We start from the raw sequence: 57671 nt of genomic DNA, 5'->3' as shown, positions 1-57671 counted from the left end.
TTGGCAATAGCAAATGCGGCCTGCTTAGCCTGTATCTGTGTCTTAGCGCCTTTTATTCTTATCTCTATGAATTTACTCGCTCCTTCTGCATCAGCTACTACTTTCTTGGCTAATTCTTTGCAAATCCCGCTAAGTATATCTCTAAATTTATAAAATTCTCTACTGCCTAATTTAATCTTGCGATTGTTGGCTGCTGCGTTTGCTAAGATCAAAACCATATCATTGGTGCTCATACAGCCATCAATAGTTATGGCATTAAATGATTCCTCAACTGCAAAGCCTAATGCCTCTTTTAAGGCGCGATATTGGATATCAGCATCTGTAGTAATAAAGCAGAGTGTAGTTGCATGGCCCCTAAGATGAGGAAAGACCATACCAGCGCCCTTTGCCATAGCTCCAATGGATACGGTCTTAGCTCCGATCTTAAAACTTTTAGCTGCCTGTTTTAAGAAGGTATCTGTTGTCTGAATCGCGTAAGCCGCATCTTGACCTCCTCCTCTTCTAAGTTTCAAACAAAGACTGGGAATCGAGGGGATAATTTTATTCAATGGTAAAGGCTTGGCGATTATTCCAGTCGAAGCTGTCAGGACATCAGCTGTCTTTATCGTTAAGCACTTGGCCACAAGACGTACAACTTTCCTGGCATCAGCTAAACCTCCAACTCCTGTAAAACAATTGGCATTGCCGCTATTTATCAGGATTGCTTGTGCACGACCATTTTTAAGGTGGTCTCTAGTGACCAGAAGCGGAGCTGCCTTAACGCTATTTGCAGTAAACAAACCAGTTGCAAGCGCCTTATTTACTGACAAGATAAGTGCCAAATCTTTCTTATTAGATTTTTTTATACCGCAGGATATGCCAGCTGCAAAAAAACCCTTGGCTCGCGTGATTGCACTAAAACTAGAACTCATAACAGACCCTCTGTTTCCTTAAATCTACAGGCAATGTTCATATTCTGTATAGCCTGACCTGAAGCGCCTTTAACCAGATTATCAATGGCGCTAACAACAATTAGAAGATCATCCTCAACCTTTAGTCCTATCTCGCAAAAATTAGTATTAACGACATTCTGCAATTGAGGAAATACTCCATCATCCAACACTCTCACAAACGGCTCATGCTTATAGAATTTCTTATATAATCCTGTGATTGCACTTTCTGCTTTTTGAATCTTGCATCTTATGTATATTGTCTCTAGTATGCCGCGTTGCGCAGGAATTAGATGCGGCACAAATACTAATTCTGGTCGTGACTTAGTAAGCTTGTTTATTTGCTGTAGAATCTCAGGTGCATGTTGATGACTATTAACCTTATATGCCTTAAGATTGCCTTTTTCTTTAAATTCATCTAATTTTAATTCTGGCTTTCTTCCCGCACCACTAATCCCTGATTTTGCATCAATATAAATAGAGTCAACTGATATAGCAGCCTTTAATAACGGCAAAATTCCCAGTAATGCTGCAGTGGGATAACAGCCGGGGTTAGCGATCAACTTGGTCTTCTTAATAAGGTCGCGATTAATTTCCGGCAGACCATAAACAGCCTTTCCTAAATTATCCAGATCTAAATGCTTAACCTTATAATGGGTTTCATAAGTTGGGGCGTCGAGTCTATAGTCAGCACTCAAATCTATAACTAATTTGCCTTTTTTAAGCAGCAAAGGCGCGATTTTCATTGATACAGTATGGGGCAAGGCTAAAAAGATTACATCGCATTTTTTTGATATCTCATCAATATCAGGTTCTGCGCATGTAAGGCCTAACTTTGTTTTCAGATCAGAATAAATCTCATCTAAAGGCATTTCAGCATCAATCTTTGCTGAGACAGAGACAACAGAGGCATGCGCATGCTTAAGTAAGATCCGCAACAATTCCTCGCCACTAAAACCTGTAACTCCAATTATCCCAACCTTTACCATAATTTTTCCTCTATCAGAATCAAAATACTGACATAAGCTAAGAATAACATCTTATCACAATTTCTAACAGGGTCAATAAGTATTTCCGCCTACTCCCGACTGTATAAATGCCTACAAATATCAGATCATGATGCACAACCCCTTATCTAGAAATGAGTTCAATCGCCAAATGCATAAAAAAAATCCGCTAGGGTCTCTAGCGGATTCTCTATCTGAAATTATGGTTCGTTTATCGTTTAGTCCACTGAAACCTCTTTCTTGCCCCTTTTCGTCCAAATTTCTTACGTTCTTTCATGCGTGAATCCCTAGTAAGAAATCCGAATTTTTTAAGCACTGTTTTAGAGTCGGGTTGCGCTAAAAGCAAGGCCCTGACTATGGCAAGCCTGGTTGCGCCAGCCTGACCAGAAATCCCACCCCCGCTTACCTTAATCATAATATCAAATTTGTTGGAATTTCCTGTCTGCTCTAAAGGTTGGCAGATTAATAAGCGGTCAGTCTCGCGCTTGAAATACTGTTGCCAATCAAGACTATTAACCTGGATGCCGCCTTTGCCTGGCTGTAAAATTACCTGCGCAACTGACTCTTTGCGCCTACCTAAACCTTTATATTTACTAATCTCACTCATTTAAATCTCTAATTTAACTGGGTTTTGGCCAGAATGAGGATGTACCTCATCTTTATATATCTTTAACCTTTTAAGAACGACTCTCTTCAACTTATTGTCAGGGAGCATATTCTTAACTGCATTTGTGATAACGAGTTGTGGCTTTTTGCTCATCAGTTCGTTAAGGTTTATTTCTTTCAACCCACTGGGGTATCCTGAATAACGCTGATAAATCTTATCCTGACCCTTTTTTCCTGTAACCCTCACTTTTTGGGCATTGATTACAATAACCCCATCTCCGGTATCAAGATGTGGAGTAAATTGCGGCTTATTCTTACCTCTTAATACAGTGGCAATTTTGGCTGCAATCCTGCCCAGTACCATATTCTCGGCATCAACAATATACCACCTGCGTTTAATTTCTTGCTTTTTTGGTAAGTATGTACGATTTCGCTTAATTTTCATAAGGGTGTAACTATAGCAAAAACAAGCTCATGTGTCAATATAAATTGTCATCTCACTCCTCAAGGCCAAATGTGGTTTGGTCCCCACAAAAGTTCAACTTTGCCTCCTTCAACGAAGAAACGCCACGCTGTACCACCCCCACTCGCAGAAATTCCTCGGAGATGAGGACAACCTATATACCACTCATTAGCCGAAAAATAATAAAGCTCCCATTCCTCATCAGGGCCTCCGCTCAAATCAAGAAGTTCAAAGAGAGTAGTCGCGGTAGAATGGGGTGGCGGATCTTGTAAAAATTCGGCAAAAATATCATCATTAGCATTGCGGCCATACCAATCATCATTCTCTACGTTATAAAGCATCGCAGCCTTAGTAAGCGAGCGTAACAGGGCCTCCTCACTCAATAAAGTAGCGTCACCTTGGATATTGGTTACTCTCACTACTGCTGCAGCAGCCAGAATAGCTAAGACAACAACCATAATTATCACAGCATATAAATTCACGGCTGCTTTATTATTAATACTTTTGGACAATCTAACTGACCACTCTGAAATCTGTCTAATCATTTCTTATATTTAACCTCACAAAGATACAGCCCTTTTGCAGGAGCTGTTGAGCCGGCTAATCTCCTGTCCTTAGCCTTCAGGATTCTCTTCATATCGCCTTTTTTTAGATGGCCACGGCCAATATCAATCAATGTCCCGACAATATTTCTTACCATGTTATAAAGAAACCCATCAGCCTCTATGCTAATTATAACCAATCTTGCCTTATTCATCAAGTCCCAAGCAGAGAATTTGGCACTGGTTCTTAAAGCCAATTTCTTTACGGTCCTGGTAGTACTTTTCACCTTTGAGCCACTTGCACAAAAGGACTTAAAGTTATGCCTGCCTCTTAGAAGACGCAACTCAGCAGCCATAAGAGGAATATCTAGAGAAAAGGCAACCTGATGCACATAACGAAATAATAGCGGATTGGAATCTCTGCTATTAAGTATGAGATACTGATAGGTCTTAAGTTTAGCTCCGTGCTGAGAATGAAAACCTAAATCCACTTCAGATGCACTGGATATTTTTATATCCTGCGGCAATAAAGAATTTAAGGCGCGTTTGATATTAACTGCCTCTATTGTTGAGGTGGTCTTAAAATTTGCTACCTGACCCAAGGCATGCACGCCAGCATCAGTCCTACCAGAGCCGATAAGTCTAACCCTCTCCTGCAAAATCTTTTTTAAGGTCTTTTCAATAACTCCCTGGATAGACCTCCTCTCGCCTCTATTTTTTTGGACCTGCCATCCACAGTAATTAGTTCCGTCATAAGAGATGCTAAGCTTAATATTTCTCATAAGTTAAAGGTCTAAAGCAAAAAGCGCAAAACGAAAACTCAAAGACTAAAAAACTTTTAAGTTTTGCAATCTAGTTTTACGCTTTGCGCTTTATTAAAAGTTCTGCAATCTGAATGGCGTTCAATGCTGCGCCTTTACGCAGATTATCAGATACTACCCACAGCCAGAAGCCGTTCTTTTGAAATGGGTCTTTTCTTATGCGGCCAACGAAGACCTCATCTTTACCTTCAGCAACAATAGGTAAAGGATAGAGTCCTTTTTTTGGCTCATCAATTACTTTAATACCTGGATTCTTGCTTAGGAGCTTTCTTATGTTTTCTACGCTTATGCCCTTTTTAGTTTCAAGATATATTGCCTCACAATGTCCGGTTATCACCGGAACCCTGGCACAAGTAGCAGAAATCTTAATTGATTCATCATGCAGAATCTTATGGGTTTCATGAACCATCTTCCACTCTTCAGAAGTATAATCTGCTCTACCAAAGTCTCCTATCTGAGGGATGATATTATTAGCTATTAAATAGGCAAATGCGCCACCCGCCACCTCTCTACCTTTTAGTTCATTTTCAAGTTGAATTACACCGCTGCGGCCAGCGCCTGAGACTGCCTGATAGCTAGAGACTATTATCCTTTTTAATCCTACGCTCTTTTTTATCGGCCAAATTGCTACTACCATTTGAATAGTAGAGCAGTTTGGATTGGCAATAATACCCTTATGTCTGGCTACATCCTTAGGATTCACCTCAGGAACAACTAATGGCACTGTCTTTTTAAGACGAAAATCAGCGCCATTATCAATAACTACTGCACCGCATCGAACTGCCTCAGGCGCAAAAGTTACTGCAGCGCCCTTCTCTCCCTCTGTTCCGGCAAAAAATACTATATCTATATTCTGGAAACCTTCCGGACTAACTGCCCCTACCTTGTAAATATGATTGTCTACGCTAATTTCTCGAGCAGAGCGCGCAAATATACGTAACTCATTTATTGGGAACGCGCGCTGTTTTAAACAGCGTAACATTTCAATACCCACAACACCAACACCAACAACAGCTACATTGTATTTACTCTTTTTATTCATCTTCATTTTACTATCCGCTAAATAATTATAAATTTTCTACTACTAAATCGCCTACTTCACTCGTTGAGTACCCCATCTTACCAGCTGAGAGCGATTTTAGTTTCGTGCGCACAACCTTAATTACAGCATTTTCTACTGTCTCTGCTGCCTTGCCCTGACCTGCCTCCTCTAGCATCATGGATAAAGCACAAATTGCTGCCAAGGGATTGATTACATCTTTTCCCGTATATTTTGGAGCAGAACCTCCGATAGGCTCAAACATTGATACGCCGCTAGGACTAATATTTCCGCCTGCTGCAATGCCCATACCGCCTTGAACCATAGCACCCAAATCTGTAATTATGTCTCCGAACATATTATCAGTAACAATTACGTCAAACCATTCTGGATTCTTTACCATCCACATACAGGTAGCATCAACATGGGCATAATCAGTCGAAACATCTGGATATTCTCCAGCGATCTCCTGAAACGTTCTCTCCCATAAATCCCAGGCATATGTGAGAACATTAGTTTTACCGCAAAGCGTGAGCCTCTTGTTTTTGTTGCGTTTTTTCGTAAATTCAAAGGCATAACGAATACAACGTTCTACGCCTTTACGCGTATTATAAGAAATCTGCCTTGCAATCTCCTGCTTTGTGCCCTTGTCAGTAAAATCGCCCATACCTTTATATAGGCCTTCTGAATTTTCCCTTACAACTACAAAATCAACATCCTTGCTAGTTTTATCTTTTAAAGGACAAAATCTCTCATCAAACAATTTAATCGGCCTTAAATTTATATACTGATCTAGACCGAATCTGATTTTTAACAAAATTCCTAATTCTAGAATTCCTGGTTTTACCTTGGGATGACCAATGGCGCCTAAAAATATGCATGAAAATTGCTTTAATTCCTCGAGTGCATCGCCAGGCATGGGAACCTTATTCTTGAGATAATATTCTCCGCCAAAAGGAAAGGTTTTAGTCTCATAGCTTATATTGTATTTTTTTGCAACTTCCTTTAATACCTTTAAGCCTTCCCTAACTACTTCTGGCCCTGTACCGTCACCCGGTATAACAGCTATTTTAAGCATCTTTCTTAAAACCCTCCTTGGATGCTCTATCTTTACCCATAGGATAAAGCAAGACAATAAAGTTCGTATTCACAGTTAAAAAATCGGTCTCCATAAGTAATTTTTCATCTCCGACTGAGAATACCTTCACATCAGTAATAGGTATGAAATTTCCCCCTGCCCGGGAGGAAAGAAAATCAGTTATCCTGCCACCCGGAACAATATGGATATTACCGACCAGCTTATGATGTTCCGTAACAATACCTACCTTGATTACATCTCGCTCTGCCTTCATTTTTTTATCCCTCCTAAATGAGACTATAGCCTATGTCTGCATTCGAAGCCAATTAATCAATCCGCCGGCATTAATGATTGATCGCATAAATTCAGGGTAGGCAGCTGCTTGAAATACATTATTATTAGTGGTATCTACTATCCGGCCGCTTGCCAAATCAATCTCTAATTCTGATCCAGGAGTTATCTTATCAGCCCCTTTAATCTCTAAAATAGGTAGACCTAAGTTTAGGCAATTGCGGTAGAATATCCTCGCAAAACTCAAGGCTATAACACAGGATATTCCTACGCCCTTTATTGCCAAGGGGGCATGTTGCCTGCTTGAACCACAACCAAAATTCCTACCAGCTACTATTATATCACCCTTAACTACATTTTTTGAGAAATCTTTATCTAAGATTTCCATGCAATGTGAGCCTAATTCCTTTGGATCAGTAGCATTAAGATAACGCGAGGCGATTATCTCATCAGTATTGACGTTATCAGCGAATTTATGAACCTTACCTTTTATTATCATCGCTACATGACCTCTTCTGGATGCGCTATGCGTCCTTTAATCGCTGAGGCTGCTGCCACTGCCGAATTAGACAAATACAGGAAACTTTCCGCATGGCCCATTCTGCCTAGAAAATTTCTATTGGTTGTTGCTAAGGCAACCTCGCCTTTATCTAGAATCCCCATATGCCCGCCAAGGCAGGGTCCACAAGTAGGAGTCGAAAATACGCCTCCTGCCTTAACGAAAATTTCAGCCAGTCCTTCTCTTACTGCGGCAAGATAAATCTTTTGCGTTGCTGGTATAACAATCAAACGCACATCTGGATGGACTGATTGTCCTCTTATAATCTTAGCGGCAATCCTTAAATCATTCAAATAACCATTAGTACAAGAACCGATAACCACCTGATTTATCTTGATATCTTCAAGTTCACTCACTGCCTTGACATTGCTAGGTAGATGCGGACATGCCACAGCCGGCTCCCAACTCTTAATATCATATTCCTTGATTAAGGCATATCTTGCATCGGAATCTGATTGAAGATTTCCTGCCTTTTTAATGCGAGGGTATTTCGCCTGCTTTAAGTAGGCTAATGTAGTTTTATCAGGTGCAATAATGCCTGCCTTTGCTCCAGCTTCAATCGCCATATTAGAAATTGCAAAACGCTCTTCTATGGCCAAACTAGTGATTGCCTGACCACTGAATTCCATTGACATGTAGTTTGCACCATCAACGCCTATATCAGCTATTGTGTAAAGAATTATATCTTTTCCGCTGACCCACTTGGAAGGTTTCCCTTTATAAATAAATTTTATTGATTCTGGCACCTTTAACCAAACCTTGCCAGTAGCAAGACAAGCACCTAAATCTGTCGAGCCAACTCCTGTAGCAAAGGCACCTAGGGCTCCGTATGTGCAGGTATGAGAATCAGCTCCGATAACCAAATCTCCTGGGCCCACTAATCCTAATTCAGGAAGAAGCGCATGCTCAATCCCTACGCGCCCGACCTCATAGAAATGTCTGATGTTGTATTGGCGAGAAAATTCCTTCAAGATATTAACAGCATTTGCAGCCTTAAAATCCTTGGCTGGAGTAAAATGGTCTGGAATAAGGGCTATTCTTTCAGGGTCAAATACCTTATTGGCCTTAAGATTCTTAAATTCTTCAATTGCTAAAGGTGCTGTAATATCATTACCCAGACAGAAATCAACATCAGCCCAGATAAATTCACCGGGAGAAATCCTGTCTTTCTCAGAATGACTTAATAATATCTTTTCTGCTATTGTGTAACCCATAGTATAAAATAAAAATACATACCAAAAAATTTTGGATTTTGTAGTATTTGAAATTAGGATTTAAGCTATCCACTAAACTTTTTTGCAGCGAGGGTGGCGTTGTGACCGCCGAAGCCTAAAGCATTAGAAAGCCCGACTTGCACATTCACGCGGCGAGCTTCATTGGGGACATAATCAAGATCGCACTCCGGATCAGGATTGTGATAATTGATTGTGGGTGGAACGATTCCATCTCTTATGGAAAAACTTAAGGCAATGAATTCTACGCCACCGGCACCTCCTAATAAATGTCCGGTCATAGATTTTGTGGAACTAACAGCAATTCTCTTTGCGTAATCACCAAAAACAATTTTTATGGCCTTGGTCTCAATGCGATCATTAAGTATTGTAGAGGTCCCATGTGCATTTATATAATTTACATCTTCTGGCTTAAGATTTGCATCATCTAAAGCTATTTTAATTGCACGCGATGGACCATCAGCAGTAGGATCAGGCGCAGTAACATGATAGGCATCAGAACTCATGCCATAACCAACAAGCTCGCAGTAAATGGGTGCAGAGCGTTTTTGGGCATGCTCTAAGAGCTCTAAAACAACAATGCCAGCCCCTTCTGAAATTACAAAACCATCTCTATCTTTGTCAAAAGGCCGACTTGCAGTCTCAGGTGTATCATTCCTGCTGCTTAAGGCCTTAAGCGCGCAAAATCCGCCTACTCCCAAAGGAGTAATAGCGCTTTCAGTGCCGCCGCAGATCATAACATCTGCGTCGCCACGCTGGATAATCCTGAATGCATCTCCAATTGCGTGGTTGCCTGTAGCACAGGCAGTTGCCACACAGGAAGTTGGACCTTTCAACTTAAAAATAATAGAAATCCAGCCTGCTGCCTCATTTACGATTAACGTTGGTATTAAGAATGGCGATATCTTTCTGGGGCCTTTCTCTAGATAGCGCCTCGTTTCATCTTCGATTACTTTTAAACTGCCAATTCCAGAACCAACTAAAACGCCGATGCGATTTGGGTCCTCTTGTTCTAAATTAATCTTGGAATCAGCTAATGCCTGTCTTGCCGCAGCAACAGCAAACTGGACAAACCTGGCTGTGCGCTTTACCTCCTTCTTCTCCATATAGAGAGAAGGATCAAAGTCCCTAGCTTCACCTGCAATCTGGGAAGAAAACCCTGTGGGATCAAAGGCGGTCAGCTTACTTATACCACTCCTACCTTTAACAAGATTATCCCAGAAAATCTTTATATCATTACCAAGAGGCGAAATTACACCTAGGCCTGTAGCAACAACTCTTCTTTTCATATTGTTTTCGTAATCAAATCTTTAATTATTTAACGCAGTATATAAAATACGACGCCCCGATTATTAGTCGGGGCTTTTTTCGTCTATAAAGAATACTCTTTTGCACTTATTTTTTGCTGACTGTTTTTTCTTCGATGTATTTTATGGCTTCGCCTACTGTGGACATCTTCTCTGCGTCTTCATCAGGTATCTCAATACCAAATTCTTCCTCTAATGCCATAACTAATTCTACTGTATCCAAAGAATCTGCTCCTAAATCATCAATAAATGAAGCTTTAGGAGTTACTTCCTCTTCCTTAACTCCTAACTGCTCTGCAATGATTGACTTCACTTTTTCGCCTACTGCCATGTGCCTTCCTCCTTTATGTGTTTGAACTTGAATCCCAAAAAATTATTTTCGCCTACACCTACTGCATAAACATCCCGCCATCTATAATGAATACCTGACCGGTAATGTAACTTGAATCTTCACTCGCCAGGAACAAACACAGATCTGCCACGTCTTTTGGCTTGCCGAATCTGCCTAGCGGAATCTGAGCAAGCATCTTCTCCTGAACTTCTTTGCTTAATTTATCCGTCATAGCTGTTTGAATGAATCCAGGAGCAATTGCATTAACGTTGATACCGCGAGAACCAAACTCTCTTGCAACTGCTTTTGTCAGGCCAATGATGCCTGCCTTAGATGCAGCATAATTAGCCTGGCCGGCATTACCCATTATGCCAATAATTGAAGCAACATTAATAATCTTTCCGTGTCTTTGCTTTAAGAAAGAACGCGTAACGGCTTTTATACAATTAAAAGCGCCTTTTAAATTCACGGCGATAACCTTATCCCAATCGTCTTCAGTCATTTTAATAATAAGATTATCTCGCGTGATACCTGCGTTGTTAACTAATATATCAATCTTGGAGAATTTGTCAAGAATTTTGTTTACCATTTCAGTAGTTTGCTTAGAATCCGTAACATCATTCACAAGGCCTTCCACTTTAGTGCCTGTTTTAGAAAGGTCTCTTGCAGCCTCTTCTACCAACTCTGGTTGCACATCACAAATAATCAAATCTGCTCCTTCACGCACAAAGCAAGAAGCAATCTCCTTACCAATACCTCTGCCGGCGCCAGTAACCAAAGCAAGCTTGCCTTTTAATCTCATAATCCATTCCCCTTATATTTAGACGACAGCCATTAATTGCGATACAACTTCTTCTACATCCTTTTGCTTTGCCAGATTCAGGACATCCACAGATGAATCAATACGCCTTAATAATCCTTTAAGCACCTTTCCCGGACCAAGTTCAATAAATAAAGATACACCATTATTTATAATGTAACGCATTGAATTCTCCCAAAGTACACTTGAGGCAACCTGCTTTACTAGATTGTCCTTTATATCCTGACTAGAATCTGCAGGTTGGGCAGTAGCATTAAAAACAATATCTGTTTTCGCTGGATTTATCGTATATCGGGAAAGTTCCTCAAGAAGTTTATCTGAGGCCTCTTTCATAAGCGGTGAATGAAAAGCCCCGCTTACCTCTAAGTTTATCACCTTAAGTGCGCCTGCCTCTTTCGCTCTCTGAGCTGCTTTTTTAAGCCTTTCTGCTTCACCTGAAATTACAATCTGTCCTGGGCAATTCAAATTAGCAATATAGACGCCAGAATCAGAGGTAATCTTGCGCACTATTTTTTCATCAAGGCCAATTATTGCTGCCATCGCCCCTTTAGTCTTACTTGCTGCCTCTTCCATAAATTGGCCACGTTTACAGACTATTTTCAAGGCATCTTCGAATGTGAAAACATCAGCTGCCACAAGCCCAGCATACTCTCCTAAGCTTAGCCCAGCGCAAAAACTCGCTGAAGGAATATTGTTATTGTGTTCTTCCAAGGCCGCAAGTGCTGCAATATTTACTGTCAAAATTGCTGGCTGACATATGTCAGTGCGCTTCAACTCTTCTGAGGAAGCGTTAAAACATATATTACTTAATGAAAACCCTAGTAAATTATCAGCCTTTTCAAAAATCCTCCTAGCAGCTTCAGAGCTCTCATATAGATCTTTGCCCATACCTGGATATTGAGCACCTTGACCAGGAAAGATATAAGCGATTTTCTTATTCATCTGTTCACCATTCAATCACTGCTGCACCCCACACCAGACCTGCACCAAAGGCATCGAGAACAAGAATATCGCCTTTTTTCAGTTTCTTCTTTTTAATTACTTCAGATAGGGCTACTGCTGTGGAAGCGCTTGACATATTACCGTATTTGTGAAGATTCAAGAATATCTTTTCTTTAGGAAGTCCCAGTTTCCTTGCAACTGCTAAAAGAATCCTTATATTTGCCTGATGCGGAATTATATAAGTAACATCAGAACAATTAAGGCCGCATTTTTTTAAAGCAGAGTTTGCAGCATCTACCATTAACTTAACAGCAAATTTAAATAATTCATTTCCGCGCATCTTTATAAAATGCATTCGCTGCTTTAGCGTTTGTTTGCTCGTTGGCAGTTTTGAACCTCCTGCAGGCAGAAATAGTAAATCTGCTAAGGCGCCATTACTTGCTAAGAAACTTGAAAGTATCCCGCCTCTTTTTACTGGGGCTAAAACAGCAGCGCCTGCTCCATCACCAAACAATATGCAAGTATTCCTGTCTGTCCAATCAGTTATAGATGTCAATTTTTCTGCGCCGATAATTAAGGCATTACGATAAATCCCACTTTTGATAAATGCCTGGGCATTAACAAGTGCATAAACAAACCCAGGACAGGCTGCGTTTATATCAAAACATGCTGCATTAAAAGCACCCAGGGCATTTTGAACCAAACAGGCTGTTGAAGGAAAATGCATATCGCCCGTTATAGTGGCTACAATAATTAGATCCACGTCTTGAGCTTTCAGGTGGGCATTTCTTAAGGCACGCCGAGCAGCAACAACAGCCATATCTGACGTAGACTCATTTTTTCTAGCAATTCTTCTTTCCTTTATTCCAGTGCGAGTAAAAATCCATTCATCTGAAGTATTAACCATTTTCTCCAGATGGCTATTATTTAAGATCCTTTTCGGGAGATAATCTCCCACTCCAATAATCCCTACCCTAGTCATTAACGCTCCTGGAATGCCTGATTCGATCAACAATCTTTTCGTTTACCTTATTCTCAACTTCTTCCTTAGCTACCCTGATGGCGTTTTTAATCGCATTTGCGCTAGAACGTCCATGGCCGATAATGATTACGCCGTCAACCCCTAAAAGAGGCGCACCTCCGTATTCGGAATAATCTAGCCTCTTCCTAAATCTACGCAAGCTATTCTTGGCAAAAAGCAAACCTATCTTTGCCAGCGGATTGCCCTTTAATTCCCGTCGCAGAAGCTCTGAAACAACCTCGCCTACGCCTTCTAAAATCTTAAGAGAGACATTTCCAACAAAACCATCACAAACAGCAGCATCACAGTTTCCCGAGAATATATCTCTTGCCTCTATATTGCCGATAAAATTAAAATCAGACCTCTCCATAAGTTGATATGTCTCTTTAAGAAAATCCGTACCCTTGGTCTCTTCCTCGCCGATATTAAGAAGCCCAATGCGTGGGTTTTGTCTTTTCATTATATTCCTTAAGTAGGCATCACTCATTATGGCATATTGAAGCAGATGTATAGGCTTAGGGTCGATATTGGCTCCAACATCAATGATCAGCCCTGCACTTTTTAAAGTTGGAATTACTATTGAGATTCCAGGCCGTTCTATCCCTGGCAATAATCTTAGACTCAAAGTAGCAGCACACACGACAGCCCCAGTGTTTCCAGCGCTAACAAAGGCATCTGCCTTATTATCTTTTAACAGACCTATTCCAGTGACTATTGAAGAGTGCCGCTTCTTTCGCACACTGGCTGCCGCTGGTTCGCGCATGACAATAACTTCAGACGCATCAACAATCTCAACATCAGAAGGAGCATGTTTTATACGAGATAACTCTTTCCGGATTACATCACTCTTTCCTACGAGGACAATGTCAACATCATAAAGTTTTTTTGCTTGGACTGCACCCGCAACTGTTGTTTTAGGGGCGTAATCTCCACCCATTGCATCAACTGCTATCTTCATAAGTCAATAACTCCTAACTACCTCTTCTTCTCTTTCTTTTCTTTCTTTTTGATCTCGATAACCTGCTTGCCTTTATAAAATCCGCAAACAGGACAGATCGTATGCGGTATTTTCTTAGATTTACAGTGAAGACATATTGAAAGTTTTAAATTAGCAAGCTTCTTATGAGCCCTTTTCTTTAAACTTCGAGAACGCGAAAATCTTCTTTTTGGTAACGCCATTCCTACCTCCTGAAATTTTAGATTACTATCTTTAGTCTACTTTTTGCACTTGCAGAGTGCAAGATTCAAATCTTCGCCGCAATTTGGACACAGGCCACGGCAATCGCTTTTACAAAGCGGCTTAACTGGAAAATCTAATACAATCTCTTCTCTCAAATTATCATCAACTATTATATATGAATCGTTGGGCTGCACTTGGTAATCAAATCTCGCACTTTTATCAAATGGCCATTTAAAGGCCTTTAGACAGCGTGCACAATCAAACTGCATTGCACCGCGAATCTGAGCATCAACTATAACAATATTTATACCTTTGGATATCTTGACATTTATATTCACCGGCTCAGATAACAAAGTAGAATCTGTACACAAATCAAGTTCATTCAAGCCAAATGTATGTACAAGATTCAATGTACCTGTATCAGGAATATCCCTAAGAGCTATTTTCATATTATATACAGATGACCGACAGATACAGTCTTGTGACTATCTAGCTTTTAGGCGTTTCTTTAAAGCAACTTCAACAAAATCCGGCAAGAATTCCTTTAAGTCTGCCCCTAAAAATGCCGCCTCTTTAAGTAGCTTACTTGAAATATAAGATAATGACTCGCTTGGCATAAGAAATATCGTCTCAATATCAGATGCCAACTTTCTATTGGTTAGGGCCATTTGAAACTCGAACTCAAAATCTGAAATCATACGCAGACCGCGAATGATAACGCTAATCTTCTTTCTCCGGGCATAATCTACAACTAGCTCATCAAAGGCCTCAACAGAGACGTTATCAAAGTCTAGAGTAGCCTTCTTAATCATAGCTACTCTTTCCTCCAGACTGAACAATGGCTTCTTTTCAAGATTTTCTGCTATGGCAATTATTACCTCATCGAAAATTCTTGCAGCTCTTTCAATCAAATCCAAATGCCCAAAGGTGACTGGATCAAATGTCCCGGGATAAATGGCTTTTCGACACATAATTCATCTAACCTCTTGTAAAATATAAAGTTATAACTATTTTTGCTTATTCAAATTAAAGGTTGGTTATTTTGCTATAAAAGGAGAGCAACGTAGTTGAATAACTCCTTGTGCGCCATAGCTTTAGTTTGTCAGACTCTTGCTCTAATCTATCTTTACTATGATGTTGAACAATCACAAAACCATTCTGGCCTAATATATCATAGCTACTTAGCATTTGCAAGGCTTTTTTTGCCATATCCTGATAGTAAGGAGGGTCTAAGTATACCAAATCAAATACCTCCTTGGCCTTATGAAAATGAAGAATTGCCCTTTCAACATCCATGCTTAATATCTTATAAGTCTGCTCCTTAAGCCTTAACTTGCTTATGTTTTGTTCGATTATCTTGCAGGCATTAAAATTATTCTCTACGAAATACACCTCTCTTGCCCCGCGCGAGAGCGCTTCAATGCCTACTGCACCTGATCCAGCAAATAAATCCAGGAAACGCGAATCTAATACAGGCTCCCTGAAGATATCAAAAAGAGACTTTTTGACCTTATCTTCAGTCGGCCTAATTGACTTAGGGCCTAAGAGGTTTCTACCTTTAAACTCTCCTGCTATTATTCTCATTACCTCATCTCATCTACAGGCTAGCGCTAACCTGTCATCATCAACGTCTCAAAATCAGGATATCTACTTTTCAGGGCCAAGCGCATGAGGTGATGCTGGCGTTGACTTAGTTGGGGATCTTTATCCAATAAGCGGATAGCTTCATCTCTGGCATTTTTCAAAATGTGCATCTGCCCTAAAGGATCGACAAATTTCAGATCACTAAGACCATGCTGCTCTCTACCGAAAAATTGGCCTGGACCCCTGATTCGCAAATCAGCCTCAGCAAGCTTAAAACCATCAGAAAGGCTGGTTATAGCCTTAATACGCGCTGCGCCTTCTTGGGTGCGAGAAGAACTAACTATAAGACAATACGACTGCTTATCTGACCTTCCAACCCTACCGCGCAACTGATGTAAAGTCGAAAGCCCAAAGCGATCTGCCTCTTCAATTAAAATGCATGACGCATCCGGCACATCTACGCCGACCTCTAAGATGCTTGTTGCTACTAATATATCTATTTTTCCTTCATAAAAGCCTTCCATAATTCGGCCCTGCTCTGTCTGATTTAGACGACTATGAATTAGACCAATGCGGAAATCCTTAAAAATTTCCTTTCTTAATGCCTCATACATAGCCTTGGCTGCCTTCAAGTCCATGCTTTGGGATTCTTCGATAATTGGATAAATTATATACGCCTGGCCACCACAAGCTAGGACTTCCTTTAAGAATCCATATGCCTTCTCGACTTCGCCTTGTGAGAATTTTTTGGTAATTATAGGCTGTCTTGCTGGTGGCAATTCTTTTAATACAGATACCTCTAAATCCCCATAGATAGTCATTGCTAGGGTTCGAGGTATAGGCGTTGCTGTCATAATTAAGTTATGTGGCCAGTATTTTCCATTCTCCTGAAAGGTCCTTTTAGAAAGCTCTGCTCTCTGCTCCACGCCAAATTTGTGCTGTTCATCAATGATAACCAAGCCCAATTTCTCAAAGCGTAGCTTTTCGCTTAATAAGGCATGCGTGCCAATCAATAAATCAATACCCCCATCCTTCACTTTATCGTAGAGGCCTTGTTTTTCCTTAGGCCTTAGCGAACCCGTAAGCAGGCCAAAACTTATATCTTTTCCAACATCCTTTGCGACTTTAGCTAAAACGCGAAAATGCTGTTTGGCGATAATCTCTGTCGGTACCATCAGCGCAACCTGAACGCCTGCTTCTATCGCAACCAAGGCTGATAAAAAAGCCACGATTGTCTTCCCAGAGCCGACATCGCCCTGCAATAATCTTTGCATTGGAATTGGACTCGATAGATCTTTCTCTATCTGGATTAAGACATAGAACTGAGAAGGTGTTAATTTAAAAGGCAACTTAGGCAAGATTTGTTCAACAAAACCATCTTGAGTCTCTAGTGAAATTCCCTTCCTTTGCCTCGCCTTAACCTTTCGCATAAGAATCGGTATCTGATAAAGAAAACAATCGTCAAAACACAATCTCCTATAGGCATCATCGAGGAGTTTAAAATTCTGTGGAAAGTGAATGCTGATTAAGGCCTTTGCTAAATTAATAAGGCCTTCGCGGCTACGAACATCGTAGGGCAGGAAATCCCTTACTTGGCTAATAAAGTCATCGATTGCATTTTTTACGAGCCGGCGCATCTGACGCTGGCTTAAAAACTTTGCCAGAGAATAGATTGGAACTATGCGACCGACATTAAGATTATCTTGTGAGATATCATCTTCAGAAATTATCTCGAATTCGGGTGAGTTTAACTGCAATCTATCTTTATACCTGCTTAATTCACCGTAAAGAATAATCTCCTGGCCAACCTTAAGCATATTCGCAAGGAACCGCTGATTAAACCAAACAGCATCAATCTTGCCAGAATTATCAGCAACGCTTACAGTCACTATATTAAAATTGCGCCTTTTAAATGAACTGTGAACTCCGACGGAAAGAATCCTTGCTCTTAAGGTATAACTTGAATCCTCTTTTATCTGGCTTATACTAATAAAGTTTTTGCGATCTTCGTAACGGCGGGGAAAATAATAGAGAATATCCTCGATTGTCTCAATGGATAATTTTTTTAAGATTTTTGCGCGGGAGGGTCCAACGCCCTTTAAGAATTTAACGGAGCGAGAAAATTCCTTCATTCTCAAGTATCAATGTCTCTTGCGTGGGAAATATTTTTATCAACGAATTCGACAATCTTTTTCTGAATCCTACTGGGCATCTTGTAAAATTCCACTGCCATACCAGGGGCAATCTGCGGTTGCAGCCTTTTATCCGCAAGCCAAACCACTCTGGCATCAAATTCAATTGTTTCTTTCTCTGCCCCCAGTAGAATTCGACACCTCAAAATATCATTAAGCTCAAAAGTCTTCTTTGTGTATATAAAAACACCTATGGCACTAATGTTGAATATCTTTCCTTCTAAAAAATCTTTAGAGGAGCTAAATTTGCGCCTAAACTTTATTTTTAGATTTATTGGCAGGCGTTTGAATCTTCTGCGCAGTTTCTTACTTTCTATCTTTGAAAAGGAATCATCATATTGAAAATTTTTCAGGGCCTCAGCTTCAGTGCCGCAAATCTCTAAAACATTATCCAATAACAGAAGCGAAAAAACGCTTTTTATATGGGTCGGCACATCAGAAAGCTTCAAGACGGCATCGTGGTTACTGATATTCTTGTAAGCAATCGCTAATCCGGAAAGTCCCATATAGTCAATAATATCTACATCCTTAAAATTACAAATAACCTTTTTAAAACCCTGCCGCAAGACCTCGCCGATTGCCTCAATAAAATTAGAGGCATTGACATCTAAATTCCCCCTGAGGTCTAAGATCGCTGTATCCTTAGTAGTTCGAATCTTTATTTCCATAATTTTAGTCTATATCGAAGTTATCTTTTTAAACTCTCTGATGCGTCTGCATAATTGAGATGCCTCTAGATCTTTCGTTACATCTAAACCGAATCCCTCTACATTAAAACTGGCGCAGACAACAGCATTACAGAGCGCCTTTTTAATGTTAGAGCTGTTTTTTTTGTGTGAACTAAGGTAGCCCATTAATGCGCCGGCAAAGGTATCTCCAGCGCCAGTAGGGTCAACAACTCCAGTTATAGGATAAGCCGGCAGGCAAAAAAGGAAATTCGAGGTATAAAAAATAAGCCCGTGCTCTCCTTTCTTTATTACAATTATCTCAGGGCCTAGAGAGGATAAATTTTTAGCAGCCTTGATCAAATTGAATTCTCCGGTTAAACTACGCGCCTCATGCTCGTTGGCAACGAAAAGATGCACTCTTTTCATAACCTTAAGCAGACTCTTCTTTTTATTATCAATCCAGTAATTCATACTGTCTAGGCCTACAAATTCTGCCTGATGCACTAAATCCAAAACCAATCTTTGATCATCAGGATCAATATTAGCTAAGAAGATATTTTTTATCTTCCTATGTTCGGGGGCAAGTATTGGCTTTGAGCTAATAAGAACGCCTAATTCAGTATTAATAGTAATGGCAGAATTCATATCACCCTTATACTCACCCTGCCAGTGGAATGTCTTGCCTTTGGCCCTCTTAAGACTATCTAAGTTAATACCCTTTCTGCGTAAGAGTCGGATATATTCCTTAGGAAAATCAAAACCGATTACCCCGACCAGAGCTACTGGCGTAAAAAGTCTGGCGCTCATTGAAAAATGCACGGCTGAACCACCTAGCATTTTCCTGCGCAGCCCAGCTGGAGTTCTCACTGAATCTAAAGCTACTGTTCCTAAGACTAATAAACTCATAGCGCTAATATAGTAACAAATCTATTCATAAAAGTCAATCAAGAGCTGTTTGTATTTTGCAATTTAAAAAAAATAGCCCTCTGAATTAATTTCAAAGGGCTATTAAAGTCTAAGGGAGCACCTATCTACTCTCCCGTAGCGTTACCACTACAGTACCATCGACCTCGAGGAGCTTAACTACCGTATTCGGAATGGGAACGGGTGTTTCCTCCTCAGTAAAGACACTCCCAATTTTTAATTAAAAACAACTAAGATTCAGGGTGAAACTAAATACAATAGACCAGCTTCTTATAACTAATATACCGAGTGGTCAAGCCGATTGGCTATTAGTACTCTTCAGCTAAAATCCTTACAGATCTTACACACAGAGCCTATCAAGGCTGTAGTCTACAGCCTGCCTTCATCCCGATTGCTCGGGAAGGGATACCTATTCTTGAGAGGGGCTTGGCACTTAGATGCCTTCAGCGCTTATCCTTTCCGAACATGGCTACCCAGCACTTGCCCTTGGCAGGACAACTGGTACACCAGCGGTCCGTCTCTCCCGGTCCTCTCGTACTAGGGAGAGCTTCCCTTCAAGTATCCTTACGCCCACAGCAGATAGAGACCGAACTGTCTTGCGACGTTCTAAACCCAGCTCGCGTACCCTTTTAACCGGCGAACAGCCGGACCCTTGGGACCTTATACAGCCCCAGGATAGGATGAGCCGACATCGAGGTGCCAATCCGCGCTGTCGATATGAACTCTCGAGCGCGATAAGCCTGTTATCCCCGGAGTACTTTTTATCCGTTGAGCGATGGCAATCCCACTTTCTACCACCGGATCACTAAGCCCTACTTTCGTACCTGCGCTTCCTGTCGGAATTGCAGTTAAGCTCCCTTATGCCCTTACACTCAACAGGCGATTGCCGACCGCCTTGAGGGAACCTTTGGGCTCCGCCGTTACATTTTAGGAGGAAACCGCCCCAGTTAAACTGCCCACCTGGCACTGTTTCCCTAGCTGATTAAAGCTAAGGGGTTAGAATTTTAGGAAAATAAGGGTGGTATTTCACTGATGGCTCTGCCCAACCTAGCGGCCGGGCCTCAAAGCCTCCCACCTATACTACACATATCGGACCAAAATTCAATACCAGGATACAGTAAAAGTTCCGGGGTCTTTTCGTCTTGCTGCGGGTAGGCGGCATCTTCACCGCCACTACAATTTCACCGAGTCTCTCGTCGAGACAGCGCCCATGTTGGTACACCATTCGTGCGCGTGGGAACTTACCCCACAAGGAATTTCGCTCACTATTACCCAGAATTTTCATCCTGGAGTGGACTCTCTCTTAAATCTGGCTTCATTTTTGATTGACAGCGATTCATTTTTGATGCAATTTTTACTATTTGCTGGAAACCATCCTTTGTAAGATGTTCCCCTTTTTGCATCTTCATAACCACTTTTCTGAATTTCAAAAAATCTACATATTTTTTTGATCTTAACGGATGTTTATCAAAAAACGGAATTATCACTTCTGAGAGATTTTGCAAATTTCTTACTCTCCAACAGAATCGATCTCCGTGGTTTCTTCGCACTACCCCGCAATTCATCGTTGAACGCAATTCATGAAGTAAATCTAAATCGCGCTTGTGTTGAACTACGGTTAGCTCTGGGAGGATTTGATATCCTATTCGTAAATCATTATGTTTACTGATTCCGATATGGAAACATCCTTCCCCATCGATAAAACCCGAAATCCATTCATCAGTCAATCTCGAAACTCTGCCACGATTTCCAACGTTTGGTCTCTGAGGGGTCATATTTTCTCCTTTCAGACTTCCCTGCGGATTTTCCCCTTGAATGTTGCATTTTTACTGCTCCGACTCAATAGTCGAGCTAGTATCAACACTTTTTGAGGAGTTTCCTGCATATAGTTGGTAATTATTCTCCGATATTTTTCGGAGCAGGCTAGCGTTGTTACGTCAACCTTAGGACCGTTATAGTTCACGTTCTCCCTATGTCGCCATAAGGCGTGGATCATATCTTCATCCTAACATTTATTAGGAGCTGGCGTGTGATCTCTGAGGGGTCAATTACGACTTCCCTGCGGATTTTCCGCACTCAAAGATTTTTACCTTTTGGTACTTTGAGATACACGGATGTTCCCGCATACAGCCAGATTTATTTCAGGAATTACTTCCTGAAGCCGCAACATTTTTTAACGCCGTGCGCAGTACGCACAACGTAATACGTATTTACGGCCGCCGTTTACTGGGGCTTCGGTTCAAAACTTCTCCTGAACAAGTTCAGAATAATCTCTTCCCTTAACCTTCCAGCACCGGGCAGGTATCAGTCCCTATACTTTGTCTTTCGACTTTGCAGAGACCTGTGTTTTTACTAAACAGTCACACGGGCTTCTTTACTGTGACCCCACTAAAAGCGGGGCACCCCTTCTTCCGAAGTTACGGGGCTAGATTGCCGAGTTCCTTAACGAGAGTTATCTCGATCGCCTTCCCATATTCTGGGTATCTACCTGTGTCGGATTACGGTACGAACAGATAAATGATTTCTTAAAATGGTTTTTCTTGACAGCAAAGCATCGGTTGCTTCCCCTGATCCGTAGAAAAGGGTCCCCATAACCTGCCAACCCTTGCGGGCCTGCAGGCTTAAACCCAGACATCCAACACTGGGCACAACCTAGCTGTCTGTGTCACATCTTAAGTAAAGCACCACTTACCTGGTATCCGAATATTAACGGATTATCCATCGCCTACGCTATTATTGCCTCGGCTTAGGATCGACTAACCCTGGGCGGATTAACCTTCCCCAGGAAACCTTGGATTTTCGGCGTGTCCGTTTCTCGCGGACATTTTCGCTACTCATACCGACATTGTCTCTTCCGAAAAGTCGAGCCTTCCTTACGAAAGACCTTCAACCTATAACGGAATGCTCCCCTACCACCCCCGTCATCCAAAGATGACAAAGATTCGCGGTTTCGGTAATAAGCTTAAGCCCCGATCATTTTAGGCGCAAAATCGCATCGACCAGTGAGCTGTTACGCACTCTTTAAATGATGGCTGCCTCTGAGCCAACATCCTGGTTGTCAGAGCGATTTCACATCCTTTACCACTTAGCTTATCCTTAGGGACCTTAACCGGCGATCTGGGCTGTTTCCCTTTCGACTAGAGAGCTTATCCCCTCAAGTCTGACTCCTATAATAAGGTGTAATGGTATTCGCAGTTTGGTTGGGTTTGGCAACGAGGTTATCGTCCCTAGCCCATTCAGTACTCTACCACCATTATCCATTTTATAAGGCTAGCCCTAAAGCTATTTCGGGGAGAACCAGCTATCACTGAGTTTGATTAGCCTTTCACTCCAACCCACAGTTCATCCCAAGACTTTTCAACGTCCACGAGTTCGGGCCTCCATCTCGATTTCTCGAGACTTCACCCTGACCATGGGTAGATCACTCAGCTTCGGGTCTACTATGCAGTACTAAGACGCCCAATTAAGACTCGCTTTCGCTACGCCTCCTCCGTGAAAACGGATTAAGCTTGCACTGCACAGTAACTTGTCGGTCCATTATGCAAAAGGTACGCCGTCATCCCGAACGAGTCGGGACTTCGACCGCTTGTAAGTTCATGGTTTCAGGTTCTATTTCACTCCCTTAAAAAGGGTTCTTTTCAACTTTCCCTCACGGTACTTGTACACTATCGGTCCAAACTAGTATTTAGCCTTACTCCGTGGTCGGAGCAGATTCTCACAGGATTTCACGTGTCCCGTGATACTTGGGTATTCAGTCCATCTAAAATGACTATAATTTCACCTAAAGGGCTTTCACCTTCTATGGCTGACCTTTCCATGTCATTCGATTATTACAATCATCTGAGACGAGGTATCTGTATCTACCTCCAACTAAACCCCGCAACCACCTGATGAAAACGCATACAGACTATCACGCCATCAGGATTTAGGCTGTTTCCTTTTCGCTCGCCGCTACTGGGGAAATCGATTTCTCTTTCTTTTCCTTGGGCTACTGAAATGGTTTACTTCACCCAGTATTGCTCCATGTAACTATGTATTCATCACATGATGATCCCGTATTAACGGGACCGGGTTCCCCCATTCGGAAATCTCCGGATCAAAGCCTGTTTGCGGCTACCCGAAGCATATCGCTGCTTACCACGTCCTTCATCGCGCTGTTTGACCAAGTCATTCACCATGAACCCTTTGTAGCTTGACCACATACTTAATGTATGTTGCCGATTTATAGTTTGCAACTATAAATCAAAAACTGATTCTCTCGGTTTATTGTAGTTTCACCCTGATTTAGTTGTCAAAGATCAGATATAAAAACCGCTCTAATAGCGGTTAAAATCTATCATAACAGCACATCCGCTCGCTGTTTTGCTTGTCGCAAAACTACGCTCGCTTGAGTGCACTTAAAAATTTTCTTATCTAAAATTTTTAAGTGGAGGTGATCGGGATTGAACCGACGACCTCATGCTTGCAAAGCACGCGCTCTCCCAACTGAGCTACACCCCCGAAAATTTTACAAATTTAAATTTTCGTCCCGAGTCAAAATTGGATTAATGATTACTGACTGCCCGGGATCATTTTTGTTTGCTTCGCCTCTAGAAATTGTGAATGCAATTTCAAGGGCAAAACGAAAAATGGTGGGCCCAAGAGGTTTCGAACCTCTCACCCCCGCGTTATCAGCACGGTGCTCTACCGACTGAGCTATGGGCCCTCCTAATCACAGATTGTGAAGATAAAACCCATAGCCAGTAAAAAAACACAGACGGGCACATATATATTATATTAGATGTTTTAAATCTGCGCTCATCTGTATCAGTTAATCTGTGCCAATCTGTGCAGAAAAAAAAGTAGCCAAAAGGAGAATTTGTCGTGGCTTATACTATTTTGTTTCTAATCCTAATATATACTCAGTTGTCTGCCTTAAAGCAGACTGTATAAGAAATATATTAGAAAGGAGGTGATCCAGCCGCACTTTCCAGTACGGCTACCTTGTTACGACTTAGCGCCAGTCATTCTGCTCACCTTCAGCCTACCTAGGGTAGGATTTCGGGTGTTCAAAACTCCCATCGCTTGACGGGCGGATTGCAGTAGTTTAGGAGTTACTCTGCGTTCCCACCGGACGAGCGGATTTCCCGCATCCGGCGAGCCCCAATATTCATCTGAGATTTAAGGGATTTAATCTTTCGGTTAAATCCACAATATAATCTGCAGATTACATTGAGTTTCTCCCTTCCTCCACATATGGAGTACTATGGATCTGCTGACTTCCTAATAAGTAATTACTCCTCTCCTTATCAGGATCTCCCTGGATCATCTAAAAGACTCTTCCTGACATCCGGATGAGAGTTATTTTCTTCTATCTTCCCCATAACACACCGCATGGGTCGATAAATCTCATTTGGTCCGGCTGTCATTTGCCTCAGACCCTCCACCATTAATCTTACGATTAATGACTGTCAATATTTTTTTGGCTACCCCGACAATTCGTCGGAGAGAGGATTTTAACCTCTTAGTCTATAGACTGCCAGGCGTGCTTAATTTTGTGTACAAGGCCCGGGAACGTATTCACGGCGGCGTGCTGATCCGCCATTACTAGCGATTCCGACTTCATGCGGTCGAATTGCAGACCGCAATCTGAACTGGGGAATGTTTTAGCGATTAGCTCCACCTTGCAGTTTTGCAACGCTCTGTACATTCCATTGTAACACGTGTGTAGCCCAGGGTATAAAGGCCGTACGGACTTGACGTCATCACCACCTTCCTCCTCGTTATCCGAGGCAGTCTCCTTAGACTGTCTTTGCATTAAACTTACGTCTAATACAAAGTGGTAACTAAGGATAATGGTTGCGCTCGTTGCAGGACTTAACCTAACACCTCACGGCACGAGCTGACGACAGCCATGCAACACCTGTGTAGATTCTCGACTTAACGAGTCGTCCCCCTTTCAGGTTCCTACTTTCTACATGTCAAACCCTGGTAAGGTTTTTCGCGTAGCATCGAATTAAACCACATGTTCCACCGCTTGTGCGGGCCCCCGTCAATTCCTTTGAGTTTTAACCTTGCGGCCGTAGTCCCCAGGTGGGGCACTTAACGAGTTATCTTACGGCACCGACCCTTACGGGCCAACACCTAGTGCCCATCGTTTACAGCTAAGACTACCAGGGTATCTAATCCTGTTTGCTCCCTTAGCTTTCGTAGCTCAGTGTCAGATCTGATCTAGAGAGACGCTTTCGCCATTGGTGTTCCTCTCGATATCTACAGATTTCACCCTTACACCGAGAATTCCACTCTCTTCTCTCAGTCTCTATCCTGACAGTTTTGAATGCAATTTCTCAGTTAAGCTGAGAGATTTCACATCCAACTTATCAGGACACCTACCTACCCTTTACACCCAGTAAATCCGAGTAACGCTTGCCACCTCCGTATTACCGCGGCTGCTGGCACGGAGTTGGCCGTGGCTTCTTCTTCCGGTACCGTCAGTTCTGATTTTTAAAATCAGCGTTTCTTCCCGGTCGAAAGAGGTTTACGACCCGAAGACCTTCATCCCTCACGCGGCGTCGCATAGTCAGGCTTTCGCCCATTGCTAAAGATTCTCGACTGCAGCCTCCCGTAGGAGTCTGGGCAGTGTCTCAGTCCCAGTGTGACTAAACATCCTCTCAGACTAGTTACCCGTCAAATGCCTTGGTAGGCCATTACCCTACCAACAAGCTGATAGGCCGCGAGCTCATCTTATAGCGCTCTCAATTACTTGAAAGCTTTAATTTTGATATTATGCAATATCAAAGTACTATCCAGTATTAACTTCACTTTCGTGAAGGTATCCTGAACTTTAAGGTAGATTACTCACGTGTTACTCACCCGTTTGCCGCTATACCGATTACTCGGTATCGCTCGACTTGCATGCCTAATCCACGCCGCCAGCGTTCACTCTGAGCCAGGATCAAACTCTCCAAAATTTGGCTCTAAATTTACAAAGAACAGAACAAACAAAAAAGGCATCAAAGAGATGCCTTTATCAACTCTTCTATATTAAATCTTAATTATGATGAGTTGTCAAAAATTTTCAAGCTGGAATAAAACCTTTTAATTTTCAATAGGTTCGCCTTCATGGTCAGTTTTTGAGTTTAGCAAAATAAAACAAGTTTGTCAAGTGTAATTTTTGCCTAATTTGCTAAACTGATTATCACAGATTTCAGCTTGAGCTAGACTAGAGGACTTTGAAAGGAAGGAAATATACTTAAACGCCCCTATCAAGGACTCATACATATGCCTGGTTGTGCAGAAGGTGGAGGGCCGTTCTTGAATACGTGGTCAATAAGATAAACAATATCTCCTACATTAACCCCTCCATCACTGTTTGCGTCTCCTAATAAAAGAGGATCTGGCGCAGGGCCGTTCTTGAATACGTGGTCAATAAGATAAACAATATCTCCTACATTAACTCCACCGTCTGTATTAGCATCGCCACATATATACTTCAACTCAAAAACCGCATGCAGGCCATGATCATCATCTATTGATACTGAAATGGGATTTTCTGAGCCTCTATCTATACCATCTAGTTCCCAATGATCGAATGCATGATATTCATCGGCAAGTGCAGTTACTGCAACATCAGAACCAGCTATATAAGTATAAATACCAACAGCTGGATCTGTGGTTCCACCCTCGCTTGCAGTAATAGTTAAGTCATATTCATTCAAAACAAATACAGCATGAAGGTTGTGGTCTTCATCCATAAGAACTGAAGTGGGATTTTCTGAACCAATATCTATTCCATCTAACTCCCAATGGTCGAATAAATAACTGGCATCTGGATCAGCAGTTAGTGGAACATTGGAACCACAGGTATATACATAAGAGTCTGGCACTGGATTTGTAGTCCCGCCACTGGTTGTGGTTATTGTCAAATTGTAGCTATCTTGGACAAATACTGCATGTAGGTTGTGATCTTCATCCATAAGAACTGAAGTGGGATTTTTTGAGCCAATGCCTACGCCATCTAACTCCCAATGGTCGAATGAATAGCATGAATCTGCAATTGCTATTACTGGAACTTCAAAACCCTCTTCATAATTATAAACTCCTGGAGCTGGATTTGTATTTCCGCCGCTGCCTGCACTAATTGTCAAATCATACCTCGGAGGCGGCTCAACAACAACAGCAATCACAGCTGTGAATGGAACAAAATTATGCTTTGTCACTGTAAGGTCCATAGTGCCGATAGAACTTGTTGAGACAGTAAAAGTAACCTCGCCGTTTACATCTGTCAGGCCTGTTCCAAAACTATCGCCTTCCTTATATAAAGTTACCTGCGCTCCTTCAACCGGAGAACTTGTACCGTCCTCAACTGTAATTATGTGATCATGGGCTGTATCGTAAACTTCGGAAGGATAATCAACATTAAATTGCTGCGGCTCATCAGTCCAGATAGGCATCTCTGGATCACCCAAAAGATTCATGGCAAAAAGATTTTTTCTTTCTGCACCAGAAGTGTCTGGATCAAAAGTACCACCCATATCAAAATCAGTTACCATATCCAGCTTCATATCATATAGAGCCTGACCCACATTGTATTTTCCTAAACTAAAAATCTGCTCATTAAAACGATATTGTGCACCCTGAGCTGAGCCTTGTGAGGCAGGATGAGTAACAGGCTTCCAATAATAGATAGGTCTTGCTGCTCCAACAAAGGCAATACCCCAAGCGTTCGTAGTAGGTGCATAGCCTTCTAATGCTATATCACTCAAGCATAGGGCATGAGCAATAGGAGGATAATCCCACCAATAATCAAAATGAGCATTACTACAAGCTGCAGCATATACCACTGAGCGCTTACTACCATTTTGTATTGGGCTATTATATGTTACAAATATAGGATCAATATCATCGGGGTTGCTAATCGCAAGAAAACTTCCGCCATGTGAAAACCACTCTATGATAGTCCTTCCTGAATTAGCAAAAGAAGCAAAATTAGCCTCATCTAAAAAGCCCTCTCCAGAACCAGGATTGACATAGTAGAGTCGATCAGTGCTAAAACCTGAACCATCCAGAAAATCTGCCTTAATAGCCTCCATGACTGGCTCGCCAGTGTTTGAGTCATCCAACTTTGCTCCGCCTAATAAAGCTGACTTTGTCCATGTGCCAACATCAGGATTCTTTTCATAATCAATAATATTAGTGATAACCTTGTTCAACCAATACCCTAGGTTTGAAGCAATCCTGCCCACGTATGTATCAGGAATCCAGAGGATATTATCAGTTAATTCACCATAAATGCCATTGTCATTAGTATCCCAGTCATAGCCAGTAACTGTAGGATCAGCACAATCTGCATAGTAATAATCTGCGGGAACTTGATCCTCATCACCACTATACCAATAATAACCCGGAGCACCAACATAACGGCTAGGCAATTTCCTTCCTTCTGGAGGCGGATCATTTTCCGGCATACCTGCTCCCTGCTCACCAGCAATAAGCAACCAGTCAAATTTTGCCGTATAAAAATTCTGATAAGGTGAATTTGGATTGGGCTCTGTCAAAAATAATCTAATGCTTTTCTGCAAATCAGTGGCAGGATAGTTTGCGCTAATCCAATCTGTAGTATAAACTTCTGCTGGAATTCCTTTCTTAGTCTTCCAGTCTGCTAAGGGCTGAACTGCAGACACGTTTCCAGGCAAGGTAATAATCGCGTATTTAATCTCCATATCACCAACAGGTATAAGACTAACAGTCTGGGCTGCTGCAAGAGGAGCCTCTAACGGCTGTATCTGTTGATAATTATAGATTATTTCTTTTGCTGTCTTCTCAAAGGCAGGACTTTTCTTTGTGCGCATCTCAGTATCAAGATCCCTCAAGGTTTCATCAAGACGATATTGGATATTTATAATATATTTATTATGAAATATAAGTTCGTTAGCGCTTAAATTCTGGACAAGTGGATTAATGCCAACGCAAAGCAGACGGTGACCTTTCAAATAACGCTCCCCTAAATACTTAAAATTGTTTTCCGGAAAGGTATCCAGTGTATATCTTTCTCTTGCTGCAACCAAATCGTATTCTGGATTAGCCATAGAAGCCAATCCTTCAAACACACCAAGGTTGTAAATCGTGCCTAAAGAGCGTGATTCTGTCTGTACAAGCTCTAGAGTAATATCTTTAGCATTATGAGGGATTTGGAAATAATATTTTTTATGTGGCAGGACTGGCAAGGCCAAAACTGCATTAACACCAAAATCCTCAATATGATAATAGATCTTTCCTGCTGTTTCCTTAACTTGAGGCTCGGGAATATCAATGCTATATTGCTCACTTATCAAGGCCTCATTTATAGAGGGCTCAAGAACAGAAAGAGTATCTTTTTCAATTAGCACATCCCCAGATTCTGCCTGTCTGCTTGAGTCAAAAATAAGGCCGAAAGTAAAAATTAATGTTAGACACAATCCAATAGTTAAGATAGAGCTCTTTCTCATCATACTCTCCTTGTATTTATTGTTCTCACATTGTGAATAAAGAGACTTTTTAAAAGTCTTGAATAATCAGTTTTATTATTTGAAATTGGTTATTTAGAAAGGGCTTCTAACCCATAATAGACAAAATTCATAACTGGCTGGTACATAAAAGTATACCTGCAAAAAACTCATTTGTCAAGGTGGCTTTCATTACTAATGTTTCTTAGAAAGTGCGCTTTTCTTGCCCTTTGATGCTCCTGCTTTAAACAGAAAATATTCCCTTGTCTGATTATTGGCTTTAGACCTCCCTTTTCTAGCTACTAGGAATCCTAACCGAAGTCGCTTAAGTATGTTATGAATTTTCTTTTCTGTTGCCTCTGAGCTTATAATGTATTAAAATTATATATTGGCTCTGATATAACCCTATGCTGCTTTTCAAGGACCTCTAAGAAATAATAAATATGGACTTTATCCAAGATAAGATAAATAGCCCAACCAAAAACTTCATAAAATATCTCCAATTAGCTGTAGATATTTATATCCTGGCAAGAATCTTTATCTTCTTGTTTACATTTCTTGATAGCTCTTTAATCTTTAAGGATACTATACTTACTGGCGGAGATACTGCATCCTGGTATTCGTTGGCTCATTATCTAAAGACTGAACTCCTGCCCTCTTATACGCTTTCTGGTTGGCATCCAGGTAACTCTTGTGGGTATCCCTTATTTCAATTTTATTTCTCCCTGCCCTTTCTTCTCTCAGTGATGCTTAGCTACTTTATTCCCTTGACCATAGGACTTAAAATCGTAACCATTCTAGGGTCAATTTTTCTTCCCTTCTTAAGCTACTTTGCATTCAAGAAAATGAATTATCGCTTTCCACTTCCTGCGATTGCTGCCTGCCTATGCCTGGTCTTTCTTTTTCAAGGAGATTACACAATGTTCGGCGGCAATCTAAAAAGTACCTTTGCCGGCGAATTCTGCTATAGCTTCAGCTTTATGTTCTTCGCCTACTACCTTGCCTCACTATACTTTGGTCTAAATCACAAAAAGAATCTGTTAATAAATTCTATCCTGCTGGCATTGATTGGCCTAATCCACAGTTTTGTTTTTCTCGTAGCGCTGCTTTTACCAATCTTTTTCATCTTTAACAAAAAGACCTTAATTGCGAATATAAAATATTTAATACGGCTAAATCTCCTAGCCTTCCTGTTGATGGGATTTTGGATCTTACCCTTTCTGGCCACTAAAGAATATATGATGCCCTTCTACCTTATATGGGTGTTCAACAAAAAACAAGAGGTCCTATTTCCTTCTATATTTATATTTGCTACCGCCTTTGTATGCAGGGCTCTCTTACTAGGAGTGGATAAAATATTTGAAGAAAACAACGCTCCCCAAAAAGAAAGAAAGATTCTTTTTAAAACTAGCATATTTCTCCTAGCTACCTTACTGGGGTTTTTTATCTGGAAATTTCTATGGGAAAAATTCTCAATCCCTGCTGTAATTCTTTTTGTATTACCCCTCTTAATCTTTATTATTAAATACCACCTGCACAAAAAAGGAATTTATCTAAAAACGAGAAGCAACCGTCCTTACCGTTATTTCTGTTTTATAACTTTAATCGCTATCTTATTGTATATGAATGCGCATTTATTAGAGATACCGGACATAAGATTCTTGCCGGTTGTGGTCTTCATGCTTTTATTTATAAGTGTGGATCTTCTGGGGTATTTAATCTTTTTCATTCAAGGCCTGATAAAACTCGAAGTCAACACGCATAGCATCAGGAGAAATCTAGTCGCCTTTGTAATCCTTGCCATAATAGCCTTAGGCTCTACAGAGGCAATCTTTAAATTTAGCAGTAGCATTGGCCAAGAGGCTACTGACTGGTTCAAATATAACTACTCTGGATATGAAGCACTTCCTTCTTGGAAAGAATTCAAGAGCATAAATGAACATCTAGCTGGCGACTTTTCTGATCCCAGGGTTGCCTATGAAAAATCTAACCTATATGAAAGATATGGAACTGACCGCGTATTTGAATCTCTGCCATATTTCTCCGGAAGGGCGACACTAGAGGGCATACTCTTCTCCTCTTCTTTTCTATCAAAGTCAATAATGTCTCTTCAGGCAGAGTTTTCAAAAGAAACCTTAGCTCCAATAGCTTATGCCTTTCCCAGAATCAATACTTCTATTTTGCCCTCCCACTTTGAAATGTTCAATATAGGCCAAATAATTGTTGCCAGCCAAGAAATGAAAGACGAACTATCCAAACATCCGAATTTCAAAGAAGAGTTTAAAAGAGGCGAGATAAAGATCTTTAAATATACTGGTGAACTAGGTTATGTGAGTGTTAGCAAGAATTACCCCCTAATCTATAATGGCCCTAACTGGAAAAATACCTTTTATAAATGGTTTAGACAGCTAAATACTAACGATATTCCTATCGTCCCTAAAGATTTCGTCAAAGAGTCTGACAGGGAAAGGATATTCTTTAAAGAAGTTACTTCCTTAACAGAGCTTGCTATCAATCGTAAGCCTATATCAGGGATCGATCAATCTAAAATATCGGCAAAAGTAGAGCCTTTTAGCATCCGCTTTTCTACTCCTTACCTAGGCCTGCCTCATATAATCAAGGTCAGCTACTTTCCAAACTGGAAGGTCAAAGGCGCAAAAGACATATATCCTATAGCCCCGGGTTTTATGATGGTCATCCCTCAATCTCGCGATGTCCTCCTATATTATTCTAAGACTGCTTTTGATTGGACAGGCATAGGTCTGTCAATTTTAGGAATTATCTTAATATTATACTGTGCCTTCAGCAAAAAAGAGCCCTTTGGAAATTTAAGATTTATATCTAGCACTAGAATCTCTCAAGCTATCTGTAAATATCATAAAAAGATTATGATGCTAATATTGATCTTGATAGGACTATCAACTATATATTGCTACCAGGTGCGCAATTATCCTGTAAGGGCCTATCGCAAAGGCTCGGAGCTCTTCAGTCAAAAACGTTATAAAGAAGCTATCCACACCTTTAATAAGGTAATAGAGAAATCTTCTTTGGATATCGTAGACCGTACTTTGTCTATGCTCTTTTGCGCTCGGGCGCATTTTGAGCTTGGAAATCGAGATATGGCAGTCGAACTTTACCAGCGCATAATAAAAGAATATCCGGATAGCCGCTATATAGCAGAATCTTACTATGAAATAGGACAGATCTACCGAAGCTTGGGCAAGAATAAAAAAGCCCTTGAGAGTTTAAAAAAAGCAGCAACTATAGATAAGTACTCCCTCTACGTAGAACATGCCAAGGCGTCAATTAAAGATATGAAAAATAAATAAGGAGGATATAAATAATGAAAACAAACTTTATTATTAATCTGTTTATCGCGCTGACAGTGATGCTCCTAATGCCTATTAATTATGTCCTGGCAGAACAAATAACCATAGAAACTGTTATAAATAGTGAGGTTATTAACCCAGATAGTAAAAAGGGAATATTAAGACTTGAGGTAAAGGTGAAAAACAAAGGAGATGAAACTGCCTATTCAGTTTTTCCGGCTATCCTCTCAAGAGATAAAGACTACATCTTATCTAATCCAGTAAACCTGGATCCGAACAAAGAGTTTATCTGGCAGGAAGACTTAGATATCAAATCTCTGGGAGTAAACCTAGAGGGGACATATCATCTGCCTCTATTAATCTCTTATCAAGATGCAAACGGCTATCCGTTCTCAACGCCAAGGATACACCAGTTTAATGTAGGCCAAAATACTTTAAGCCGAATTGCAATTAAGGCTGCAAGTTTCGTAATTTCCGGCAACCAAAAAAAGCAGGCCTCTCTAACATTGCTGAATCTTGATGAGACAACTAAAGAGATCACCCTCAAGGTTCTGCACGCTAAAGAGATTATCTCACATCTAGAATCTGATAAGCTCAAACTCCCTGCAAATGCACAAATTGAAATCCAATTCGACTTCCAAAACTTTAAGGTACTGCCCCTTACAAATTCCCTAGCATTCTTTATTGCCGAGTATGAATACAAGAACAAACATTACTCAGAAATGAGCCCTTGTTTTTTATCAGTTGAAGCAAAGGAGCCATTAAAGAATTGGTTTACAAATAGCTGGTTATTTTTCTCAGGATTAGTAATCATAATTTTAATATACATAACTTATGCATCCAGAAAAAGGAGCAAAGATGGATAAAGAAGGTATATCAGTTATTATTCCGGTCTATAATGAAGAAGACTTGATTGTTAAAAATACTACGAAGATTCTAAATCATCTTGGGAAACTTAAACCCAACTACGAAGTCATGCTTTCTTGTAACGGCTGTACTGATAAAAGTGCTCTTTTAGCTAATGAGCTTGCTAGCAAAAATTCTAATGTTAAGGTTATTCTTAGTCGTCGCAGGGGCGTAGGGTTGGCCTTTCGTAAGGCAGTTGGCAAGGCCTGCTTTGATAAAATTGTATCCTTGGATATGGATCTTACTATTGATATGAGCTTTATTCAGAAGGCCTGCAATCTTTTAGCTGACTTTGAGGTAGTCATAGGCTCTAAGGTAATGGGGACGCAACGCAGATCAAAGATAAGACGCTGGGGAAGCATTATATATATAGGGATTGCGCATTTATTAATGGGACTTCCCTTCCATGACTATTCACCCTCAGCCAAGGCCTATAGAAGAAAGACCTTGCTTCAATATCTGGATTTTCTAAGCCGGGATGTAGGAACTTCTTATGTAGTGGAAACTATCTACAGAATTTTCAAAAGTGGCGGTAAGATTACTGAAATCTCTGTTGATTGCGATGACACTAGAAAAAGTAAATTTAATATTATAGACGAGGCCATATACAGATATAGACATCTTTTTACCCTCTTCCTTAAAAGCAGATTCTGGGTGCATTAATGAAGATTCTTTTAGTTAACCCCAGCTGGAAAACCAAGGTAAGTAAAAAGGGGCACAGATTTAACCGCACCTTCCCTCCTCTTGATTTAATGTATTGTGCTGCTATATTGGAAAAGGCAGGTATTGATGTTGAGATCTTTGATGCAAACGCTGATAGCAAAGCAAAAGCTGATATAATTACTCTTTCAAGAAAATATGATAAAATAATTATCACCTCAAGTCCTCTCTATAAATGGCAATGCCCTAACCTTGATTTTGAGACATTCCTTGAATTTATCGCTGCCTTTCCAAAAGAGAATCTGTATCTTTATGGCGCTCACTGCTGCCTCTTTCCTGAGGAGGTTCTAGAAAAAAGTGGGGCCGCAGGCATAATCAAGGGCGAACCAGAGTCTATGGTGCTAGATCTGGCTAGGAAAGAAAAAAAATATGTCCCTGGCCTAGTTTATAAACAAGGCGGCAAGATAATCTCTAATCCAAAAACAGAATTGGTTGATTTAAACTCTCTACCCCTTCCTGCTTATCATCTTGTAAAACAATACAAATACAATTACGAAATCCTGGGTGATAGATTTATGATCTTTGAGGGTGCAAGAGGATGTCCGTATAAATGTACCTATTGCCTACAGGTAATGTACGGCAATACCTGCCGGCTAAAATCCAGCACGAAGCTTATTGCTGAAGTGGAAACTGCAATCTCAAAGTTCGGCATAAAAAACGCCTATTTTTATGATGAGACCTTTACCTTCAACAAGAAGCTGGTGAAAGAACTATGCAATTATCTGATTAAAAACAAACATGGTTTCCGCTGGACTTGCCAGACTAGGCCAGATGCACTAAGCCTTGAGATGCTAAAGATGATGAAAGAAGCAGGCTGTGTCCTCATTCATTTTGGAATTGAATCAGGCTCGCAAAGGATTCTAGAAAGAATAGAAAAACAATTAACCTTAGAACAAATAAGAAATGGTATTGAATTAACAAAATCAGCAGGGATCCAGACAGCTTGTTTCTTTATGTTCGGATTTCCAGAAGAAATAAAAGAGGATTTCAAAAAAACTATAGAGCTGGCTAAGCAACTAAATCCCACCTATGCCTCCTTCCATATTGCAACGCCCTATCCTGGGACTAAATTCTATGAAAGTATAAAAGGAAATAGAAAAACGCTTGATTTCCCCCAAAGCTGCCCGGGTGGAAATTACTCGCTAAAAGAACTGACAACGATTACTAGAAACGCATATTACTCCTTTTATCTAAGGCCAGGTTATCTCGCCAAGAGAATATCTGGAATTAACATTAGAACCCTGCCTAGAGAATTGCGGCTATTTATTGATTTCATAAAATAGGCCTTTCTATAAAGCTCAAGGATCCTACCAAGTTTTCTTTATTAGACCTTTAAAAAAGAGTGGATTAGACTTAAGGAAGAGATTATCTCGAGGAGGGCCTTTTAGATTGCACCGCCCAGAGGCATCCAGACTATTGAGGTCTGAGAGTCTGTAGAATATATGATTCCATTCTGGTCAACTTTAAACCTATGTTCACCAGTTTTAAGCGGCTGTTTTGGTTCTGCAATCACAGTAAAGCTATTCGGATCAAAACTCTCATCTTCAATTTCAATCCGGTAATTATAGCCACTTTTTGAGCCACTACTCAACAATGGTCCTGCTGAAAGAGTAGGATTGACTATTGAGAGCTTATTTAAATTGTCTGGATATGTTTTATAGAGGATACGGTAAACCTCCATGGCTGCGGCTATCTTGCCCAAAGAGGCTATTGCATCAGTCTCATTGGCCTGGATTTTCATCCTGGATAGGTGTGGAATACTCAAGACAAGAACAATCCCGATTACCGCCGTAACTAATAGGGCCTCAAATAAAGTAAGTCCCGTCAGAGTCCTCTTTGCTTTGTTAGGCTCTCTAACGGGACTATTGTTTCTAAACATATTCGCCTATATCTAGCCTATCATTTCTTAATGAGCGGCTTATAAAAGCCCTCGCTGACAAAGATATAACTTAACACCTCTTTAGGCTCTAAGCCCTTGCTAGAACCTCTAAATCTAAGAGATATCTCATCGCCTTTAACCATCTTGGCATATCTATTATCAGACTTCTTAAGTAGAGACATTACATTACTGAAGAATCTCTTATTGTGTTTTGCCTCAACCAAGGCTAGGTCTCTAATCTTAATCGGAACCTGGGCTGACATATCTAAAAGTGCAAAATCTAGCTTGTGTTCATTTTTCCAGTTGATCTTTACCCTAAGCTCACCAGCAATCTTGTCTTTAAATGAAGCTAGATCTATTGCCCAGATATCCCAGGCCTCATGAGGATGAACTATAGAGATCTCCTGCCAATAGCTATCCTCAAGAAACACCTCAATATGCAGCGACTTCGTGCTTTTAGCAGCATAGGCATATTCTAAGTCAGAGCTTAAGATAAGTCGCATGCCATTAGGTGCTTTTTTAATCTTACCAAAATCAAATGTAACAAAATCTCCAGGAAGACCATGATAATCACCTTTGCCCTTGCTAGAAACAAGACTTAGAATATCTTCACCATTTGTATCAATGGCCTTTCTTGGTCGCCTTAAGGCCCTTTGTTTATAAGTGAACATCTCACCCTCTGGCGAAGGAGCAATATTAACAAACTTAGGATGTCTAACCTCTATTAGATGTGCCTTATCAAGATAAGATTTTTCATCCAAAGGTTCAATAATCTTAAATAATAAGTCACCATTTTTATCCGCACTAACCTGTTTGGTTAATTTATAGTAATCAGTATATTCATGAGTATTTCCACCCGGAATAATATCATTGTCTTTTATAAACTGACTTCCATCCCAAACATGAACATAAGGACAACTAAGAAGACCAGGAAGTGTTTCTGTTACATCTGTGGTTGTTGTTGTCTGTACAGTGGTAGTAGTTCCGATTAGCCCTAGTGTAGTAGTCGTTGTGCTAGTTGTAGTTGTTGTAGTGGTTATAGTGGCTATAGTAGTTGTAATAGTCTGCGTTGTAAATGTAAGTGCAGTATCGGACGTTGTAGTAGTAGTTGTTGTAGTTGTTGTAGTAGGAGGTGAAGTTGGTGGTGGAGGTGGTGGAGGTGGTGTAGTTGTTGATGTGCCCATAAAACCCCGTCCTTCAACTCCTGTAAGAGGAATCCAGTCGGAGATTGCCTCAGGCTGACTCGTTCCAGGATTCTTAGCATAATAACCAACACTAGCGTCTGCCTTATTCACACCATACTTAAATACGCGTCTACCAGTAGGAATACCGCTAACAAGACCAGCAGTAACCCTGAACGAAGAAACCTTTGGCTCAGCATAGATTCTAAAGGCATATGTAGGCACAATATCAGTATCAACAGAATCAATCTTAAAGGCATATCCGCCTTTAGCGTATTCTGCCCCAGAGACTGAGACAAACTCCTGCCCGATTAAATCCGGAGCAAGGTTGTTAAGGTCGGAAAAATCTCTTGGGTAAGTACTGTATATTGAGCGATACGCTTCAAACGCTGATCCCAATTTGTAGAGATCGCTGATTGCGGCAGTTTCGTTTGCTGCTATTTTTGTAGATACAATTTTAGGGATAGAAAATGCCAAAATTACAACAATTACCGTAAGCACACCGATAAATTCGATACTACTAAATCCCTTTCTAAGATTCCTGTTCATTTTTAGATCCTCCTAGTAATATACCGCTTAATAGTATACCGCAATAAAACATAAGCTTCAAGCAATTTTCTTTATATAAATAAAAAACCTATTCTTCGAAAAGAATAGGTCCACATTTTTAATTTCGGTAACCAGACAATCCTTGACATCTAAAGATGCTAAGGACTCTTGGCTTTGCGTCCTATTCTCTCGAATAGTTTGCCCTTTTCGTACTTAACTAATTGTCAACTAAAGTATAACACAAATAAAGGCTTATTTCAATAATCTGCCAATAATTATTATTTTCATAACTCATTGCTATACAGCAAGTTATATCTAAGGGCGGGTACACTCAAATAAACCTTATTCAATCTTCTCAAATGCTACACTTTGGATTTCTATATTTGCATCCCACTTCTTTGCTGGCTTGTAGCTATCATTATTCCAGATTAGTTTGACCTGATGAACGCCTGATTCGATATCATTTAGGACCAGATACCCTGTCTTTACCTCTGTATCACTTGCCTCTAGGAGAATTGTACCAACCTTCTTATTAGCTACTTTAACAACGACATTAAAATTCTTATATCCCTTTGGCAGGCTCCAACCAGTGCTACCAACATAATTCTTTGCCGATAAGACAATCCTGTATGTACCTCCTTCTGATTCCATTCCATAGACAATAGGTTTATTGCTCCAATAAGTGCGGACTGCACCAGTCTGCTCATTTGTAACCCATTCCTTGGCAGAAAGATATTGACTGCCACTAAAGGTTACACTACTAATAATCCCGTCCTCTGAGACAGGTGTGCCAGAACTCAACCGACCATCCATCCACACAGCAAATACCTGTTCTGAACCAGTGGCCTTTGATTTAATCAACCAGGTATTATTAGAAGCTGCCTCTGCAGAACTTAAGGATAAGCCTAGCAGCAAGATCAAACTAAATATGGAGACTAAACAATTCTTAATCATCTTCTCTTCACCAAGTCCTCTTAAGGTAGATCCGAATTCAACTCGTATTTATTATCAATGTTAGCTATTGTAATATAATCACTTAATTCGCTCAACTCGCTAGGGTATCTGCCATTATAGGCATAATACATGTTAACTGCCTTATACAGTGAATTAAGTTCAGCCTGGGTTTTTGCCTCATTTGCATTTTGGCGCATTCTTGATAATATCGGCAATGAAATAGCCATTAGCAGCGCAAGAACCCCGACTACAATCATAATCTCAACTAGTGTAAAACCTTTCTTGTCCATCTTTAGTCTTATCCTCACATAAAAAAACCCTATTCCACTTAAAAGAATAGGGTAGTAAATTGCTGTTTTGACTTCGGCAACTGACTACCATATCCTGAAAATTCAGGACTTAGGCTCTTTAGCTTTGCGGTCCTTATTAGGACCAGGCACTCGGCCCGCCCCATTCTTTCAAATGGTTTGCCCCCTTCTAAAATATTTAGCATTTTAGAAGGGATCCCGACACCTAAACTACTAGATTCGGGACTTTTCGCTTCATTTCTAAATTGTCAACATAAAATATAACATACCTCCTGTTATATTTCAAGGCTAAGCAATATTTTTTTATCTTATACAACATATTGCTATATTAAAGTTACAAATACAGAAACAAATAAATCCAAAAACCAACAGCGCAGCCATTGAAAGATTAGTAGTTGGTTTGAAATTTGGGGTCTATCTAGGAAGGCTATTTATAAGTAAGGTTGGCTATGCCAATGTTATAAAGGCCTCTGATTTTTATGGGCCGCTGTGATTCAACAGGAGTTCCAGAAACATCATCCTCAAGCAGCCGCAACATTACTATCTGGTCATTGGTTAGATTGTCTGTATAAATATAGCCGTAAACCTCACCAGTCTCATCATGAAGACCTTCAGTATAGATTAAACCCTGAAGCCGGGCATAACGATTATCATCAGGAGAGGCATCATCATGGTAGTCACTAACCTTTATTGTATTTTCTGTGGTACCAGATGTATGCGGCACTACTAAGATATAGGCCTTTGTCTTGGAATAATATCCTAAATCTACTACAGTTGTGCCTGCATCTCTAGCAACATAGATAAATACGCCTTTTCCTTGAATAAATTCACCACTTGTATCCCCGGTCTTGGCCCTACCAACACGCGCTGACTGACCAATATTAACTGCGGTTTTACTGATAAGGCCAATATTCTCTTCAATATGAGCACTATTACTAATTGTAATTGTTCCAATAGCAATAATATTCCCTGGGCCTTCCAAGGGATTATCGCTATCAGTACTAATAGTAACATTGCCATTTACAAAAATATTCTTTCCTTTTAGTTGTCGATCAGAGGAGCCTGAAGAGGTAGTGGTTATATCTGGCAAATCGCCTGCAGTCATAGCCTGCGCCTTAACAAATAACCTATCATAATAAGCTGTATCTATTGCGGGTTTTGTAACTGACCAGCTACATTCATCAGGATTTGCGACTGAGTTACAATTCTCAAACTCACTACCATGTATTGCACCAATAGTATCAGTTATTGCATCCTTTGCATAGGCATCACCCCAGACACCATATTTTGTAATATCACTGATATTATCAAGGTCTAGGCTACCATTTACATAGAGGTTCTTAGCGTCAGTGGACTCTCCCCATATTGCCTGATTCGCAGTGGGAGAATAGTTTGTAGTTACTTGGACGCTTGATACGTCAAAGTAGGTAGTGCTATGAAATGTTGGCGAACGCCATGCTGTGCAATCTTCTGTCTTACATTTATAGTTTTTGCAGTCGTAGTTTCTGCACTCATAATTACTACATTCATAATTACTACACTCATAATTACTACATTCGTAATCACTACAATCATAATTACTACATTCGTAGTTACTGCAGGAGGTCTTCCATCCGCCTGGACATGCTAACTTTATAGTCTTACAAGTCCAATCCCCATATTCTAGACAACACGGACATTGTGGTTCCCCGCCTGCTAGAATAAAACCAGTCTCTCTTTCTAATGAGCAAGCACACCATCCCGTCTCAATGCAAGACTGCTCCCAATTTGAATCGCAGCTATAACTAGCATCACAAGTCGTACTCCAAGTTGGATAGTCTGACTCTGGACAACACACAGTTTTACACGGATATGCTGCTGTCTGACATTGACAGGAAACTGCCTCACAACAGTATTCATAGCCTGAAGGCACAGAAGAAAGACAGCAACTAGCAGCAGTGTCTTGGCTGCAATCCCCATTATAATAATTATTAGTAACAGCACTAAAACAAGAACTATAACAGCCTTCACAACAGGAACTAGTTGAAGGGCAGGAGTCAGTGCAGTTGCTTGAGCTATAACATGCCTCGCAACAGGAACTAGTTGAAGGGCAGGAGTCAGTGCAGTTGCTTGAGCTATAACAGCCTTCACAACAGGAACTAGTAGAAGGACAGGTATCAGTGCAGTTGCTTGAGTTGTAGCATCCTTCGCAACAGGAACTAGTTGAAGGGCAGGAGTCAGTGCAGTTGCTTGAGTTGTAGCATCCTTCGCAACAGGAACTAGTTGAAGGGCAGGAGTCAGTGCAGTTGCTTGAGTTGTAGCATCCTTCGCAACAGTAGTTGGTTGAAGGACAGGCATCAGTGCAGTTGCTTGAGCTATAACAGCCCTCACAACAACCACTCGGACTACCACCACTGGTTGAAGGACAGGCATCAGTGCAGTTACTCGAGCTATAACATACTTCACAACAACCGTCGGGAGTAGCGCCACTGGTTGAAGGACAGTTGTCAACACAATCAGCCGCAGTATACCACTCAGTACAACCTCTGGTGATACACACATCCTCTAAGGTAATCGGGTTCTGATTCTTAATAACCGCATTGTATTTCTTAACTTTTTTAATTATTTCATCATTCTGATTTTCATCTTCAATTATATTCAAGCTTATAAAGCGGTTAACTCCAGGAGAGCTTCCGGTAAGGGTCATACTTGCAGTTCGTGCTGTAGGAGCAGGGTCAGTGTCATAATTTATACTAAATTGAAAGTTTTCTCCTCCTAATTCCTTGTTTATCTGGGGGTTGCCCATCAAATCATTATCAAAAGGTGTGACATATTCTAAAAAGTAATTCTTGGCTGATTCTGCTAAATACTGACCTTTAAGCGAATTTATCTGGTTTACATATTCATCAAGTTTGCGGCTTACCACATACATCGCTGTCATGGCAATAACGCTAAAGGCAACCAGAATCCACAGCGCCAGAATTAAGGCAAAGGATTTTCTGTTAAATTTAAAACTTAGCATCATCAACACTGGCTATTGCAGATAACGCGGCATAATCCGAGTTACAAGGCTATAGGCCTTTGTTCCAGTATCATCTGTTATCGCTAATCTTATCTGCACAAATCTTACATCAAACGTACTGAAATCACTCACGTTAGTCTGTCCTGCCGACATATCTAAATCAACTGTATCAAAAACCCGAAACTCTGCAAAACTTACTCTTTCAGCTAAAATATCGTCGTTGTCGTCTCCTCCGCCAACTGTTCGAATCAATCTATTATTAGCACTATCCCAATCATAGGAAATCGGTGTATTGGGAGGATCACACGTTGCACAGGTTGTAAATGTCAAACTCATACCGTCAATAGTATTGAAACTTGCGCATTCTGTTTTTATTTCTTCTGACATCCAATTCATGGCAAATCTTGATTCATTAGCAAGTACCTCTTGAGTTCTGGACATCAAAAATAAATCTATTGATTGTAATACAATAGGGGTAAGCACTACAGCAATAATAGCTAAAACCGCAATGCTAATAACCATTTCTATAAGAGTAAACCCTTTTGTTTTCATATCAATACCCGTCTCCTGCTGGTGTGACTATACTGTAGAGTTCTAATTGCTTACCGGGCTGAATATCATTTGTTATCCTTACATAGATACGCAGATAACTGCCGCTTGCAACGCCATCAGCTGAACTAACTCTCGCACTTATATCAGCTAAATCCCCTCCAGCGCCACCGTATTCAGGATCAATAGCATCAACCTCTATTGTGTATTTATACTTAGAAAAAGGGCCAGCAAAGACAGTATCGTTGCCATAAGAATGCACATCACTATCAAGTTCGTTAAGAAGCTCAAAAAAATCCTTGGACAACATACTTTCCATAGCATACTGGCCAAGATAAGAAGAAGTAGTCATAACTTGAGCAGTTACATGGGCTAGTATTGCTTGATTGAATAAGGCATAGAGAGGCAATAAGGATACTGCGATAATGACAATAACAACCAAAAGCTCCATCAGTGATAGACCTGATGGAGCTTTTAAAATTAACAGTTTATGCAATCTGTTACTAATATTATTAATTTTCAATAGTAATCCTTCCGATACGAGAAATCCTGACTATCTTAGTTCTGCCATTATACTCTACAACAATAATGCCACCTGAACTTCCCAATCCTGTATCAGTTGAAAAATAAGCATTTTCATCATTCCCCATAACCCAGGTACCGTTCATTGGTCTGCCTGTAGGTCCTTCAAAACGAACAGCGTTATAAGCGCCGCCTGATCCGTCATCGCCAAAGTCTACAGATTGTATCTTGACTTGTTTAAAATCATCTTCACTAGGAAAAAAAAGTTCAACTTTTTCTGTAATATTTCTCACTACCGGTTCATATAACACACTAATTCTTGTGCCAACAGGATCTCCAGTTTCTGCAGGCAGCTGTAACGCAGGAACAGCGCGATAAGAACTAGGAAGAGTTGAAGCCTCATCACTAAAATCCATAACCACAAAGTTGCCTGCCTCCTCGCCTGCTTCGCCTCCAGAATAAGTATATTCGCTTTGCTCTCCCATGTCAATAGCCAACATCCTGGCGTAATTTAAGTCAGAGACAACTTTTTGGGCTGCAGCATCAAGCAATAACGCATCCTGGCTACTGAAATTAACAATGCCCATAGTAGCCATAATAGCCGTAAGGGCTAAGCCAATTATTAACTCTAATGAACTAAAACCTTTTCTTTTCATCTTAAGGCCTCATAAAAATAAAAAACCCTATTTTTTTACAAAAGAATAGGGTTACAAACCTTAATCTCGGCAGCTGACTACCCTATCCTAAAAATTCAGGACGTAGGCTCTTTTAGCTTTGCGGCTCTTATCAAGCCAGACACTTCAATCCGCCCCATTCTTTCAAATGGTTTGCCTTTTCCGACTAATGCCCTATACAGAACACTAGATTCAGGGTTTTTTCGAGCTTATTTCCTAACAATTTAAGTATAACATAGACAATGCATGATTTCAAGCTGAAAACAAAAGATATCCTTAATGCAACCTATTGCTAATGTTAAAGTTATAAAAACATACTCAGAGATTTTAGCCTTGCCTAAACCCCACTTTTATGCTAGACTAATTTTACAATGAAAAAGAAAAAGATATCCTGGGATAAGAATCTGATAAAGGTAATCTGTGTGGCGATGATTATAAGCCTGGCTTATTCTTTTTCCTCCCATAAAATTACTTTTTTAAATATCCTTTCGTTAAAAACTGCTGATTTGTTTAATCGCCTTACTTATCAGTTAAAACCTAAACCCAAAGAATTAAAAGAGATCAGCCTTGTTGTTATTGATGACGAATCATTCATGGTCTTGCAGAAAAAATGGCCCTGGTCACGAAGTTTCTTGAGTGAATTTATTGATAACCTAAATGAATACAGACCAAAGATCATTAGTCTGGATATGGTATTTACAGGAGAAAGCAATAATAAGGATGATGATTCGGCACTGGCTGAGGCAATTAAAAATGCAGGCAATGTAATTCTTGCAAGTTACATTGCCCCGGATAAAAGTTATAATGAACCTTATCTGCCTTTGCAAAAAGCAGCCTTAGGCTTTGGCTTTGTTAACAAGACACGCGATAAAGATTTAACCGTGCGTAATTGCCGCCTCCTGTTTCCAAGAAAAGACCTTCCGGGAATACTAAAAACCTCTTTCGGACTAAAGACCTTTTTGCGCTATCACGAAAGCGATATTAAAAACGACGTCTCACTTAATAATCGCAGAATGCTTATCAATCTAAAAGATGTGGCAAAAACAACAAAGCAAGTAATCATTCCTCTTTCAGAAAAAGGCACAGCATTGATTAATTACCAGGCAAAAAATAAAGACTTTGAAATCATCCCCTTTCATAAAATAATCAATAAAACTGCTAGTAAAGCAAGTATCCACAAAAAGATTATTCTCGTCGGCACGACTGCTGAAATCTTTCACGATGTCTACCCTACCCCCCTGGGCCTGATGCCAGGGGTAGTAATCAATGCCAATGAAATCCTAATGTACTTATCAGGAAATTTTCTAAAAGAGACGCCTGAGATTTTCTCAATCCTGTTGATTCTAATAGTTGCAATTTGCACCGCAATATTCACCTATAAACTCTCAATCCTTAAAGGTTCCCTTCTTTTGGCGCTAGAGCTTTTAGGGCTTATGCTTGTTTCCTTTCTGCTTTCCTATCAAAACTTATCCTTTGACTACTTTGGTCCGATATTTATTGCCGCATTTTTGTATCTGGGCACGGAGACATACAAATATATGCGCTTATTGGTTGAGGCAGCAATCTTAAAAACTATGGCGATTACTGATGGGCTCACAGGACTCTTTGTACATCGCTATCTAATACTTAAACTTGATTCTGAATTTGCACACGCAAAAGAGGAAAATACTCAACTTACATTTTTGATAATGGATGTTGACCACTTTAAAAAAGTAAACGACACTTACGGGCATGAAGAAGGAAATGTAATCTTAAAGAATGTTGCTAGGATCATCCAGGAGAGCAGCCGCAGAGTGGATGTCGTGGCCCGTTACGGCGGTGAAGAATTCTGCTGTATTTTGCCTAATACAACTGCAAAAGGCGCCAGTATCTACGCTGAACGTCTAAGAAAATCTATTGAAGAATTTAACTTCCCTTATAAAGGGAACCAGCCTCTAAAGGTAACAATCAGTATAGGAATCGCATCCTTAACTGAGACAGATGCCCAGACCCCTAAAGAATTAATCTCTTTCGCTGACAAGGCGCTTTATAAAGCCAAAGAGACAGGTAGAAACAAGGTGTGTGTTTTCCTCATACCAGAAAGGCCTCCTACTAAATAAATCCTTGAGATTACAAAATCTAAAGCTTCTTTGCGCTAACAGAAGCAGTTATTTTGATTTTGGTTTTTAAAAAGGTGGGTCTAAAGAGTAATCTTTAAGAAGCGTGTCTTTCCGACTTTAAGCATAGCAGGTGAGTCAACGAGGAATTTTTCATCCTTTATTACTTTATTAGCAAGGCGTACTGCGCCATCGCGCAACAGACGCCGCGCCTCATTGCCTGAGGAGACAAGTCCACTATTAGTAAGCACACTAAAAATTGTCTCGCCGTTTTTGTCTTTAAGGCGGTAGTTGGAAGTCTTCTTTGGCTCTTTGCCTTGACTAAATACAGCCTCGAAATCACTTCTTGCCTTAGCCGCAAGCTTTTGTGAATAGAATCTGGAAACTATACCTTCGGCTAGATTCAGCTTTGCCTCTTTTGGGTGCATTTTCTTGACGACGCCTAGATTATCCTCTGTAAGCACATCGTAAAAACGCAACATAAGCTCATCTGATGTGGACATAATCTTACCAAAAATCTCATCTGGTTTCTCGGCAATGCCGATATAATTATTATAGGTCTTGGACATCTTTAGCTTGCCGTCTAGGCCTTCAAGTAAAGGCAGAGTAATCACTACCTGAGGCTGTTTGCCATAGATACGCTGTATATCACGGCCGATCAAGAGATTGAACTTTTGATCTGTACCCCCTAATTCAATATCAGCATTAAGCACGACCGAATCATAGCCCTGCATTAAAGGATATAAAAACTCCAGGACACTGATAGGCTTGCCATCTTTTAACCTATTTGAAAAATCATCGCGTTCTATAATCCTGGCAACATTATATCTAGAGGTGATTTCCAAGAACTTATCTAGGTCTACTTTATCCTTTCCATTCCATCCCTTACCAAACCACTCAGAATTATATCTTACCTCAAGATGTTTTTTACCCATAAGCAGTATTTTAGAAACTTGCCCTAAGTAAGTTTTGGCATTGCGGTTAACCACTTCGGGCGTGAGCATTTTTCTTGTCTGAGACTGCCCAGAAGGATCACCAATAAGTGCAGTATAATCGCCAATCAGGAGGACTACCTTGTGTCCTGAATCTTGAAAGGCGCGCAATTTCTTCAAGAGGACTGTATGTCCAAGGTGGATATCGCTTGTAGTAGGATCAAAACCTGCCTTTACCCTTAGAGGCCGTGCTTTCTGCCGCAATGAGCTTTCAAGCTTTGCAATTAACTCTGGCTCGCTGATTATCTCAACGATACCTCTCTTTATTTTAGTAAGCTGTTCTCCGATTCCTATCTTAGTCATTCTAATTTAGCACTTAAGCCAATCTTGGCGGCATCTACATCGACCTTAATTATTTTTGCCTTTATCTTATCACCTGGCTTTAATGTCTCTTTAACGCTGGGCTCAATTTCTCCGGTGTAGATTAAACCTTCCAATTCATCTGATAATTTTACAAAAACACCAAAATTTGTCAGGGAGGACACCTCTGCCTCGACTATCTTATCCAGCTCATATTCCTGTGCAATCTTCGGCCAGGGATTTTCTGTTAACTGTTTTAGCCCGAGTGATATTTTCTGATTCTGAGCATCAACAGACAAAACTATAACCTCTACGCGCTGTCCTTTTCTCAACACCTCTTGAGGGTGACTGATCTTCTTTGTCCAAGACATATCTGAAACATGGATCATTCCCTCTAGATTATCGCTCAACTCAACAAATGCACCATACTCACTAAATCCCCTAACAGCGCCAGTAACCTTCATATCCCTTGTATATTTATCACTGGCTGTTTCCCAGGGATTTGGCTCAAGTTGTTTTATGCTTAAGGAAATCCTTTTTGTCTGCGGTTCAACATTCAAGACCTTGGCCTCGATCATATCTCCAATGGCAAAAGTATCCTTCAGATCAGCCGTCCTCTTACTCCAGGAAATCTCGGAAATATGCACAAGACCTTCTATGCCCTTTTCTAACTCTACAAACAGGCCGTAATTTAATATATTAACAATCTTGCCTTTTACTTTTGTCTCAGGCGGAAACCTCTCTTCTACATTCTCCCAAGGATCAGGCGTGCGCTGTTTTAGGCCTAAGGACACACGAGAATTATCCTTGTCTAAATTTAAAATCATTACCTCTATTTTATCTCCAATCGCCACTATCTCCGATGGATGAGAAATTCGTGACCAGCTCATATCTGTTATATGAAGAAGGCCGTCTACGCCGCCTAAATCTACAAATGCACCAAAATCAGTAATGGCCTTAACCTGGCCTTGACGAATATCTCCAATCTTCAGCTCTTGCCAGAGTTGCTTTTTAACAGAATCCCTCTCCTTGGCAAGGGCATCTTTGCGAGAAACTATCAAACTTCGACGCTGATTATTCATCTTAATAACCTGAAACTTAAATACATTATTAATGATTTCTCTCTGGGGCTTTCCCCTAAAGGTAGATAGGGATTCAGGCAAAAAGGCATCGACCCCCATAACATCCAATGTATAGCCTCCTTTAATCTTGGCCTTTACCTTGCCTTCCAAAAGTTGTCCTCCTTCCTCTGCAGCCGCACAAATCTCATCCCAGCCTTTCATTCTTCTAACTTTTTCTTTGGAAAGAACAATCGTCCCATCGTCTGCCTCCAAAGATTCAATCAAAACCTCAACTTCAGCTCCTATGACTAATTCATTGCTATCAAACTCTATCAAAGGAATCATACCCTCTGATTTATAGCCAATATCTATCATTGCTTCTTTTGAGCTGATATTGACTACCTTGCCTTTTACAATTTGTCCATCTTTAAAATTTTTGAAACTGCCACCATACAGACTTTCTAGCGTATCATTCTGACTCTTCATTCCCTTTCACCTCTATATATAGATTTTTGCATCATAATCTTAATAAGTTAGCCTAAATCTAACTAAAAGTCAAGAAGAATTGGTATGCTCTTTTAACATATTACAACTTGGCAAAGACTGCCTTTAGAGTTTTAAGTTCTTGCTCGTAATCCTCAAAGCTACCTATCATCAATGGCTTACTAAAACTAACCTCTACCTCTGTTCCTCGTTTTATGCATTTTGAGTCTCTTGGCCATGCCTTCTCGCTGCCTGTAACCTTTGCTACTACAATAGGGACATTGGGCTTCTTTGCAAGAAGCAAAAAGCCTTTCTTTATATTTTGAAAAGAACTTTCCGTAGCTGCCTGCCTAGCGCCCTCAGGAAAAACAGCCACAACATTACCTTTTTTTAATGCCTTTATCGCCCCTTTGATTGCTTTAATATCCCCACTCTCAGGCATAAGCGGAACAACCCCTACAGCCCTCATCCAAGGACCCAGAAAGCGAATATCAAACAAGTCCTTGCGAGCCAAAAATATGAGTGGACGTGGACAGCTTATACCGACTATAGGCGGATCCAGATAGCTTAGGTGGTTGGAAATTAAAAGGAATGCCCCCTTCTTGGGTATGAACTCAAGTCCCTTAACCTTAATTTTGATTCGCAGTATTACCTTTAAAATCAACAATAAGAGGACTTTTGAAAGACGATAACATAACGTCGTCACGATCTAATCATCTTCTTACCTAATGAAATCAACCTCTCTGCCTTCTCTCTTGTAGCAGCCTCGGCATAAACTCTAACAATCGGCTCGGTTCCCGAAGGCCGTAACATTAACCAGCTTTCGTCACTCCCGATAAGCTTCAGGCCGTCTTTTCTGTTAATTCGCACTACATCCTTTCCTAATATCTTTTTGGGAACCTTAACATTTCCTAAATTGAAGTGGCCTACATTATGCAATTCAATGCTATCCTTGGTATAATAAAAACTTCCAAATTTGGATTTCAGTTCCTTTATGAGCTGCTTTATGCTACGTCCTCTAAACGATAACATCTCCAAAAGCAGCAATCCGGCTAAGCTGCCATCACGTTCAGGGATATAATTTTTAAAACCAATACCGCCTGCCTCTTCTCCGCCAACCAATACAGTAGTTTCCTTCATCAGCTTGCTTATATATTTAAAACCAACAGGCGTCTCGAATAGCTTTAATTTTAAATGTGCGCAGACCTTATCAAGCAATGTTGTGCCCACCACTGTCTTAACTACCGCACCTTTTTCTTTGCGGTCTTGGAATAAATGAAGGATTAAAAGACAGAGTATAACCTGGGGGCTGATAAAGTTAGCGTCTGAATCAAGTGCGGCAATTCTGTCCGCATCGCCGTCAAGCACCAATCCTAAATCAAATTTCTCATTTTTCATACGATGTATCATCTGACTCAAATTCTCCGGCAATGGTTCAGGCCTTGCTCCGTCAAATGAAGGATTCACGTCGCTACGCATCAAGGTAACCTTTACCTTGCCGCTTCCAATACAGTCAGGTATTATCGCATTGCCACTGCCATGCATTACATCAACGAGAACATTAAGGCGTCTAGAATGTATCTTTCTTAAATCTAAATATTTTTTTAGAAAGCCTTCATAAGCAGTGATTAAATTTTTGACCTTGCAATATCTGTTATTAGCTAGGCTTGCCTTTTTTACTTTATTTTTATGAAGTAATTTTTCAACGGCCTTGGTTATATCAGTATCAGCAGCGCCGCCGAAGCTATCCTTAATCTTGAACCCGTTAAATTCAGGGGGATTATGACTTGCCGTAATCATTATTCCAAAATCGCATCTGTTAGATTTAGTGGCAAAACTTAAGGCTGGCGTAGATATTGCCCTATCAGATAATATAACCTTTATCCTATTAGCCACCAACACCTCTGCTGCATAATGCGCAAACTCGCGTGATAGAAAGCGTGTATCAAAACCAATGACTGCCTCAACTTGCCCGCCTGACTTAAGACTCTTAAAGTAATCACTTACTGCCTGAGAAAGAATCGCAACATTCTCGAATGTAAAATCTCCTGCTATAACCGCCCTCCAGCCGTCTGTACCGAATTTAATCACTGGCTTTTTCCTCATGCCCTAAGACTCCTCACTGCCTGGGAAATATCCTTTGACTTGAATATATAATTTCCGGCAACTAACACATTTGCTCCGCAAGAGATTAATCGCGGTGCATTTTCATTATTTACGCCGCCATCAACCTCAATATCAAGATTGTATACCTTTCTTAGATTTTCTATCTTAGGATAAACTAGAGGCATGAATTTCTGACCGCAAAAACCAGGATTAACGCTCATGAGAAGGATGAAATCAAGATAGTCAATGCAAGATGCGATTGCCTTAATACTTGTCTTGGGCTTAAGTGCAACTCCTAATCTTACATTTTTTGCCCTTAGCTCTTTAAACCTTGCCTTTAATGTCTTTAAAGAGACGTTTTCAATGTGAACAGTAATTATATCCGAACCAGCGTTGACGAAATCATCCAAAAGCTTAAAAGGCTCTTCTATCATTAAATGCACATCCAGCGGTAGGCGAGTACTCTTTTTAATAGCTGACACCTGCCTCGGGCCTATAGTAATATTGGGAACAAAATGTCCATCCATTACGTCTATGTGTATTAAATCTGCGCCTGCCTTCTCTATTCTTTTAATTTCTTCATTCAGACGACCAAAATCACCTGCTAGAATTGATGGTGCAACTAGAATTTTCATTTATCTAAAAAGTCTCCCCTTTTTAATATAGGCAGCTACTCTATCAGGAACCAGATACTGAACTGACTTACCTGCTCTTAAACGCGCTCTGATCAGAGAGGAAGAAATATCAATCTGCGGTATCTGAATAGTCTTAATATGGCCTGAAGGCCTACATGGAGAAAATCCCGGTCTTTCGGCCACCACGAATTTAGCAATTTTTAATATCTGCTTAAAATCCTTCCATCTATTAAGCTGGCCCAAAGAATCAGAACCGCTTATAAAAAAAATTTTATCTTTTTTATTATTGAATTCTTTAAGGAATGCATACAATGTTTCAAGCGTATAAGATTTACCGCCTCTTTTTATCTCCATATCTGAAATCGCAAAATCCCTGCATCCTCTTATCGCAAGTTTCAGCATCTCTAATCTATGATAGCTAGAGACAGCTTGAGACCTTGACTTAAGAGGAGATATATTTGCTGGCACGAAAAAAAGCTTATCTAATCTCAGGGCCTGGCGTGCATATTCAGCTAGAATCAAATGACCAATATGAACAGGGTTAAATGTTCCGCCTAATATTCCTATTCTCATTATTCTCTAATCTGGCCGTTTCCTATAATCTGATATTTATAGGTGGTCAACTCCTCAACTGCCATTGGACCGCGTGCATGAATCTTATCCGTTGAAATCCCCATCTCTGCGCCCATACCGAATTGATAACCATCACTAAAGCGGGTTGAGGTATTTAAAAATACGCAGGCAGAGTCAACTTGCTGCAAAAACTTTCTTGCTGCAATCTGATCCTCAGTAACAATGCTATCAGAATGATGCGAACCAAAGGTATTTATGTGCTCAATCGCCTCATCCAAGCCATCAACTATACGTACAGCTAAAATCAAATCAAGAAATTCAGTCTGAAAATCACCCCTTTTTGCCTTTATAACTTTCGAGTTGAATTTTCTAACGCTGGCTGTGCCTCTTACCTCTACCTTCTCTTGAAAAAAGAGTTCAAGCATCTTCGGCAAAAATATTGCGGCAATCTTTTTATGAACAAGTAATGTCTCCATTGCATTGCATACGCCCGGCCGCTCTACCTTTGCATTAAGACAAATCTTATAGGCCATATCTAAATTAGCAGCCACATCTACATAGACAGTGCAAATTCCTTTATAATGCTTTATCACCGGAATCGTTGATTTTTTAGTAACTTCATTTATAAGCGCTTCTCCGCCTCTGGGTATGACTAAATCAATATAATTATTCATTTTTAGTAAGATATCGATTGATTTTCTATCGGTATTTTTAACTAATTGATATCCGTCATGAGCAAGGCCGCACTTTTTAATAACATCTTTTAGTATGTTAAAGATTGCTATATTTGAATTAATTGCTGCACTGCCTCCTCTTAAAATAAGTGCATTAGCGCTTTTTAAACAAAGACCTAAACAGTCGCTAGTAACATCCGGCCGCGATTCATAGATTATACTAACAACGCCGATTGGAACTCTAACCTTTTTGATTTCCAGGCCAGAAGCTACCTTATGAGCCTTGATCACCTCTCCCATTGAATCATTGAGACCTGCAATGCTCTTTAGTGATTCAGACATCTTTTTCAATCGCTCTTCATTCAGCGTCAATCTGTCAATAAACGCTTCAGTCTTTGTGTCCTGACCTGCCTTCTCGATGTCTTTTTTATTCTCATTAAGGATTATTGCCTTATTTTCAAGTAAGGCATCGGCCATTGTGAGAATACAATCTCTCCTCTCTTGTTTTGAGCTAAGCGCTAACTCAAAAGAGGCCTGCTTGGCAGATTTAGCGATTTCTAGTATTTGCCCTTTTAGACTGTCTTTCATAATTACCTACTCAATAACAATAAGGCAATCGCGATGCACTACTTCCGGCTGGCCTTTTTTGCCTTTTATCTGGTTAATCTTTTGGGCTGAAAATCTTGTTATACCCTTGGCAAATTTAGAGCCGGCCATATCAGCGATAAACACAACATCATTCTCTTTAAATTCACCCTGCGCCTCTATGATACCTACACTCAAGAGGCTCTTTTTCCTGGCAATAATTGCTGCCTTGGCTCCTGCATCAACCACAATCGCACCCTTGCACTTTGCACTAGTTGCAATCCAGTTTTTCTTATCTTTCGGCCTAGTACCTGCACAAAAAAATGTACCCGGGCTTTCACCTTTAGCAATATCAATCAGGATATCCTTGGTTTTTCCGTTAGCTAAGATGCAGGGTATGCCAGCATTATTTGCGATCTTTACAGCCTCAAGTTTTGTGTGCATTCCTCCCACGCAGCTAAACTTCTTACTACCGCAGGCTAGACGCATAATCTCATTATCGATTTTCTCAACAAGGTTGATTAACCTGTTGTTCTTTCTGTCAAAAAGCCCATCAACATCTGAAAGGATTATAAGGATATCGCTGGAGATAAGAGTAGCAACTAAAGCTGACAATCTGTCATTATCTCCGAATTTTATCTCCTCTGTAGAGACTGAATCATTTTCATTGATAATCGCAACAGACTTATATTTGAATAATTGATTTAGCGTTTTTTTTGCATTTAAGAATCGGGCCCTTTTATCAAAATCATCCCAAGTAAGCAATACCTGAGCACAATTATTATGATATTTCCTAAAGGCATTCTGATATGCCTCCATCAGCCTGATTTGACCTAAAGAGGCTAGGGCAGAAAGCTTGTCCAATTTAGTAGGCCTCTTTGTTAAACTTAAATTATCCAAGCCACATGCAATAGCGCCGCTTGAAACAACAACGACTTCTCTTCCTTCGCCTACAAGAGCCGAAACCTGATAAGCAATATTATTAATAAAACCAATATCGAGATGATTCGCGCTATCTGTGAGGATGCTCGTTCCGACTTTAATTACCAAACGTCTATAATTTTCGCTTAATTTCATCAATCAACCTCTTTAGACCTTGTTTTTCCTTACAAGAAATCGCGATTACGGGAGTGCCTAACCCCTCCTCTAACCTCTTTAGATTATCCTGCCAACCCTCTAAATCTATTTTATTAGCAACGATAATCCGCGGCTTTTTCTCTAGATTCCTGCCAGAGGCCTTCAGTTCCTCATTTATAATTTCATAATCTGATAAGGGATCAGAGGACGTTTGGTTAGATATATCAATAACCTGCAATAATAATCTGGTTCTTTCTATATGCCTCAAGAATGTATCCCCCATGCCTTTACCCAAATGGGCTCCTTCTATAAGTCCGGGGACATCAATAAGCACAAAAGAAAAATCAGATGATTCGAAAACTCCTAAGATAGGTGATTTTGTCGTAAACGGATAAGCAGCAATTTTTGGCCTAGCATGGGACAGGCAAGTAATTAAACTGGATTTTCCTGCGTTGGGAAGTCCGACGATTGCTACATCAGCAATAATCTTAAGCTCAAGAGTTACTTCTTTCTCTTCGCCTTTAGCTCCTTCTTCTGCCATGTGACGTCTAGAACTATTACCGCGGCCGCCACTGCCTCCCTTTACCGCAATTACCTCTTCTTCAGGACCTGTTAAATCCCGCAAGAGCAATCCTAATTCTGCATCGCGAATAATAGTACCAGGAGGAACCTTGATTATCAACTCAGGCGCATCTTTTCCTTTCTTACAATTCGAACCGCCCTGAGTACCGTTTTTCGCGCGAAAATGCTGACGATAACGAAAATCCAGAAGCGTCTGAACCTTAGAATCCACGCAAAACTTTATATCCGCTCCCTTGCCGCCGCTTCCGCCATCAGGTATAGAAAACCTCCTATTTTTTCTACGCCTAGAACTCCGACAGCCATTGCCGCCGTCTCCAGCCTTAAGCTTAATCCTGGCAGTATCAATGAACATCTCTTTTAAATAGATTGCACAGATTATTAACTGACTGTGATCTCTTTTATTTTAAGGCGGGTTAGTTTCTGACGATGTCCCTTCTTCCAATGCGAATCTTTCCTCCTGCGAAATTTAAAAGCAATCACTTTATCTGCCTTGATAATCGGCGCTATAACCTCAGCCTTAATACTTACATTTTTAAGATATGGCCTGCCAACGCTTATCTCTTTTGCAGCAGATAACAACAACACCTCATCCAGGGTTATTGTCTTGGCGCGAGGACGCAATGATATCTTCTCGACATCTATCTCGGAATTCTTTTCTACGCGGTATTGTTTTGAACCGCTCTTGATTATGGCATACATATTTTATCTCCTTTAGTTTCAACAAGTCTGGGTCTTATTTGAGACCCTATGTTAACATAAGTAGTTAAAACTATCAAGTAAAATCAAGCCACTTAAACCAAGGCCTGATCTTATTCTATAATGATTTTCTCTAAGTGCAGATGTGGACTAGGATTAAGAATTAAGGAAGATTTGAATCTTTGCTGTAAATCCTTTAAGGTATCTTTATATTGCAGATTTAAGAATTCAACGACATCTGGATGTAAACTAATTAATAGTTTTCCCTTTTTTTGCTCTTTTAAGACTTTATTAAGCATGCGTAAAACTGCGATAGCAACTGTGGCCACTGTTCTAACTCTACCCCTACCCTCACAATAAGGACAGATTTGAAAAGACACCTTCTCAGCGCTTAAACGCTGCTTCTGACGTGTCATCTCCAGAATTCCAAACTCAGATATTCTGATTACATCTGTCTTTGCCCTATCATGTTTGAGTAATTGCTTAAAGTGGGTAAATACTCGCTTGCGGTGAACATCCTTTATCATATCAATAAAATCAATTACAATAAGCCCACCCAAATCCCTCAGTCTCAATTGTCTGGCAATCTCATCTGCGGCTTCCATATTGACCTTAAATGCCATCTCTTCCTGGGCCTTAACACCCCTTGCAGCAGTAGGGCCTTTGAATCTTCCGCTATTAACATCAACAGCCACTAGACCTTCTGTGGGTTCAATATATAGATAACCACCTGATTTCAAATTTACTTTGCGCTCATAAATCTCATCGATCTTTTCTTCTATTTTAAACTTCTCAAATAATGGTTCCTTGCCTCGGTAAAACAGAACCTTACGCAATAGACTAGGAGAATAGATACGGACAAATCTTCTAATAGCATGAAAATCTCTCTTAGAATCTATGAATATATTCGTAACATCTTCAGTAAATGAATCACGTACAATGCGCATTATTAGATTGAATTCTTCATGAATTAATGCTGGCGTTTTACTACGATGAGAGATCTGCGCGATTCTATGCCAGAGTTTAATTAAAAACTTTACATCTCGATGCAACTGCCTCTTGTCTGTGCCTACGCTTACTGTGCGAATAACAAATCCAAAATCAGAAGGAAGCCGCATCGAATGCATAAGATCCTTTAAGCGCTTTCTCTCAGCATCCTCGTCAATACGCCGGGAAATACCGATATTATTGCTATATGGTATTACTACCAAGTATCTGCCGGGCAATGATATTTTGGTTG

49 protein-coding genes, 2 tRNA genes, 3 rRNA genes and 3 riboswitches (2 of these 57 only partly in view) are annotated in these 57671 nt (G+C 40.4%); of the genes, 5 read left to right on the top strand and 49 right to left on the bottom strand.

Going from position 1 to position 57671, the window contains the following annotated elements; all coding sequences use genetic code 11:
- From argJ to KJ593_04110, 30 genes are all read right to left on the bottom strand, one after another.
- Window positions 1–911 carry the 5' portion of a bifunctional glutamate N-acetyltransferase/amino-acid acetyltransferase ArgJ gene (argJ, locus tag KJ593_04255; GenBank protein MBU2541093.1) on the bottom strand. 238 nt of this gene lie to the left of the window's left edge, so the window shows 911 of its 1149 coding nt (coding positions 1–911); its start codon is at window positions 909–911; its stop codon lies off the left edge, out of view.
- Window positions 908–1918, bottom strand: coding sequence for an N-acetyl-gamma-glutamyl-phosphate reductase (gene argC / locus KJ593_04250; GenBank protein ID MBU2541092.1), 1011 nt, complete (start codon window positions 1916–1918; stop codon window positions 908–910). The genes argJ and argC overlap by 4 nt, the downstream gene beginning before the upstream one ends.
- Window positions 1919–2147: 229 nt before the next feature.
- Window positions 2148–2543: a 30S ribosomal protein S9 gene (gene rpsI / locus KJ593_04245; protein MBU2541091.1), complete on the bottom strand. Its 396-nt coding sequence runs from the start codon at window positions 2541–2543 to the stop codon at window positions 2148–2150.
- Complete coding sequence (gene rplM / locus KJ593_04240) at window positions 2544–2987, bottom strand: 50S ribosomal protein L13 (GenBank protein ID MBU2541090.1); 444 nt, start codon at window positions 2985–2987, stop codon at window positions 2544–2546.
- 59 nt (window positions 2988–3046) lie between these two features.
- On the bottom strand, window positions 3047–3550 hold the full coding sequence (locus tag KJ593_04235) for a hypothetical protein (GenBank protein ID MBU2541089.1): 504 nt from the start codon (window positions 3548–3550) through the stop codon (window positions 3047–3049).
- Entirely contained in the window at window positions 3547–4329 is a 783-nt protein-coding gene (gene truA / locus KJ593_04230) for a tRNA pseudouridine(38-40) synthase TruA (protein ID MBU2541088.1), read from the bottom strand. Before truA ends, KJ593_04235 begins: the two co-directional genes overlap by 4 nt.
- A gap of 76 nt (window positions 4330–4405) precedes the next feature.
- On the bottom strand, window positions 4406–5416 hold the full coding sequence (locus KJ593_04225) for an aspartate-semialdehyde dehydrogenase (protein ID MBU2541087.1): 1011 nt from the start codon (window positions 5414–5416) through the stop codon (window positions 4406–4408).
- 19 nt (window positions 5417–5435) lie between these two features.
- A complete protein-coding gene (locus KJ593_04220; GenBank protein MBU2541086.1) occupies window positions 5436–6485 on the bottom strand; it encodes a 3-isopropylmalate dehydrogenase in 1050 nt (349 codons plus the stop codon).
- Window positions 6478–6759 (bottom strand): hypothetical protein, encoded by a 282-nt coding sequence (locus KJ593_04215; protein ID MBU2541085.1) that lies wholly within the window; start codon window positions 6757–6759, stop codon window positions 6478–6480. Before KJ593_04215 ends, KJ593_04220 begins: the two co-directional genes overlap by 8 nt.
- Before the next feature lie 30 nt (window positions 6760–6789).
- Window positions 6790–7275 (bottom strand): 3-isopropylmalate dehydratase small subunit, encoded by a 486-nt coding sequence (locus tag KJ593_04210; GenBank protein MBU2541084.1) that lies wholly within the window; start codon window positions 7273–7275, stop codon window positions 6790–6792.
- Window positions 7276–7277: 2 nt separating this feature from the next.
- Window positions 7278–8549 carry a 3-isopropylmalate dehydratase large subunit gene (leuC, locus tag KJ593_04205; protein ID MBU2541083.1) on the bottom strand — a complete coding sequence of 424 codons (1272 nt, stop codon included), beginning with the start codon at window positions 8547–8549 and terminating at the stop codon, window positions 7278–7280.
- A 65-nt stretch (window positions 8550–8614) separates the two neighbouring features.
- Window positions 8615–9856, bottom strand: a complete 1242-nt coding sequence (gene fabF / locus KJ593_04200) for a beta-ketoacyl-ACP synthase II (GenBank protein MBU2541082.1) — start codon at window positions 9854–9856, stop codon at window positions 8615–8617.
- Between the two features lie 106 nt (window positions 9857–9962).
- Entirely contained in the window at window positions 9963–10205 is a 243-nt protein-coding gene (gene acpP, locus KJ593_04195; protein ID MBU2541081.1) for an acyl carrier protein, read from the bottom strand.
- Between the two features lie 58 nt (window positions 10206–10263).
- Complete coding sequence (fabG, locus tag KJ593_04190; protein ID MBU2541080.1) at window positions 10264–11007, bottom strand: 3-oxoacyl-[acyl-carrier-protein] reductase; 744 nt, start codon at window positions 11005–11007, stop codon at window positions 10264–10266.
- A gap of 18 nt (window positions 11008–11025) precedes the next feature.
- The gene (fabD, locus tag KJ593_04185) at window positions 11026–11967 is read right to left on the bottom strand and encodes an ACP S-malonyltransferase (protein ID MBU2541079.1); all 942 of its coding nucleotides are present in this window, start codon (window positions 11965–11967) and stop codon (window positions 11026–11028) included.
- A gap of 4 nt (window positions 11968–11971) precedes the next feature.
- Window positions 11972–12949 (bottom strand): ketoacyl-ACP synthase III, encoded by a 978-nt coding sequence (locus KJ593_04180; protein MBU2541078.1) that lies wholly within the window; start codon window positions 12947–12949, stop codon window positions 11972–11974.
- Complete coding sequence (gene plsX / locus KJ593_04175) at window positions 12942–13946, bottom strand: phosphate acyltransferase PlsX (protein ID MBU2541077.1); 1005 nt, start codon at window positions 13944–13946, stop codon at window positions 12942–12944. The genes KJ593_04180 and plsX overlap by 8 nt, the downstream gene beginning before the upstream one ends.
- A gap of 17 nt (window positions 13947–13963) precedes the next feature.
- A complete protein-coding gene (gene rpmF, locus KJ593_04170; protein MBU2541076.1) occupies window positions 13964–14167 on the bottom strand; it encodes a 50S ribosomal protein L32 in 204 nt (67 codons plus the stop codon).
- 36 nt (window positions 14168–14203) lie between these two features.
- Window positions 14204–14617 carry a DUF177 domain-containing protein gene (locus KJ593_04165; protein ID MBU2541075.1) on the bottom strand — a complete coding sequence of 138 codons (414 nt, stop codon included), beginning with the start codon at window positions 14615–14617 and terminating at the stop codon, window positions 14204–14206.
- A gap of 36 nt (window positions 14618–14653) precedes the next feature.
- A complete protein-coding gene (coaD, locus tag KJ593_04160; GenBank protein ID MBU2541074.1) occupies window positions 14654–15139 on the bottom strand; it encodes a pantetheine-phosphate adenylyltransferase in 486 nt (161 codons plus the stop codon).
- A gap of 55 nt (window positions 15140–15194) precedes the next feature.
- Entirely contained in the window at window positions 15195–15752 is a 558-nt protein-coding gene (gene rsmD / locus KJ593_04155) for a 16S rRNA (guanine(966)-N(2))-methyltransferase RsmD (protein ID MBU2541073.1), read from the bottom strand.
- Window positions 15753–15778: 26 nt separating this feature from the next.
- A complete protein-coding gene (recG, locus tag KJ593_04150) occupies window positions 15779–17884 on the bottom strand; it encodes an ATP-dependent DNA helicase RecG (GenBank protein MBU2541072.1) in 2106 nt (701 codons plus the stop codon).
- Window positions 17885–17886: 2 nt separating this feature from the next.
- Window positions 17887–18612, bottom strand: coding sequence for a PilZ domain-containing protein (locus KJ593_04145; protein ID MBU2541071.1), 726 nt, complete (start codon window positions 18610–18612; stop codon window positions 17887–17889).
- 9 nt (window positions 18613–18621) lie between these two features.
- Window positions 18622–19518, bottom strand: a complete 897-nt coding sequence (locus KJ593_04140) for a sugar kinase (protein MBU2541070.1) — start codon at window positions 19516–19518, stop codon at window positions 18622–18624.
- A gap of 112 nt (window positions 19519–19630) precedes the next feature.
- Window positions 19631–19747: ribosomal RNA gene (rrf, locus tag KJ593_04135) — 5S ribosomal RNA — on the bottom strand.
- Window positions 19748–19824: 77 nt separating this feature from the next.
- Window positions 19825–23734, bottom strand: a 23S ribosomal RNA gene (locus KJ593_04130).
- A 229-nt stretch (window positions 23735–23963) separates the two neighbouring features.
- Window positions 23964–24036: transfer RNA gene (locus KJ593_04125), tRNA-Ala, on the bottom strand.
- 129 nt (window positions 24037–24165) lie between these two features.
- Window positions 24166–24241: transfer RNA gene (locus tag KJ593_04120), tRNA-Ile, on the bottom strand.
- 782 nt (window positions 24242–25023) lie between these two features.
- Window positions 25024–26486 (bottom strand): 16S ribosomal RNA (locus tag KJ593_04115).
- Together the 16S, 23S and 5S rRNA genes with 2 tRNA genes alongside form the textbook arrangement of a ribosomal RNA operon.
- Before the next feature lie 294 nt (window positions 26487–26780).
- Window positions 26781–30005, bottom strand: a complete 3225-nt coding sequence (locus tag KJ593_04110) for a hypothetical protein (protein ID MBU2541069.1) — start codon at window positions 30003–30005, stop codon at window positions 26781–26783.
- 437 nt (window positions 30006–30442) lie between these two features.
- On the opposite strand from KJ593_04110, the gene KJ593_04105 reads away from it, so the two are divergent.
- From KJ593_04105 to KJ593_04090, 4 genes are read left to right on the top strand one after another with little or no spacing between them, the layout of a single operon-like run.
- A complete protein-coding gene (locus KJ593_04105; protein MBU2541068.1) occupies window positions 30443–33328 on the top strand; it encodes a tetratricopeptide repeat protein in 2886 nt (961 codons plus the stop codon).
- A gap of 14 nt (window positions 33329–33342) precedes the next feature.
- Window positions 33343–34194 carry a hypothetical protein gene (locus tag KJ593_04100; GenBank protein MBU2541067.1) on the top strand — a complete coding sequence of 284 codons (852 nt, stop codon included), beginning with the start codon at window positions 33343–33345 and terminating at the stop codon, window positions 34192–34194.
- Window positions 34187–34897: a glycosyltransferase family 2 protein gene (locus KJ593_04095; GenBank protein ID MBU2541066.1), complete on the top strand. Its 711-nt coding sequence runs from the start codon at window positions 34187–34189 to the stop codon at window positions 34895–34897. The genes KJ593_04100 and KJ593_04095 overlap by 8 nt, the downstream gene beginning before the upstream one ends.
- Window positions 34897–36237, top strand: a complete 1341-nt coding sequence (locus KJ593_04090) for a B12-binding domain-containing radical SAM protein (GenBank protein ID MBU2541065.1) — start codon at window positions 34897–34899, stop codon at window positions 36235–36237. The genes KJ593_04095 and KJ593_04090 overlap by 1 nt, the downstream gene beginning before the upstream one ends.
- Window positions 36238–36338: 101 nt before the next feature.
- Here KJ593_04090 and KJ593_04085 read toward each other — a convergent pair whose 3' ends face one another.
- The 8 genes from KJ593_04085 to KJ593_04050 form a co-directional block, all read right to left on the bottom strand.
- Window positions 36339–36833, bottom strand: coding sequence for a hypothetical protein (locus tag KJ593_04085; protein ID MBU2541064.1), 495 nt, complete (start codon window positions 36831–36833; stop codon window positions 36339–36341).
- Window positions 36834–36853: 20 nt separating this feature from the next.
- Window positions 36854–38563: a hypothetical protein gene (locus KJ593_04080; GenBank protein MBU2541063.1), complete on the bottom strand. Its 1710-nt coding sequence runs from the start codon at window positions 38561–38563 to the stop codon at window positions 36854–36856.
- 123 nt (window positions 38564–38686) lie between these two features.
- Window positions 38687–38776, bottom strand: a riboswitch (cyclic di-GMP riboswitch).
- Between the two features lie 129 nt (window positions 38777–38905).
- Entirely contained in the window at window positions 38906–39517 is a 612-nt protein-coding gene (locus tag KJ593_04075; GenBank protein ID MBU2541062.1) for a hypothetical protein, read from the bottom strand.
- A 20-nt stretch (window positions 39518–39537) separates the two neighbouring features.
- A complete protein-coding gene (locus tag KJ593_04070) occupies window positions 39538–39807 on the bottom strand; it encodes a prepilin-type N-terminal cleavage/methylation domain-containing protein (GenBank protein MBU2541061.1) in 270 nt (89 codons plus the stop codon).
- Between the two features lie 72 nt (window positions 39808–39879).
- Window positions 39880–39999: riboswitch (cyclic di-GMP riboswitch) on the bottom strand.
- Between the two features lie 253 nt (window positions 40000–40252).
- Window positions 40253–42829 carry a hypothetical protein gene (locus KJ593_04065; GenBank protein MBU2541060.1) on the bottom strand — a complete coding sequence of 859 codons (2577 nt, stop codon included), beginning with the start codon at window positions 42827–42829 and terminating at the stop codon, window positions 40253–40255.
- Window positions 42830–42838: 9 nt separating this feature from the next.
- Window positions 42839–43378 carry a type II secretion system GspH family protein gene (locus KJ593_04060; GenBank protein MBU2541059.1) on the bottom strand — a complete coding sequence of 180 codons (540 nt, stop codon included), beginning with the start codon at window positions 43376–43378 and terminating at the stop codon, window positions 42839–42841.
- Between the two features lies 1 nt (window position 43379).
- Complete coding sequence (locus KJ593_04055) at window positions 43380–43826, bottom strand: hypothetical protein (protein MBU2541058.1); 447 nt, start codon at window positions 43824–43826, stop codon at window positions 43380–43382.
- A 61-nt stretch (window positions 43827–43887) separates the two neighbouring features.
- Window positions 43888–44553: a hypothetical protein gene (locus KJ593_04050; protein MBU2541057.1), complete on the bottom strand. Its 666-nt coding sequence runs from the start codon at window positions 44551–44553 to the stop codon at window positions 43888–43890.
- 65 nt (window positions 44554–44618) lie between these two features.
- A riboswitch (cyclic di-GMP riboswitch) is annotated at window positions 44619–44739 on the bottom strand.
- Between the two features lie 203 nt (window positions 44740–44942).
- On the opposite strand from KJ593_04050, the gene KJ593_04045 reads away from it, so the two are divergent.
- On the top strand, window positions 44943–46670 hold the full coding sequence (locus KJ593_04045) for a diguanylate cyclase (protein ID MBU2541056.1): 1728 nt from the start codon (window positions 44943–44945) through the stop codon (window positions 46668–46670).
- Between the two features lie 80 nt (window positions 46671–46750).
- On the opposite strand, the gene KJ593_04040 is transcribed toward KJ593_04045, so the two are convergent.
- From KJ593_04040 to KJ593_03990, 11 genes are all read right to left on the bottom strand, one after another.
- Window positions 46751–47962, bottom strand: coding sequence for a tyrosine--tRNA ligase (locus KJ593_04040; GenBank protein ID MBU2541055.1), 1212 nt, complete (start codon window positions 47960–47962; stop codon window positions 46751–46753).
- On the bottom strand, window positions 47959–49506 hold the full coding sequence (locus tag KJ593_04035; protein ID MBU2541054.1) for a 30S ribosomal protein S1: 1548 nt from the start codon (window positions 49504–49506) through the stop codon (window positions 47959–47961). The genes KJ593_04040 and KJ593_04035 overlap by 4 nt, the downstream gene beginning before the upstream one ends.
- A gap of 100 nt (window positions 49507–49606) precedes the next feature.
- The gene (locus tag KJ593_04030) at window positions 49607–50209 is read right to left on the bottom strand and encodes a 1-acyl-sn-glycerol-3-phosphate acyltransferase (GenBank protein ID MBU2541053.1); all 603 of its coding nucleotides are present in this window, start codon (window positions 50207–50209) and stop codon (window positions 49607–49609) included.
- The gene (locus KJ593_04025) at window positions 50206–51609 is read right to left on the bottom strand and encodes a phosphoglucomutase/phosphomannomutase family protein (GenBank protein MBU2541052.1); all 1404 of its coding nucleotides are present in this window, start codon (window positions 51607–51609) and stop codon (window positions 50206–50208) included. The genes KJ593_04030 and KJ593_04025 overlap by 4 nt, the downstream gene beginning before the upstream one ends.
- Window positions 51606–52244: a ribulose-phosphate 3-epimerase gene (rpe, locus tag KJ593_04020; protein ID MBU2541051.1), complete on the bottom strand. Its 639-nt coding sequence runs from the start codon at window positions 52242–52244 to the stop codon at window positions 51606–51608. Before rpe ends, KJ593_04025 begins: the two co-directional genes overlap by 4 nt.
- Window positions 52245–52817, bottom strand: coding sequence for a nicotinate-nucleotide adenylyltransferase (gene nadD / locus KJ593_04015; GenBank protein MBU2541050.1), 573 nt, complete (start codon window positions 52815–52817; stop codon window positions 52245–52247).
- Window positions 52817–54079 (bottom strand): glutamate-5-semialdehyde dehydrogenase, encoded by a 1263-nt coding sequence (locus tag KJ593_04010; protein ID MBU2541049.1) that lies wholly within the window; start codon window positions 54077–54079, stop codon window positions 52817–52819. The genes nadD and KJ593_04010 overlap by 1 nt, the downstream gene beginning before the upstream one ends.
- A 6-nt stretch (window positions 54080–54085) precedes the next feature.
- Window positions 54086–55153, bottom strand: a complete 1068-nt coding sequence (proB, locus tag KJ593_04005; GenBank protein MBU2541048.1) for a glutamate 5-kinase — start codon at window positions 55151–55153, stop codon at window positions 54086–54088.
- Window positions 55131–56087 (bottom strand): Obg family GTPase CgtA, encoded by a 957-nt coding sequence (gene cgtA / locus KJ593_04000; protein MBU2541047.1) that lies wholly within the window; start codon window positions 56085–56087, stop codon window positions 55131–55133. The genes proB and cgtA overlap by 23 nt, the downstream gene beginning before the upstream one ends.
- A 26-nt stretch (window positions 56088–56113) precedes the next feature.
- Entirely contained in the window at window positions 56114–56434 is a 321-nt protein-coding gene (rplU, locus tag KJ593_03995) for a 50S ribosomal protein L21 (protein ID MBU2541046.1), read from the bottom strand.
- A 110-nt stretch (window positions 56435–56544) separates the two neighbouring features.
- A protein-coding gene (locus tag KJ593_03990; GenBank protein ID MBU2541045.1) for an Rne/Rng family ribonuclease crosses the window boundary here: on the bottom strand, window positions 56545–57671 show its 3' portion. Its footprint extends 370 nt past the window's final position; the window shows 1127 of its 1497 coding nt (coding positions 371–1497); the start codon falls outside the window, past its right edge; it ends in the stop codon at window positions 56545–56547.

The organism is Candidatus Omnitrophota bacterium (genome assembly GCA_018830005.1).
In the GTDB taxonomy this organism is placed as follows: domain Bacteria; phylum Omnitrophota; class Gorgyraeia; order JAHJTE01; family JAHJTE01; genus JAHJTE01.
This window is presented reverse-complemented; position numbering and strand designations above follow the sequence as displayed.

Excerpts from the sequence above, each read along its gene's own strand:
- argC (MBU2541092.1), bottom strand. The coding sequence starts at position 1,918 with ATGGTAAAGGTTGGGATAATTGGAGTTACAGGTTTTAGTGGCGAGGAA.
- rpsI (MBU2541091.1), bottom strand. The coding sequence starts at position 2,543 with ATGAGTGAGATTAGTAAATATAAAGGTTTAGGTAGGCGCAAAGAGTCA.
- rplM (MBU2541090.1), bottom strand. The coding sequence starts at position 2,987 with ATGAAAATTAAGCGAAATCGTACATACTTACCAAAAAAGCAAGAAATT.
- KJ593_04235 (MBU2541089.1), bottom strand. The coding sequence starts at position 3,550 with ATGATTAGACAGATTTCAGAGTGGTCAGTTAGATTGTCCAAAAGTATT.
- truA (MBU2541088.1), bottom strand. The coding sequence starts at position 4,329 with ATGAGAAATATTAAGCTTAGCATCTCTTATGACGGAACTAATTACTGT.
- KJ593_04225 (MBU2541087.1), bottom strand. The coding sequence starts at position 5,416 with ATGAAGATGAATAAAAAGAGTAAATACAATGTAGCTGTTGTTGGTGTT.
- KJ593_04220 (MBU2541086.1), bottom strand. The coding sequence starts at position 6,485 with ATGCTTAAAATAGCTGTTATACCGGGTGACGGTACAGGGCCAGAAGTA.
- KJ593_04215 (MBU2541085.1), bottom strand. The coding sequence starts at position 6,759 with ATGAAGGCAGAGCGAGATGTAATCAAGGTAGGTATTGTTACGGAACAT.
- KJ593_04210 (MBU2541084.1), bottom strand. The coding sequence starts at position 7,275 with ATGATAATAAAAGGTAAGGTTCATAAATTCGCTGATAACGTCAATACT.
- leuC (MBU2541083.1), bottom strand. The coding sequence starts at position 8,549 with ATGGGTTACACAATAGCAGAAAAGATATTATTAAGTCATTCTGAGAAA.
- fabF (MBU2541082.1), bottom strand. The coding sequence starts at position 9,856 with ATGAAAAGAAGAGTTGTTGCTACAGGCCTAGGTGTAATTTCGCCTCTT.
- acpP (MBU2541081.1), bottom strand. The coding sequence starts at position 10,205 with ATGGCAGTAGGCGAAAAAGTGAAGTCAATCATTGCAGAGCAGTTAGGA.
- fabG (MBU2541080.1), bottom strand. The coding sequence starts at position 11,007 with ATGAGATTAAAAGGCAAGCTTGCTTTGGTTACTGGCGCCGGCAGAGGT.
- fabD (MBU2541079.1), bottom strand. The coding sequence starts at position 11,967 with ATGAATAAGAAAATCGCTTATATCTTTCCTGGTCAAGGTGCTCAATAT.
- KJ593_04180 (MBU2541078.1), bottom strand. The coding sequence starts at position 12,949 with ATGACTAGGGTAGGGATTATTGGAGTGGGAGATTATCTCCCGAAAAGG.
- plsX (MBU2541077.1), bottom strand. The coding sequence starts at position 13,946 with ATGAAGATAGCAGTTGATGCAATGGGTGGAGATTACGCCCCTAAAACA.
- rpmF (MBU2541076.1), bottom strand. The coding sequence starts at position 14,167 with ATGGCGTTACCAAAAAGAAGATTTTCGCGTTCTCGAAGTTTAAAGAAA.
- KJ593_04165 (MBU2541075.1), bottom strand. The coding sequence starts at position 14,617 with ATGAAAATAGCTCTTAGGGATATTCCTGATACAGGTACATTGAATCTT.
- coaD (MBU2541074.1), bottom strand. The coding sequence starts at position 15,139 with ATGTGTCGAAAAGCCATTTATCCCGGGACATTTGATCCAGTCACCTTT.
- rsmD (MBU2541073.1), bottom strand. The coding sequence starts at position 15,752 with ATGAGAATAATAGCAGGAGAGTTTAAAGGTAGAAACCTCTTAGGCCCT.
- recG (MBU2541072.1), bottom strand. The coding sequence starts at position 17,884 with ATGAAGGAATTTTCTCGCTCCGTTAAATTCTTAAAGGGCGTTGGACCC.
- KJ593_04145 (MBU2541071.1), bottom strand. The coding sequence starts at position 18,612 with ATGGAAATAAAGATTCGAACTACTAAGGATACAGCGATCTTAGACCTC.
- KJ593_04140 (MBU2541070.1), bottom strand. The coding sequence starts at position 19,518 with ATGAGTTTATTAGTCTTAGGAACAGTAGCTTTAGATTCAGTGAGAACT.
- KJ593_04110 (MBU2541069.1), bottom strand. The coding sequence starts at position 30,005 with ATGATGAGAAAGAGCTCTATCTTAACTATTGGATTGTGTCTAACATTA.
- KJ593_04105 (MBU2541068.1), top strand. The coding sequence starts at position 30,443 with ATGGACTTTATCCAAGATAAGATAAATAGCCCAACCAAAAACTTCATA.
- KJ593_04100 (MBU2541067.1), top strand. The coding sequence starts at position 33,343 with ATGAAAACAAACTTTATTATTAATCTGTTTATCGCGCTGACAGTGATG.
- KJ593_04095 (MBU2541066.1), top strand. The coding sequence starts at position 34,187 with ATGGATAAAGAAGGTATATCAGTTATTATTCCGGTCTATAATGAAGAA.
- KJ593_04090 (MBU2541065.1), top strand. The coding sequence starts at position 34,897 with ATGAAGATTCTTTTAGTTAACCCCAGCTGGAAAACCAAGGTAAGTAAA.
- KJ593_04085 (MBU2541064.1), bottom strand. The coding sequence starts at position 36,833 with ATGTTTAGAAACAATAGTCCCGTTAGAGAGCCTAACAAAGCAAAGAGG.
- KJ593_04080 (MBU2541063.1), bottom strand. The coding sequence starts at position 38,563 with ATGAACAGGAATCTTAGAAAGGGATTTAGTAGTATCGAATTTATCGGT.
- KJ593_04075 (MBU2541062.1), bottom strand. The coding sequence starts at position 39,517 with ATGATTAAGAATTGTTTAGTCTCCATATTTAGTTTGATCTTGCTGCTA.
- KJ593_04070 (MBU2541061.1), bottom strand. The coding sequence starts at position 39,807 with ATGGACAAGAAAGGTTTTACACTAGTTGAGATTATGATTGTAGTCGGG.
- KJ593_04065 (MBU2541060.1), bottom strand. The coding sequence starts at position 42,829 with ATGATGCTAAGTTTTAAATTTAACAGAAAATCCTTTGCCTTAATTCTG.
- KJ593_04060 (MBU2541059.1), bottom strand. The coding sequence starts at position 43,378 with ATGAAAACAAAAGGGTTTACTCTTATAGAAATGGTTATTAGCATTGCG.
- KJ593_04055 (MBU2541058.1), bottom strand. The coding sequence starts at position 43,826 with ATGGAGCTTTTGGTTGTTATTGTCATTATCGCAGTATCCTTATTGCCT.
- KJ593_04050 (MBU2541057.1), bottom strand. The coding sequence starts at position 44,553 with ATGAAAAGAAAAGGTTTTAGTTCATTAGAGTTAATAATTGGCTTAGCC.
- KJ593_04045 (MBU2541056.1), top strand. The coding sequence starts at position 44,943 with ATGAAAAAGAAAAAGATATCCTGGGATAAGAATCTGATAAAGGTAATC.
- KJ593_04040 (MBU2541055.1), bottom strand. The coding sequence starts at position 47,962 with ATGACTAAGATAGGAATCGGAGAACAGCTTACTAAAATAAAGAGAGGT.
- KJ593_04035 (MBU2541054.1), bottom strand. The coding sequence starts at position 49,506 with ATGAAGAGTCAGAATGATACGCTAGAAAGTCTGTATGGTGGCAGTTTC.
- KJ593_04025 (MBU2541052.1), bottom strand. The coding sequence starts at position 51,609 with ATGAGGAAAAAGCCAGTGATTAAATTCGGTACAGACGGCTGGAGGGCG.
- rpe (MBU2541051.1), bottom strand. The coding sequence starts at position 52,244 with ATGAAAATTCTAGTTGCACCATCAATTCTAGCAGGTGATTTTGGTCGT.
- nadD (MBU2541050.1), bottom strand. The coding sequence starts at position 52,817 with ATGAGAATAGGAATATTAGGCGGAACATTTAACCCTGTTCATATTGGT.
- KJ593_04010 (MBU2541049.1), bottom strand. The coding sequence starts at position 54,079 with ATGAAAGACAGTCTAAAAGGGCAAATACTAGAAATCGCTAAATCTGCC.
- proB (MBU2541048.1), bottom strand. The coding sequence starts at position 55,153 with ATGAAATTAAGCGAAAATTATAGACGTTTGGTAATTAAAGTCGGAACG.
- cgtA (MBU2541047.1), bottom strand. The coding sequence starts at position 56,087 with ATGTTCATTGATACTGCCAGGATTAAGCTTAAGGCTGGAGACGGCGGC.
- rplU (MBU2541046.1), bottom strand. The coding sequence starts at position 56,434 with ATGTATGCCATAATCAAGAGCGGTTCAAAACAATACCGCGTAGAAAAG.